The sequence below is a fragment of the Micromonospora sp. NPDC052213 genome, assembly GCF_040679695.1.
In the GTDB taxonomy this organism is placed as follows: domain Bacteria; phylum Actinomycetota; class Actinomycetes; order Mycobacteriales; family Micromonosporaceae; genus Micromonospora.
Genome location: NZ_JBFAVI010000042.1, coordinates 1 through 45586, shown reverse-complemented (window position 1 = coordinate 45586; position 45586 = coordinate 1). Strand labels below are relative to the sequence as shown.

Below are 45586 nucleotides of genomic sequence, written 5' to 3'. Positions count from 1 at the left end.
AGCCGCGCAGTACTCCGCCCCGCCCGCCCAGCCCTACGCGGCGGCACCCGGTACGGATCTGGTCCGGCCGGGACCGCACCCGCCGGTGATGGCGCCCGCGGCCGGGCAGCCGGGCCCGCTGCCGGCCGGCTACCCGCCGCCCGCGCAGGGCGCGGTGGCGGTGCAGATCGGCGAGATCATGGTGAGCCCGCCGGTGATCCGTACGCCGGCCGGCGTGCTGCCGCTCGCCGGCGCCTCCTGGCACGTCGTCGACCACTGGCAGCAGGAGCAGAAGACCGCCACCTGGGCGGTGGTGTGCGCCATCGTCGGCTTCTTCTGCCTGACCTTCTTCAGCCTGCTGTTCCTGCTGATCAAGGAGACCCGGCACCACGGCACCGTGCAGGTCACCGTGTCGAACGGCGCCCAGCAGTACGTGGCCCGGATCCCCGTCGCGAACCAGGCCCAGGTGCAGCACATCAACAACCAGGTCAACTACGCCCGGTCGCTGTCGAACATGTGACCCGCCCACGGCTCGCGCCGCCCGGCACACCCCCGCCGGGCGGTCAGCCGCCGGCCCGCCCTGCGTGGATCGCGCGTACGGCGTCGATGGTGTCGGCCTCGGCCGCCGTCTTGTCGTCGCGGTAGCGCACCACCCGGGCGAAGCGCAGCGCCACCCCGCCCGGGTAGCGGGAACTGCTCTGCACCCCGTCGAAGGCGATCTCGACCACCTGCTCGGGGCGGACTCGCACCACCCAGTCGCCGCGCTCGACGGCGAGCGAGAGGAACCGCTCGGTCTGCCAGCGCAACACCTCGTCGGTCAGGCCCTTGAACGTCTTGCCGAGCATCACGAAGTCGCCGGTGCGCGGGTCCCGCGCGCCGAGGTGCAGGTTGGACAGCCAGCCCTGGCGCCGGCCGCTGCCCCACTCCACCGCGAGCACCACCAGGTCGAGGGTGTGCCGGGGCTTCACCTTGACCCAGGCGGCGCCCCGGCGGCCGGCGTCGTAGGGGGCGTCGGGCGCCTTCACCACGACCCCCTCCTGGCCGGCGTCGACCGTGGCGGCGAACGCCTCGCCGGCCCGTTCCGGGCCGTCGACCTCCATCCGACCGACCAGCAGCGGAGGGTCGACGGCGGCGGCGAGCGCGGCCCAGCGCTCCCGGCCGGGCAGGTCGATCAGGTCGTTGCCGTCGAGGTGCAGCAGGTCGAAGAAGTACGGCGTCAGCACCGTCTCGCCGGTGGACTCGGCGGCGGCGAGCACGGCCGGGGCGACCGGGGCCCGGCCGGTGGTGCTCGGCGTGGTGCGCCGCGCCGCGCGGCTCGACGTCTCCTGGAAGGGCAGCGGCCGGCCCGTCGCGTCGAGCCCGATCGCCTCGCCGTCGAGCACCAGCTCGCGGGCGGGCAGCGCCCGCACGGCGGCGACCACCTCGGGCACCCGGGCGGTGATGTCGTCGAGGCTGCGGGTGAAGACGGCGATGTCGTGGCCGGAGCGGTGCACCTGGATCCGGATGCCGTCGAGCTTGACGTCGACCACGGCGGGCGTCCCGGTGGCGGCGAGCGCCTCGTCCACCGAGGGCGCGCTCTGGGCCAGCATCGGCGCGAGCGGGCGGCCGACCTGGAGGCCGAAGGCGGCCAGCGCCGGCGCGCCGCCGTCGAGCGCGGCGACCGCGACCGCCCGCAGGTCGCCGGCGAGCAGCAGAGCCCGGCGTACGGCGGCGACCGGCACGTCGGCCGCCCGGGCCACCGCGTCGGCGAGCAGCCCCGCCTGGGCGCCCTGCCGCAGCTCGCCGCTGAACAGGCCGGTCAGCAGCCGCTGCTCGTCGGCGGTGGCGGCGGCGTAGAGCGCACCGAGCAGCGCCCGGCGGCGGGCCTGCGAACCCGGCCCACGCACCGCCGCGATCTCGTCGACGGCCGCGTCGACGGCGGCCACGGTCAGGGTCGGCTCGGCCGCCGGGGGCGGCAGGTCACGCAGGCTCGCCCAGCCCACCCCGGTCTGCCGCTGGCGCAGCTCGCCGGCCAGCCACCCCGAGCCGGCCGCGACCTCGTCGGGGTCGAGCGACCGCAGCGCCTCGGCGAGCAGCTCCACCTTGGCCCGCCGGGCCCGGGTGGCGCCGACGGCGGCGGAGGTGGCTGCCAGGTCGATGAACCGCACGGGTCCATCCTGCCAGCCACCCCCGACACCACCCGGGCATTGCCGTGCCCGGGTCGTCACGCGGCCGGGCGGTCAGGCCGAGACGGGCTCCTCGATGCGGAGCCCGCGGGCGCGGATCTCGTCGGCGACCCGGGAGAGCACCGTGTCGAGCGCGACCAGGGCGGCGGAGAGCTCACCAAGCTGTTCCTTGAGCGTGTCCTCGGGCCACGCGGAGACATCGACGTCCCCCAGAGCGCTGACGGCGGCTTCGAGCCGGCTCATCACCTCGTTCGTACGCATGTTCGAGAGGCTATAACAAGCCCGCGCCCGACACACCGCAAACTCCCACATCGACCCGGAAGTTACGGTTCCGACACCTAACGCCCGTCGGCGCCCGCCTCGGCGACCTTCTTCAGCAGCAGCGCCTCGGCCAGGCAGACCCGGGCGAACTCGCCGAGGTGCAGGCTCTCGTTCGGGCCGTGCGCCCGGGCGTGCGGGTCCTCGACGCCGGTCACCAGGATCGCCGCCCCCGGGAACATCTCCTGGAAGGTGGCGATGAACGGGATCGAGCCGCCGACGCCGATGTCCACCGGGTCGGTGCCGTCCCAGGCGGTCCGGAACGCCGAACGGGCGGCGTCGAACATCGGGCCGGAGGCGTCGATGACACACGGGTCACCGTCGTGCTCGAAGGTGACGGTCACCCGCGCACCCCACGGCGCGTACTTCTCCAGGTGGGCGCGCAGGGCCGCGTACGCCCGCTTGGGGTCGTCGCCCGGCGCGAGCCGCACGCTCAGCTTCGCCTTCGCGGTCGGAACCAGGGCGTTCGGCGCCTCGCCGGTGGCCGGGGCGTCGATGCCGAGCACCGCGAGGGCCGGCTTGGTCCAGAGCCGGTCGGTGATCCGCCCGGTGCCGATGAAGTCGACGCCCTCGCTCAGCCCGGCCTCGGCGCGGATCCGCTCCTCCGGGTAGTCGACGACCGCACCCTCCCGGCCCACCAGGCCGTCGACGGCGACGTCGCCGGCGTCGGTGTGCAGGGTGGCCAGCAGCCGGACCAGCGCGGTCAGCGCGTCCGGCACGGCGCCGCCGAACATGCCGCTGTGCACGGCGTGGTCGAGGGTGCGCACCTCGACGAAGCAGTTGACGATGCCACGCAGCGAGGTGGTCAGCGCCGGCACGCCGATGTCCCAGTTGCCGGAGTCGGCGATGACGATGACGTCCGACGCGATCTCGTCGCGGTGCTCGGCGAGCAGCCGCTCCAGCGAGTCGGAGCCGTACTCCTCCTCGCCCTCGATGAACAGGACCACGCCCACCGGCAGCGCGTCCCCGAACGCGCGCAGCGCCGCGACGTGCGCCATGATGCCGGCCTTGTCGTCGGCGGCACCCCGGCCGTAGAGCCGGCCGTCCCGCTCCACGGGCTCGAACGGGTCCGACTCCCACAGGGACAGGTCGCCCACCGGCTGCACGTCGTGGTGGGCGTAGAGCAGCACCGTCGGCGCACCGGGCGGGGCGGGCTTCTTCCCGATGACCGCCGGCTGGCCGCCGGAGCGCACGATCTTGACGTCGAGGCCGCAGCCGCGCAGCAGCTCGGCCACCGCCTCGGCGGAGCGCTCCACGTGCGAGTGGTCGAAGCCCTCGAACGCGATGCCGGGGATGCGGACGAGGCGTTCCAGGTCGGCACGGACGCCGGGCAGCTCCCGCTCGACGGCGGCCCGGACCTCGGACTCGGACATGATCGGTGTGGTCATGACCGGCATCGTATGCCGGCCTTACCCGTCGCCTCGCCCGAGGCCATGGCCACGCTGGCTGGTCAGGGCCGCCGCACGTAGTAGCGGGCGGCGTCGTGCGGCAGGGTCGGCGCGCCGTCGACCACCAGGTCGGCCCGGGCCTCGGTGCGGTCCGCGGCGAAGTGCGCCCGCTCCCCGAGGTGCCAGCGGCGCAGCTCCGGCAGGATCCCGGAACCGTCCCGCCGCACGGCCCGGGTGAGCCGCAGCGGCGCCGGGGCGGTGACGAAGACGGCGAGGGTGCGGTCGGCCGCGGTTGCGACCCGCGCCGCGCTGACCCCCTCGACCACCAGCACCGGCGCGACCGGCACCGGCACCGGGCGGGGCAGGAAGGCCCGGCGGACCCAGCTGTACCGGCGGTACGCCCCCGGCCGACCGGCGCGCAGCGGCGCCAGCACGCACTCTTCGAGCCGGGGCCAGAAGGTGAGCTGGTCGTCCCACCCGTCGAGCAGGTCGTCGGTGTGCACCACGGGCGGCCGCCCGGCGCCGGGCAGGTCGGCGAGGGCGTCCGCGAGCCGCGCCGCGAACACGCTCTTGCCCGCGCCGCTCGGCCCGTCCACCACCACGAGCCGGGTCCGCCCCAACCGCGCCGGCCCGGCGAGCACCCGCCGGGCCAACCGGTCGTACGCCTCGACCACCGCCACCGCCACCTGGCCGACGGTAGTGGGAGGCGCGGAGCGGACCGACGACGGGCGAGCCGCGCGGAGCGGACCGACGAGGGCGAGCCGCGCCGGACGGCGCGTGGGCCGGCCTCGGCGGGGCGTCGGGGGGCGACCGCCGTGCGGGCCCACCGATCGGGGGTCGCCCGAACGAGCGGTCGTCGGGCTGGCCGGGGCGTTCGGTCGGCGGGGCCCCGGACCGGGCGGGATGATCGGCTGGTGTCCCACAGCGTGATGAGTCCGGGCGTCGACGCCCTGCTGGAACAGGCCCGCGCAGGGGTGCGCCGGCTGACCCCGCACCAGACCGTCGAGGCGGTCCGCACCGGGGCGTTGCTGGTCGACACCCGCACCGACGTGCAGCGCCGGGAACAGGGCGACCTCCCGGGTGCCATCGTGATCGACCGGACGGTGCTGGAATGGCGGCTGGACCCGGCCAGCGCCTGGCGGATCCCCGAGGCCACGGGTTACGACCGGCGCATCGTCGTGGTGTGCCGGCAGGGCTACGCCTCCAGCCTCGCGGTGGCGAGCCTGCGGGCGCTCGGGCTGCACCGCGCCACCGACATGATCGGCGGCGTGCAGGCGTGGCGCGACGCGGGTTTGCCCATGTCCGACCGCCCGGCCGACATCCGCTACTGACTCCGCACCGACGGTCCGATCCGGCGGGTCCGATCCGGCGGGTCCGGATCCGCCTCCCACCGTCCGGCCACTGTCGAGCTGCCCCGTCCATGGAACCACCATCGGTGGCGCGAAGGTGCGCGGCACGGGGCACACCGCAAGCACACGCCGCACGGCGTAGGCGCACGCCGCAAGCGCCGGCACACACCGCAAGCGCAGGGCTACACCGCACGGCAAGGCCGGCACGGACGTGCGCGGGGCGGGGGCGCCGTCAGGGGGCCGGTGGGGCGCCGGGTGGAATGAAGGGGAGGCCGGCCGGCGGGCCGGTCTCGACGAGGCGCCAGAGGGCATCGGTGTCCAGGTACTCCTCGACCAGGTCGCCGAGCAGGTCGAGGGAGCGCTCGCGGGCGGCGGCGAACGACGTGTCCGGCGCGACCCGGAAGCCGGACCGGCCGGCCAGCCGGGCCACCTCGGTCAGGAAACGGCGGCGGAATTCGTCGGACTCGAAGGCTCCGTGCCAGTGGGTGCCGTGCACGGTGCCCGCCACCGCGCCCTCGCCGCTGCCGTCAGCGCAGGTCAGCAGCGGGGTCAGCGTGGGATCGGCGTGCGAGACGTAGCCGTGGTGGATCTCGTAGCCACGGACCGGGACGTCGCCGCCGGCGGTCCCGACCGACTGCCGGACGGTCTTGCGTGGGTCGAAGGTGACCTCGATCGGCAGCAGGCCCAGCCCCGGCACGCTCCCCTGCCGGCTCTCCACCGGGTCGTGGATGGCCCGGGCCAGCATCTGGAAGCCGCCGCAGATGCCGAGCAGCGGCCTGCCCGCCGCCGCGTGCGCCAGCACCGCGTCGGCGAGCCCGGTCTCCCGCAGCCAGGCCAGGTCCGCCACCGTCGACTTCGAGCCGGGCAGGACGACCAGGTCGGCGGCGGCCAGCTCGGCCGGCTCGACGGTCAGCCGCACCCGTACGCCGGGCTCGGTGGCGAGCGCCTCGACGTCGGTGGCGTTGCTGATCCGGGGCAGCCGGACCACGGCGACGTCCAGCCAGTCGGTGCCGCGCGGGGCGGCCGGCCGGCCGAGCACCCGCCCGTACGCGAGCGAGTCCTCGGCGTCGAGCCAGAGGTCGAGCGCCCAGGGCAGCACCCCGTACGTCGGCCGACCGGTGACCCGGTGCAGCATGTCCAGCCCGGGCCGGAGGAGCCCGAGGTCGCCCCGGAACTTGTTGATCACGAACCCGGCGATCAACGCCTGGTCGGCCGGGTCCAGCAGTGCGACGGTGCCGAACATCGAGGCGAACACCCCGCCCCGGTCGATGTCGCCGACCACGATCGTGGGCAGGTTGGCGTGCCGGGCCAGGCCCATGTTGACGTAGTCGCCGGCCCGCAGGTTGATCTCCGCTGGGCTGCCCGCCCCCTCGCAGATCACCACGTCGTACGCCTCCCGCAGCTCGGCGAGCGCCGCGTACGCCGTCTCGGCGAGGCGGGGCCGCAGCTGGCGGAAGTTGCCGGCGGTGACCGTGTCGACGGCCTCGCCGAGCAGCACCACCTGGCTGGCCAGGTCGCTGCCCGGCTTGAGCAGGACGGGGTTGAACCGCAGGTCGGGGGCGAGCCCGCAGGCCGCCGCCTGCATCGCCTGGGCCCGGCCGATCTCGCCGCCCCGGCCGTCCGCGCCGACGACCACGGCCGAGTTGTTGGACATGTTCTGGGCCTTGAACGGCGCCACCTTCACGCCCCGGCGGTGCAACCACCGGCAGATGCCGGCGGTGAGCACGCTCTTGCCGGCGTCGGAGGTCGTGCCGGCGACCAGCAGCCCGCCGCTCACCGGCCGCTCCCCCGCCCCGCCGTCACCGCGACGCGGCGACCGGTCGCGCCCACCAGCGGACCGGCGGCGCCCACCAACGGACCGGCGGCGCCCGCCAGCCGACCGGCGGCGCCCACCAGCGGGCCGGTGGTGCTTCGATTCCCGTCGCGCTGCCCGAGGATGCCCTGCCCGGTGTCGGGCCGCCGCAGCACGCGCCGCACCACTGCACCCCGGCCGAGGGCGCGGCGGCCGACGGCGGTCACCAGGCGACCGACGGTCAGCGGGTAGGCGGCCGCCAGGCCGAGCGCGGCCAGCCCGACCGCGCCCGAGATCCGGGCGGCCCGCTTCAGGTGCCGCGCCTCGGGCCGGGGGCCGTCGCCGAGGAACGGCCGCACCTCCGAGCGGCCGAAGTAGACGTTGCGCCCGCCGAGCCGTACGCCGAGGGCGCCGGCCATCGCGGCCTCGCACTGCCCGGCGTTCGGGCTGGGGTGGTCGTCGCGGTCCCGGCGCCACACCCGCCAGGCGCGTTCCCGGTCGCCGTCGGCGGTCGGCGCGACGGCGATGGTGAGCAGCCCGGTCAGCCGCGCGGGCACCAGGTTGAGCAGGTCGTCGAGGCGGGCGGCCGGGGTGCCGAACCGGGCGTAGCGGGGCGAGCGGTGCCCCACCATCGCGTCGAGGGTGTTCGCCGCCCGGTAGCCGAGCAGGCCGGGCAGGCCCGCGACCGCGCCCCAGAGCAGCGGGGCGACGACGGCGTCCGACGTGTTCTCGGCGACCGACTCCACGGTCGCACGGGCCAGCTCGGGCTCGTCGAGCGTCGACGGGTCCCGGCCGCAGAGATGACCGAGCCGCTGCCGCGCCGCCGGCAGGTCGCCGTCGCGCAGGGCCCGCCCCATCACGGTGGCCTCGTGCCGCAGGGTACGCCCGCCCAGCACCGTCCAGGTCCCGGCAGCGACCAGCGCGGCCCGGGCCACCGGGCGGTTTCGGGTGGCAACCGTCGCGGCCACGCCGAGCAGCACCGGCGCCCCGACCGCCAGCGCGGCGAACGCCGTGCCGGCGCCCCTGTCCGGGCGGTAGATCCGCCGCTCCAGGGCTCCGGCGGCGCGGCCGAAACCGGCCACGGGGTGGTAGCGGCGGGGGTCGCCGAGGAGCGCGTCGAGTGCGTACCCCGCGACCAGTCCCGCCGCGGTCGCCACCGGCGTCGCCTGTCGCACCCGCCATCACCTCCGGCCGGCCAGCCTAGCCGAGCGCCTTCCCGCCATCGGGCGGGAGCGACCGGAACTCGCGGGCCAGCGACCGGGCGGCCCGCCGACAGGGGCTGTGCCACGCCGACAAGCCCCACCGACAGGGGGTGCCCGCCGACAAGGACCCCGGCAGGGGCCGTGCCACGCCGACGAGGGCCGTGCTCGCCGACAGAGTCCTCCGACCGCAGTCCCCCGACCGCCACGGGACGCGCCCGCCCGCTGCCGGGGGACGCGCCCGCCGGCACCAGCCGGGTCGCCGGACCGGATCGCCGGACTTGGGGCGCGGGAGACACGCGGGGTGACGACGGCGTGGCCGACGTCACCCCGCCCCCGTCGTGTCGCCCGGGCCCGCCCGGTCACGCCGGCTGCGGCACCCGCCCCCGACCCCGTCGGCCGCGCCCGTTCGCGGTGAGGCCCGCGCCGGTCTCCTCGGGGCGCGTGCCCGCTGCCGCGTCGGACTCCTCGGGCGCCGACGTCGGGCCGCCGGCCTCCGGCGCGGGGCCGTCGGGTTCCTCGTCGCGGCTGCCGTCCGCCGGGTCGTCGAAGGGGTCGAGCGAGCCGTCGAAGCCGGCGTCGGCCGGCAGGCCGGGGCCGGCCCCGGACGGGCCGAAGTCGGGCAGCTCGAACTCGACGTCGAGCAGCCGGCCGTCGGGCAGGGCGGGGGCGTCCTCGTCCGGCACCGGCTCGGTCGCCTCGCCGTGCACCCGGTGCTCGGCCTCCGCGTCCTCGACGGTGCTGGTGGTCATGCTCGGCCGGTTGCGCATGAACCGGCCCCGGCCCCGGGACAGGTCGTGACCGACGGCGACCGCCTCCAGCTCGTAGAGGGTGCGGTGGTTGCCGGCGTCGTCGGTCCAGTCGCGGGTGTAGAGCCGCCCGCAGACCACCACCGGGTCGCCGACCATCACCGAGGCGGCCACGCCCTCGGCGAGCTTGCGCCAGCAGTTGACGCGGACGCGCAGGCTGTTGCCGTCGACCCAGCGACCGCTGTCGCGGTCGAGCCGGCGCGCGGTGGAGGCGACCTTGAAGTTGGCCACCAGGGTGTTGCTCTGGGTGGTGCGGCGCCACTCCGGGGCCGTCAACACGTTGCCCACGACCGTGACGTAGGTGTCGAACATCGTCCCTCCAGGGGGAGATCGGGCTTGCCATCGCGAGTCGACTCGGTGTCGAGCCTGGGCCGTCGGGCACGACCGGCGCCACCGTCGCCCGCCGGCCTGTGGACAGCCGGACCGCCTGTGGACAAAGACCTGATCAAGGTCCCGGTGTGCTAGGGCCGAGCGGCCCTGGGGGCGCCCACGGCGTCCGGCAGATGATCGGGACACCGGAGAGGTCACGTTCCGGACGGAAGGCGGCGGGGTATGGATTCGATCAACCGCACCGCCGACAGCACGACGAACGAGAGGTCAGCGATCATGATGATGACCAGCACCGCAACCACCTTCGTCTCCGGCCAGGTGCGGCGATGAGCGCCGTCGCCAACCCGGCCACCGTCGCCGAGTGCCTGCGGGTCGGCGCCGGGTTCTCCCAGGGCGACCGGAACTGGATCGCGGAGCAGTTCGCCACGCTGGACGCCCGGCTGGCCGGGTTCCACGCCGACGCCACCGAGCTGGAACTGTCGGTGAAGGACCGGGAGGCCAAGGGACAGAAGGTCACCCTGGAGTGTTGGATCGCCGGCCGGCAGAAGATCGTCACCACGTCCGCCGAGGAGGACCTGCACGCCGCGCTCAACGACGTCCGGGACGACCTGCGGCGGCGGCTCAACGACGCGAAGACCAAGCAGGAGCCGCGGCACAACAAGCACCTGCGGGACGTCGGCCAGCCGGCCGTCGAGACCGGAACCGGGAGCGACCCGGACACCGACCCGGCCCGCGCCGAGGTGGAGACGGTCTGAGGCGTACGCCCGAGGCCCCGTCCGTGGTGCGGGCGGACGGGGCCGGGGCACGGCGGGGCTACCGCCCGGTAGCTCGCCGGCGTACCGTCGCGTTCGTGGAACCGGACGTGCTGGGCCCGCCGTACGAGCGGCAGACGATCGACCTGGGCACCGACGACGAGGGGCCGGTGGTGGCCACCCTGGTCCGTCGCCGCGCCGACCGCCCGACCAGGCGGGCCGTGCTCTACACGCACGGCTTCACCGACTACTTCTTCCAGGCCCACCTCGGCCACTTCTTCGCCGAGCGGGGGTGGGACTTCTACGCCGTCGACCTGCGCAAGCACGGCCGCAGCCTGCTGCCCCACCAGACCCCGAACTTCTGCCGCGACGTCAGCGACTACTTCCCGGAGCTGGACGCCGCCGCGACGATCATCCGCGAGGACGACGGGCACGACACCCTGCTCGCGATGGGCCACTCCACCGGCGGCCTGATCATGCCGCTCTGGGCGCACGCCCGCCGCGACGCCGGGATCATCGACGGGCTCTTCCTGAACAGCCCCTTCTTCGACATCAACGCCCCCTGGGCGGTACGCCGGCCGCTCGCCGCCGCCGTCGCCCCGCTGGGCCGCCGCGCGCCGCGCCGCGTCCTGCCGTTCGGGCTGGGCACCGTCTACAGCCAGACCATCCACGCCGACCACCACGGCGAGTGGAACTACAACCTGGCGTGGAAGCCGCTCGCCGGGTTCCCCGTCCGGGCCGGTTGGCTGAACGCCATCCGTACCGCCCAGCGGCAGCTCCGCGCCGGGCTGGACATCCGGGTGCCGGTGCTGCTCGCCTGCTCGACGCGCTCGTTCAAGGGCACGAAGTGGCACGAGTCGGCCGCGCTCGCCGACGCCGTCCTCGACGTCGAGCACATGGTCCGCTGGGCGCCCCGCCTCGGCCGGCACGTCACCGTGGCACGCTTCGACGGCGGCATGCACGACCTCACGCTCTCCGGCCCCGCCGTACGCGAGAAGGTCTTCGCGGAGGTCGGGCGCTGGGCCGACGCGTTCTTCGACGCCGGGCCGACGGTCCGTGACGGAGAGCGGCCACCGGCGAGCCGGCGGCCCGCAGACGGGGCCGACCAGGCGGGTGTGCCCGCGCAGGGCGGCTGAGCCGGCGGCCGACGCACCCTCACACGGCGGCGACGGCCTCGCGGATGCGGTCGAAGGTGGCCAGCGGGTGACCGCCGTCGCGGGCCGGCAGGACGAGCCCGAGGCACCGCAGGCCCACCTCACCGTCGCCGGCCTGGACCCCGAACACCGGCGCGCCGACGTAGCCGAGCGGCAGTTCCGCGGTGATCCGGACGGCGTCGCCCACGCGCGTCACCCGCTCGATCGCCACCTCCAGCGGCCGGGCGCCGTCCGCGCCGGCCCCGTGGGCGAGCACGATGGCCGAGCCCGGCTCCGCGCCGATCCGGGCGATCGCGTCCCGGTCGGCCGCGATCCCGTCCGGCACCTGCTGGGTACGCCACCGCCAGCCCTCGCCGTCGGCGTGCTCGTGCAGGCCGCCGGTGGGCATGACGGCCACGCCGAGGTCCCCGCGATGGTGCCACCGGGCGGCGTAGTCCGGCAGGGCCACGGCGTCCGCCGACACCCCGGCCGGCTCGGTCACGCTCGCCCGCAGCCCGATCTCCCCGGCCGGGGCGTGGGTGAGGGCGTCGGCGGTCAGCAGGTACTCCCGCCCCTGCCCGGTGAAGAAGAACGCCGTGCCCTCGTCCCGTCCGCCGTCCGCCGGCCCGGCGTCGGTCCGGCGGATGGGCAGGATCGCGCGGCCGAGGAGCTGGCACAGCTCGTAGGCGACGTCGTTCTCGGTGTCCGGGTCAAGCAGCACCAGCCGAGGGTACGACCCGTCGACCGCCGGGCCGCGCCGACGGCGGAACCCGGGTGACCTCCGCCGGGGGTGCGTGCGACCCTGATCGACGACATGGGACGCGACCACCCGTTCCACCGGCCACCCCGTGGTCGGCGGTACCCTTCACGCGCGACACGTACGCCGCGCGCCCGTAGCTCAGCGGATAGAGCAGGGGACTTCTAATCCCAAGGCCGCAGGTTCGAATCCTGCCGGGCGCACTCACGTCAACCCACGTCCTCGGAGCCCCGAGCGGGTGGAAAGCGGTGGCCACGGCGACGCGGGCGAGGTGCCCGGCCACCGCGTCGGGCTCGGCGGCGGTCTGGTTCCAGGCGGCCGGCGGAAGCGGGGCGGGGCACTCGGGCAGTTCGCGGAAGGCGGCCCGGGAGGCTCGACGTGGGGCACGCGCGGAGGACAGGCGACGGCTACGACACGTGGCCGCAGCGTCGTGGCGGTCACCTGAGCCGGACGTCGAGGGTGGGGAAGTCGTACCAGCTCAGCTCGAAGGACGACGCGGCCTCCGGGACCACCGGGTAGACGGCCCAGCTGTTGATCTGCTCGCCCGGCCCGATGTTGAAGGACTGACCGGCCCGTGTCGTGGCGCACCACGTCCTCTCGGGACGCACGGTCCGCCCGTCCGACAGGGTGAGGTGTGAGGAAACCAGGTCGACGTCGACGGCCGGGCAGCTCACCGGCCACGCGAGCCGCGAGTCGTTGCGGTAACTGATGTTCAGCCGCAGCTTTCCGCCGCTGGTCTCGGCGCTGACCAGCGTGACGCTCAGCGACGCCTGTTCGTAGATCGGCCGGTCGAGCCGGTACGTCCGGGGCGCGGGCTGCGCCTGGCTGGGCGACGCGGACGGGCCCGGCGACACCGACCGGCCCGGCGACGCCGAGTGGCCGGGGTCGGCGTTCCCGGATCCGGTCGACGGGCGGCCGGTGCTGCCGGTGACCGCGGCGGTGGGATCCTGCTGCCGGGTCGCGGTGCGGTCGGCCAGGTATGCGCCGGCGAGGGTGCCGACGACGGCTAGGCCCGCCGTCGCCACGATGACGCCGAACAGGCTCACGTACCTCTTCACGGTCGGCTCCTGGCTGGTGAGGCGGCGATGGCGTGAACGTAGCACCGGCATCGAAATGGCACGGTGCGACGACTGCGCCCGCCGGCCGGCCTGTGCCGTACGCGAACCGGGCGCTGGCGGCGCTCGTGCTGCACGTCAACCGGGAGGTCGTCCCCACCCCGCCCAGGTCGCGCTGCTGCGCGACCTGGGCCTGCGACTGGGCTCAATCCGGCGGCACGCGCTCCCGCCGGCCGGTGCCATATGCTGCGCCGGTTGTCACGGGGCACGGGGAGGGCGACATGCGACGCTGGCTGGGCGTCACGTTTTCGGCCGCGCTGGTCGCGGGGGTGCTGAGCGGGTGCGGCACCCCGCCGGGCACCGACGGCGACCTGACCGACGACTGGCGGCCGGTCGCCGAGGCCCGCCAGTTCGTACCGCAGGCAGGTGAGTGCCACGCGGTCGCCGACCCGACCGCGTACCTCACGAGCCACCAGCCGGTCGACTGCGCGAAGTCGCACCTGGTCGAGACGTTCCACATCGGCACGTTCACGGGTGAGCTCGCCGCGCGCCCGATCCCGCCCCGCGTCGAGTCGATGGCGATGCGCACCGCGTTCGCCGAGTGCGACGCCGAGGCGAAGGTGTTCGTCGGTGGCGAGTGGCGCGGCGCGCGGTTGTCGGTGCAGGTGGCGCCCACCTCGCCGCCCGGCTGGGCTGGTGGCAGCCGGTGGTACCGCTGCGACCTGCTCGAGCTCGCCGCGGGCGGCACCGGCGGCGGCGTGGTCGACCCGGTCGTGCCCCGCACCGGCACCCTGCGGGACGTCCTCAAGGCTCCCTCCTCGCTGACGTTCACCTGCGCCGAGGAGAACCGCTGGGGCAACCTGGAGCCGGTGGCCTGCGGCGAGCCGCACCGGTTCGAGTACGCGGGCATCTGGACCGCCCCGGACGGCCGGTACGACGACGCGACGAAGGACGAGGACGCGATCCACGCGAAGTGCCGGACGGTCATCGCCCGCTACGCGAAGGTGCCGGTCGACGGCATGCTCCGCTACCGCACCGGCACCACCTACCGGTTCCCGTCAGAGGAGGCGTGGGCACGCGGTGACCGGGGGGTGCGCTGCTGGTTCTGGTCGGGTGGACGGAAGCTGACCCGGTCGATCGCCGGCGGCGGCCCCAGGGCCCTGCCGGTCAACTGAGCGCCCGGCCGACAAATTGACGTGACAGCACTGCCGGCTCGTGGCCAGCATCGACGGATGGCGGGGTCCCGACCGGCGGAGCCGGACATCGTGCGCTACTACACCGACGTCTTCGTGGAGGCGGACCGGCTGGAGCAGACCCCGCTGGGGCGGCTGGAGGGGCTGCGCACCCGCCAGGTCCTGACCCGGCTGCTGCCGCCGGCACCGGCGACGGTGCTGGACGTCGGCGGCGGCCCCGGCGCGTACGCGGGGTGGCTGGCGGCCGCCGGCCATCGGGTGCACCTGGTCGACCTGGTCCCCGCGCACGCGGCGGCGGCCCGGCGCGCGCATCCGGGGGTGAGCGCCACGATCGGCGACGCACGGCGTCTGCCGCTCGCCGACGGCTGCGCCGACGTGACCCTGCTGCTCGGGCCGCTCTACCATCTGACCGGTCGCGCGGACCGGGTCGCCGCACTGCGCGAGGCGGCCCGCCTGACCCGGCCCGGCGGCCTGGTGGTCACGGCGACGATCAGCCGGCAGGCGCCGCTGATGGATCTCACTCGGCAGGGGCGGGTGGACGACCACACCCGTCCCGCCCTGCTGCGCACCTACGCGACCGGCGTCAACGACGCGGGCAGCGGCTTCACCACCGCCTACTTCCACCGGCCGGACGAGGTGGTCGACGAGTTCGGGACGGCCGGGCTTCCCCGGCCAGACCTGTACGGCGTCGAGGGTCCGCTGTGGCCGCTGTTGGCCGTGGCGGGCGGGCCGGAGGCCGACGGGCCGTTGTTCGCGGAGGTGTTGCGCTGCGCGACGCTCTTCGAGCGCGATCCGGAGGTGATCGGCGCCAGCGGGCACCTGCTGGCGGCGGCGCGGCCCGGAGCCGACCGAGCCGGCGGCTGAGGGCAGCGGCGGACACGGCCCGGAGCCGACCGAGCCGGCGGCTGAGGGGCGGCGGCGAGCACGGCCCGGAGCCGACCGGCCCGGCGGTGACGCAGGTGGCGGCCGACCGGCGGATCGCGTACGTCGGGGACGGGCCGCGGCTCGGCCTGGCCGACGGGGCGCGCGACGGCGCCCGGCACCGCCGGGTCGTCCGGCTGCCGGGTCTGGTCAGGGGCCAGATCCGCTGGCAGTGGCCGTCCCGGCTGGAGCTGCTGCCGCCCGGGCCGGACGAGCAGGCCCGGCTGCTGGTGGTCTGCGACGCGCTGCGCACCATCCAGCAGCCCGCCCTCGGCCTCGCCGGCCCCGCCGAGGAGGTCGCCGAGCTGGCCCGCCGGGCGCGCCGGGCGGTGGCCGCGTTCCGGCTGGCCCACCCCGAGCTGGTGGATCTCTCGCCGCCGGAGCGGGACGTGCTGGCGGTGCGGGCCGGGGCGGGGTTGTCCGCCGGCGTCGCCCGGATCACCCTGCCGGGGTCGCTGCCGGTGGAGTTCCGTTCCCGGGACGACTACTACCAGCGGGGACGCTTCGACCGTGGGTGGCACGGGCCCGCAGCCGGCGCAGCATCCGGGCATCGGTGAACCCGACCGTGCGGGCAGCCGCCTCCACGGTGGCGCCGTGCCCGATGAGGTGCTCAGCGCGCTCCACCCGCAGGGTCTGCTGGTAGCCGAGCGGGGTCAGTCCGGTGGCCTGCCGGAAGAGCCGGGTCAGCGTCCGCTCGGCCACCCCGCCCGCGGCGGCCAGGTCGGCCAGCGGCAGTGGCTCGGCGAAGTGGTGGTCGATCAGGTCCTGCACCCGGTGCACCGCGTCGGACAGGTGCGACCGGTGCCGCATCGTGGCGCTGGCCTGCTGCTCGTGGCCGTTGCGCCGGGAGTGGACGACGAGCGTGCGGGCGATCCGGGCCGCCGCCGCCGGGCCGTGCCGGGTGGCCACCAGGTGCAGCGCCACGTCGATGCCGCTGGCGATGCCGGCCGAGGTGACCACGCGGTCGTCGACCACGTAGAGCACGTCGCGCACCACCCGCGCCGCCGGGAACCGCCGGGCCAGCTCGTCCTGCACCTCGTGGTGGGTGGTGCAGCGGCGGCCGTCGAGCAGGCCGGCCCGGCCGAGAGCGTACGCCCCGGCGCAGACGCTGGCGACGGTGCCGCCCGCGGCGTGGTGGTCGGCCAGCCGCCGCAGGTCGTCCGGCCCGACCGGCCCCTGCGGCCCGTGCGCGCGGGGCCGCCACCCGGGCACGAGCACCAGGTCGTCACGGGTCAGCTCGGGCCATTCCAGCCCGGCCACCAGCGGTACGCCCTGCACGGTCGGCACGACCTCCCGGTCGGCGACGTAGTGCAGGCGGTAGTCGTGCCCGAGGTCGGCGGCGGTGGAGAAGACCTGGGCCGGCCCGGCGAGGTCCAGCAGGTGCACCTGCGGGACGAGCAGGAAGACGACCCGGGCCATCGGCTCAGCCCCGTACGCCGGCCGGGACCACGCCGGTCACCTCGGCGACGGTGCGGACGGTGGCGAAGCGGCCCGCGAGGGCGTACTCGGTGCGGGCGATCATGTCCTCGTTCGACAGGGTGCGCGGGTCGGCGAGGACCTCCTCCAGCGTGGCGGTGGCCGGCAGGTCCCGGTGCGGGGTCGGGAAGGTGACCGTCGCGTCCGTCACGAAGGTCACCTCGTAGCCGAGGTCGCAGCCGACCCGGGCGGTGGTCTCGACGCACTGCTCCGTGCGGATCCCGCAGACGGTGATCTCGCGGACGCCCGCCATCGTCAGGGTCTGCTGGAGGTTGGTGGTGGTGAACGCGTTGTGCGACGTCTTCACCAGCCTCGGCTCCCCCGGGGCCGCCGACAGGCCCTCGATCAGCCGCACGTGCCCGCCGGCCGGGTCGAAGACGCCGCCGCTGCCCGGCTCGGCGTGCAGGACCCAGACGACCAGGTCACCGCGCTCGCGGGCCGCGTCGACCAGCCGGCCGACCTGGGCGACGATGTCGGGGTTCGAGGCGTACGCCCAGATCGGGCGCTGCCGGAAGGACTCCTGGACGTCGATGACGACGAGTGCTGCTCTGCTCATACGGTGAATCCTGACCGGGCGGACGCCGGCGCGGCAGACACCATCCCGCCCCGGACCGGACCGATCCGGCCACCCGCCCGGCCTTCGCGGTGGGTCAGGGGGTGGCGGGGCGGCGGGCGGGGGCTTCCAGGGCGGCGGCCTCCTCCGGGGTCGGGGCGGTGCCGCCGAGGTGCGCCGGGAGCCACCAGGTGTCGTCGGGGCCGGCGGGCTGGTCCGGGTACTCCCGCTGGGCCCGGTCGACCAGCGCGCTCAGCCGCGTCTTCAGGTCGACGGTCATCGCGTTGGCGTCCGGGTAGGCGGCCGGGTCCATCGGCTCGCCCACCAGGATGGTGATCGGGGTGTGGCGGCGGGTCAGGGTGCGCGGCCGGCCCTTGGTCCAGAGCCGCTGGGTGCCCCAGAGCGCCACCGGCAGCACCGGCACGCCGGCCTCGGCCGCCATCCGGGTGGTCCCGCTCTTGAGTGCCTTGACCGTGAACGAGCGGCTGATCGTCGCCTCGGGGAAGACGCCGACCACCTCGCCGCGCCTGAGCGCGCTGACCGCCGTCGCGTACGAGCCGGCGCCCGCCCGCCGGTCCACGGGGATGTGCCGCATGCCGCGCATCAGCGGGCCGGACACCTTGTGCGTGAACACCGACTTCTTGGCCATGAACCGCACCAGCCGCCTCGACGGGTGCGCGCCCAGCCCGCAGAAGATGAAGTCCAGGTAGCTGACGTGGTTGCTGGCCATGACCGCCCCGCCGGTACGCGGGACGTGGTGGTCGCCCTCGATAGTGATCTTCAGGTCCAGGACCCGGAACATCGTCTTGGCGGCGGCGATCACGGGCGGGTACACGAGTTCCGGCATGGCGCGAACTTACCCTGCCGACCTGAGCCGCACGCCAGCCCGCCGACGGTGGCGCGTGGCCCATCGAGCCGCGTCGCCGGCCGGCCGCGGTGCGGTCGGCCGGCGGGCTTGGTGGGACGGGCCGGGTCGCCCGTCCGGCCGGGACCGGTCGTCACTCGGTGAGCCGGTGCATGTCGAGGCGGCCCCGGGCGAACGCGTCCACCCGGCCCCACCGGCCCGGGATGTCCAGCACCTCGATGCGGCCCATCCCGATCGGCAGCCGGGGGTCCACCGCGAGGTGCCCCTCGTGCGGCTCCAGGCCGAGCATCGTCCGCAGCAGCAGCAGCGGCGTGCCGGTCGACCAGGCCTGCGGGCTGCACGCCGTCGGATACTCGACCGGGAACTTGGTCAGCTCCCGGGGATAGCCGCCGAACGCCTCCGGCAACCGGCCCTGGAAGTAGGTACTCGCGTCGAGGATGCCGCTGGCGATGACCGCCGCCTCCTCGGCGAAGCCGTACCGGCGCAGGCCCCAGGCGATGAACGAGTTGTCGAACGGCCAGATCGTGCCGTTGTGGTAGCCGACCGGGTTGTAGCGGACCTCCCCCTCGGCCAGCGTCCGCACCCCCCAGCCGGTGAAGAGCCGGGGCCCGACCAGATGGTGGGCGATCTTCTCGGCCCGCTCGTGGTCGACGATCCCGCTCCACAGCAGGTGGCCGATGTTGGAACTCAGCACGTCGCACTGGCGGCCGTCCGGGTCGAGCGCCAGCGCGTAGTACTCGCCGTCCTCCACCCACCAGTCCCGGTTGAACCGTTCCTTCAGCGCCGCCGCCTCCCGCTCCAGCCGGTCGGCGAACTCCGGGTCGTCCCAGAACTCCCGGGCCAGCCGGGCGGCCCGCAGCTTCCCGTCGTACGCGTACCCCTGCACCTCGCAGGTGGCCCGGGGGAACGGCGGCAGCGTGCCGTCCCGGTAGGAGATGGAGTCCCAGGAGTCCTTCCAGCACTGGTTCTCCAGGCCGGTGTCGGTGTTGCGCCGTTCGTACCAGATGTAGCCGGTGCCGACCAGGTCGGCGTAGTCGTCGATCCACTTCAGCGCGGCGCGGCACTCCCGCTCCAACTCCCTGACCAGCTCGACGTCGCCGGTCCACTTCTCGTACTCGTCGAGCAGCACCAGGAACAGCGGGGTGGCGTCCACCGACCCGTAGTACGGCGAGTGCGGCTGTTCCTCGAAGGCGGCGGTCTCGCCGTACCGCATCTCGTGCAGGATCCGACCCGGGTCCTCGTCCCGGAAGTCGTCGAACCGGGTGCCCTGGAGGGAGGCCAGGATCCGCAGCGTGGTCTTCGACAGGTCCGGCGTGAACGGCAGCGTCTGCAGGCAGGTCAGGATGCTGTCCCGGCCGAACATGGTCATGAACCAGGGCAGGCCGGCGGCCGGCAGTGACGCCCCGCCGAGCGACAGCGGCGAGAAGCGCAGCGCGGCCAGGTCGATCAGGCTGCGCCGGTAGGTCGAGGCGACCCGCTCGTGCTGGCTGTTCACCTTGGGCGCCTTGGCGATCCACTCCTCCAGGTCGTGCTGGAGGGCGAGCCGCTCGTCGCCGTGCGCCCCCAGCCCCATCCGCAGGTCCCGGCCACCCTGAGCGCCGGCGAAGGTGCCGACCTCGATCTGGGCTTCCCAACTCTGGTTGGGTTCGAGGTGGATCGTGTAGGCGAAGCCGTTGCGGTCGTACCGGGCCGGCGGGGACGCGGAGATGGTCGTCTCCCGCCTGAAGTTGCCCCGCCGGTAGCCCAGGCGCAGCCGGTCGGTCTCGACCTCCGTGAATATCTCGCCCTTCTTGTTCAGGATCTCGTCCTTGACCTGGAACAGGTCGGCGAAGTCGGACGCCGCGTCCATCCTGATCTCCAGGTCGACCGGCTTCTCGTCGTGGTTGAGGATGGTGAGCTGCTCCTGGAAGCTGCCCCCCACCGTCCGCTCCCGGATGATCGACAGCTTGGCGTCGATGTAGTGCGTCGCCATCCCCGGCACCAGGAAGAACCGCGCCTCGTAGTACTGGAGGTCGTCGTACGACAGCGGCGTGAGCCGCTCCCCGTTCACCGTCAGCACCCACCTGGACAGGAACCGGGTGTCCAGGGAGAAGAATCCGGTCGGCTCGCTCGGCGTGGCCTCGATGTCCCCGGTGTCCTCCGACACGACGAAGGTGCTGCCGTCCAGGATCCGGATCGTGTTGTTCTGCGCCATCACCGCACCTCCCGCTGGCCCTGGAAACGCCGGCGGGGGCCGCGGGCGTCCGGGTGGCCGGGGAAGAGCCGCTCCAACTGCACCAGCAGCCGGAGTTGCCCCGACACCGTCAGGTCCCCCCGCAGCAGCGCCGCGATCCCGTCCTCCCGCCCGGTGGCGAGGTCCTCGAAGAGCGCCGGGGTGGTGCCCACCACCGTGTCGGCGTCCTGGTCCTCCTGGCTCACCCGGACCCGGCCCCGGTCTATCCGCACCAGCCAGTGCGTCGTCTGCGCCCCCTCGTGCAGGTCCAGGCGCAGGGTCCCGGAGGACTTGTCCAGCAGGGGCTCGTACTCCCGCCGGTCGAGGTCCTCGAAGAACCTCGTCGTCGCGTCCACCATCGGGTCCTCTCCTCCCCGTCGGTCATGTCCCGAACGGGGTCCCCGTCCCGTGCCGGGTCAACCTCGCCCGGATCGGGTGAGGCGGGCCGGCGACGGCCGCGGCGAGGTCGTCCCCCGCGCAGCAGCGTGCGGGCCGGGCGGGTCGGAAGCGGAGGTCGGCACGGGCGGGCCCACCGGCGGACGGCGCGCGGTGCGGGTGCGCCCACCCCCGCGCACACCGCGACGCCGGCCCCCGGGACGGGAGCCGGCGCGCCGCGGCGGACAGTCAGTTGTTCGGTTCGTCGGCGCTGATGTCGGCGAGCACCGACTGCGGTTCCCGCTCCACGGCGAGGTCACCCATCGAGACCAGGCCGACGAGCCGCCCGTTGTCGATGACCGGCAACCGGCGCACGGCGTAGGTCCGCATCAGGTCGGCGGCGGCCACCGCGTCGTCGTACTGGCTCACCGTGATCACGTCCTTGGAGGTGATCCGGTTGAGCGGGGTGGTGTTCGGGTCCATGTTCTCCGCCACGCCCCGGACCGTGATGTCCCGGTCCGTCACGATGCCGATGACATCGTCGCCGTCGGTCACCACCACGTCGCCGATGGCGCTGTCGCGCATCTCCTGCGCCGCGGCGGTCAGCGTGTCGTTGCCGTCCATCGTCACCAACCGGGTCGTCATGAACTCTCCGACCGTTGTCATGGTGCTCCCCTCTCGGTGTCGGCACAGGCCGTCTACCCGCCGGCCGAGCCGGGTAACGCGGACACGATCCGAGGAGGCACGCGGTGGCCCGGCCCGGCCGCCGCCGCCGGACGACCGACGACGAACGGGAGGTCCGCGACGTCGTCCCGGGCGGGCTCAGCCGTGCGGCGGGGCGCCGTAGAGGCGTTCGACGTGCAGCCGGAGCACGAGACGGCGCTCGGCGACCATCGCCCGCCGGTAGTCGGCCCAGTCCGGGTGCTCGCCCTGCACCGTCCGGTAGAGGTCGACCAGCTCCGCCACGGTCGCGTCGTCCGGGTCGGCGGCCACCGGCGTCAGCTCGGCGCGCGCCTCCGCCACCGCGTACGCCCAGCCGTCGTCGCTACTGACGTGGAAGCTGGCCCGGGAATCCCGGCGCAGGTTGGCCGTCTTCGCCCGGCCGTCGGTCACCGAGACCCGGATGACCGCGGACGCGGGGTCGAAGGCGTAGATGACCGTGGACAGTTGCGGCCGGCCGTCCCGCTTGAGAGTGGCCAGCACCCCGAGCCGGTGACCGGCGATCAGGTCCGTCAACGCCCGCCGGGTCTCGTCGTCCGCCACGGCATCCTCCCACTCGGCCGGTCCCGATGCCCCCATCGAACCACGGCGTACGCCCCAGCGGGCGCCCACCCGACGGGGCCCGCCGAGGTCGGCGGGCCCGTCGCACGCGCGTCGGTCAGCGGCGCTCGGCGGCGACCAGCTCGGCGATCTGCACCGCGTTGAGCGCGGCACCCTTGCGCAGGTTGTCGTTGGAACAGAACAGGGCGAGCCCGTGCTCGACGGTCTCGTCGGCGCGGATCCGGCCGACGTAGGTCGGGTCCTGACCGGCGGCCTGCAGCGGCGTCGGCACGTCGCTCAGCACCACGCCGGGCGCGCCGTCGAGCAGCTCGCGGGCCCGCTGCGGGGTGACCGGGCGGGCGAACCGGGCGTTGATCTGGAGCGAGTGGCCGGTGAAGACGGGCACCCGGACGCAGGTGCCGGAGACCTTCAGCCCGGGGATCTCCAGGATCTTGCGGCTCTCGTTGCGCAGCTTCTGCTCCTCGTCGGTCTCGAAGGAGCCGTCGTCGACGATCGAGCCGGCGAGCGGGAGCACGTTGAACGCGATCGGCCGCGCGAACGAGCGGGGGGCGGGGAACTCCACCGCCGCGCCGTCGAAGGCGAGCCCGGTGGCGTGCTCGGCGACCTTGCGGACCTGCTCGTCCAGCTCGGCCACCCCGGCCAGGCCGGCGCCGGAGACCGCCTGGTAGGTCGAGACGACCAGGCCGACCAGCTCCGCCTCGGCGTGCAGCGGGCGCAACACCGGCATCGCCGCCATCGTGGTGCAGTTGGGGTTGGCGATGATCCCCTTGGGGCGTACGGCGGCGGCGTGCGGGTTGACCTCGGCGACGACCAGCGGCACCTCCGGGTCCGTCCGGAACGCCGAGGAGTTGTCGATGACGACGGCACCGGCCGCGGCGACCCGGGGCGCCAACTCCTTGGCGGTGCCCTTGCCGGCCGAGAAGAGCACGATGTCGAGCCCGGAGTAGTCGGCGGTGGCCGCGTCCTCCACCGTCACCTCGCCGCCCCGGAAGGGCAGGGTGCGCCCGGCCGACCGCGCCGAGGCGAACAACCGCACCTGCTCCGCCGGGAACTCCCGCTCCGCCAGCACCTGCCGCATCACGCCACCGACCTGGCCGGTGGCCCCCACAATGCCGATCCTCATGCCCGCGAGGCTACCCAGCCCGGGCCCGCGGCCGGGAACGCTTTCCCACCGCGCGGACGGACGTCACGCCCGGTCGGGCGGCAGCCGAGGCGGGCCCGGGGCGGCCACCCGCCCGGAAGGTCACCGCCCGATCGCACCCGCGGCGAGAAGATCCGGGGCTTCCGACCGCGCCCCGCCGGAGCATTGCCACCGGCCGGCCGGCCCGCGCCGGGGCACCCGCCCCGCCCGACCGCGACCGACATCACATCGCGGGCCGCCCCCGGGCCCGGGGGCAGCGGTCAGGGGGCGGCGTCGACGACCTCGCCCAGGCCGGTGGCGACCAGCTCGTCGCGGATCACCGCGGCGTCGCCCTCCACCACCAGGGTGAGCGCCTCCGGGCGCAGGTGGGTGGCGGCCGCCGCGGAGACCTGCGTCACGTCGGCGGCGAGCAGCGACTCCCGCAGCCGGGCGTGGTAGTCGTCCGGCAGGTCGTGCACGACCAGGGTGGTCAGCGCGGAGGCGATCGCCCGGGGGCTCTGCAGCTCGACCGAGAGCTGCCCGGCCCGCCAGAAGCGCGCCACCGCCAGCTCCTCCTCGGTCACCCCGGTCTCCTGCGTACGGGTGATCTCGCCGACCGCCGCGACCAGCGCCGGCGCGGTGACGGCCGTCTGCACGCCCGAGCTGACCGCGAACCGGCCGAACCGCCGGGACGAGGCGAAGTCGCCCCGGATGCCGTACGTGTAGCCGTGCACCTCGCGGATCAGGTGGTTGAGCCGGGAGGTGAACGCTCCGCCGAGCACCGTGCCGGCAAGGGCCATCGGCACGTGGTCGGGGTGGGCGCGGTGCGGCGACGGGTGGCCCAGCCGCAGCGTGGACTGCACCGAACCGGGGCGGTCCACCAGGATGATCCGCCGGCCGGGGCGGGTCGGCACCTCGATCGGGCCGCCCCGGTCGACCGGACCGCCGCCGGTGCCGGCGAACGCCGCCGCGCCCAGCGCGTCCAGGTCGAGCCGGTCCAGGTCACCGGCGACGACCAGGGTGCCGGGGCGGATGAACCACTCGGAGTGGAAGACGGTGACGTCCTCGACGTCCAGCCCGGCGACCGAGTCCGGGTCGCCGTACATGGGGCGGCCCCAGCGGTTCTGGGCGCCGAACAGGTCCGCGCGCAGCGCCGCGTCGGCGCGGGGGCCGGGGTTGGCCCAGTCCATCCGCAGCGCGGTCGCCTCGTCGTCGCGGACGCGCCGGACGTCCTCCGGATCCAGCTTCGGGGTGCGGACCGCCTCGGCGAGCAGCTCCACGGCGGCGCTCAGCCGCTCCACCGGCACCTGCACGCTGACCTGGAAGGAGTCCCAGTCCAGCCCGGTCACCAGCTCGGTGCCGAGCGCCTCGATCGCCAGGGCGTACGCGGTCGCGTCGCGCTGCGCGGTCCCCTCCTCCAGGGCCTTGGCGAGCACCCCGCCGAGCCCTTCCCTGCCGGTCGGCTCGCGCCCGGCGCCCGCGTCGAGCAGCAGCAGCGCCACGGCCAGGTTCTGCCCGGGCAGGTGCGCGGCGACGACCTGGCCGCCGGCCACCGTGCGGCGGACCACCTGCGGGAACCGGTAGGGGCGGGCGACGCCCGGCCCGGGTCGGTCGGTGATCAGCGTCATCAGGGCTTCTCCTCGGGCAGGTAGGTCAGGGTCACCCGGTCGTCGGCGGCGAGCACCTCGGCCGCGGCCTCGGCGATCTGCTCGGCGGTCACCGCGAGCCAGGCCGGCAGCCGCTCCGCGGCCTTCGCCGGGTCGCCGAACTGGGTGGTGTAGCGCCCGAGCGTGTCCGCCCGGCCCTCCACCGTGGACATCTGCCGCCACCACATGGTGCTGAGCAGGGACTTGGCCCGGTCCAGCTCGGCGGCGGTGACGGGCACGGTGGCCAACTCGTCGACCACCTCGGCCAGCCCGGCGGCCAGCCGCTCGCCGCTCACCCCGGGGCGGGCCGTGGCGGTGGCGATCATCGGCGCGGGGGCGTGCGCCAGGTCCACCCCGTACGCCCCGACGAGGTCCGGCTGGGCGATCCGTTCCCCGTCGGCGAGGCGCTGGTAGAGCCGGCTGCCGCGACCGCTGCCCAGCACCGTGGCGAGCACGGTCACCACGTCGTAGCCGGGGCTGCCGAAGGGGTGGGTGCGGTGCGCGACGTAGACGCGGGGCGCCGGGACGTCGCCGGTGACCGTCTCCACGGCGGGCCGCCCGGTGGCCGGGACCGTCCGGCCGTCGGGCGCGGACGGGATGTCCTCGCGGGGCGGGATCGCGCCGAAGTACTTGTCCGCCAGCGCGAAGACCTCGGTGGCCGGGGCGTCGCCCGCCACGGTCAGCACGGCGTTGTTGGGCGCGTAGTACGTCCGGTGGAACGCCTGGAAGGTGGCCAGGTCGGCGGCGTTCAGGTCGGCCATCGACCCGATCGTGGCGTGGTGGTACGGGTGCCCGGGCGGGTAGAGCAGCGGCAGCAGCCGCAGCCAGGCGTCGCCGTACGGGACGTTCTCGTAGCGCTGGCGCCGCTCGTTCTTCACCACGTCGCGCTGGTTGTCCAGCGTCTCCTGGGTCAGCGCCGGGACCAGGCCGCCCATCCGGTCCGCCTCCAGCCAGAGCGCCAGTTCGAGGTGCTCGGCCGGGACGGTCTCGAAGTAGTTGGTGCGGTCCGGGTTGGTGGTGGCGTTGAGGGAGCCGCCCGAGCCCTGCACCAGCTTCATGTGCTCGGTCTTCGCCACGTTGACCGAGCCCTCGAACATCAGGTGCTCGAAGAGGTGGGCGAAGCCCGTCTGCCCCGTGGGCTCGTGGCGGGAGCCGACGTCGTACCAGAGGTTCACGGCGACCGCGGGGGCGGTGCGGTCCTCGCTCACCACCACGCGCAGGCCGTTGTCCAGTCGGGTCGTCTCGATGGGCCAGGGGTAACCGCTGTCGGGCATGGCACGACGCTATCCGATCGGGCGGGACGGAAGGGGACGCGCCGCTCGGGACGAGGCATCGACCGTCGGCGGCCGGGTACCGGGGGAGGATGCCGCCTGCCGCCACCGTGACCGACCGCGCCGCCGTCGCGGTCGACCGCGCGACCGCCGCCCTGGCCCGGCTCCGCCGGGGCCGCCTGCTGCACCCGGCGGGCCGTTCCTTCGCCGGCGAGGTGACCGTCTGGGGTACGCCGGGGCCGCCGACCGGGGTGCCGCTGCTGGACGCCCCGGGGCGCTTCCGGGCGACCGTCCGCCTCTCCAAGGGGGTGCCCACGCCGGGCAGCTGGCCGGACGTGCTGGGGCTGGCCGTGCGGCTGCACCGGGACGCCGGGCGGCCGTTCGACCTGCTGGTCAGCTCCAGCGGGGTCGCGCCGCTGCTGCGGCACCTGCCGCTGCCGCGGCGGCGCTTCGCCGGGACGTACAGCACGATCATGTCGTTCCGGGCGGGCCGACGCCGGCTCCTCCTGGCCGCGCTGGCCGACCCGGAGTCGCCCGACCTGGGCCGCAGCCTGGCCGAGGTGGCCGCCGCGGCCCGGACGGACGCGCCGCGCCTGGTGCTGGCGGTCGCGTCCGCGGTCGGGCCGTGGCGGCCGTTCGGGCAGGTCACCCTCGGCGGGCAGCTCGGCGCCGGGGAGGACGCCGCGCTGGCCTTCGACCCGGTCGGCAACCTGCCGCCGGGGCTGCGGGCGGCAGGCCCCGTCGCCTGGCTGCGGGAGCACACCTACCCGGCCTCGCAGCGGGCGCGCGGCGCCGTGCCTCAGTCGGGGGGCTCGACGGGGGTCACCGTCTGATCGGAGGTACGCCGCTCCAGCACGGTGTCCGGCGCGGCGTTGCGGTCCTCCTCCCGGATGTCCGACTCCTCGAGGATGACCTCGGCCTGTGCCTGCGGGTCCTCGCTGCCGACGGCCGCCTCCTCGGGCAGCAGGTGCGCGCGGGACTCGACCCGTTCCTGGTCGCTCTGCTCGTCACTCATGCCCGCCCACATACCCGGCCGGGCGGACGGGCACGCCCACATGATCGCGCCCGACCGGCGGTGACCTCCCCCCGTCGCGGGGTCAACGCCGGCCGGGCGCGACCGTGGCGCGGCGGGGGGGCGGGCCGCACTCGAAGGCGGAACGGGCCGCACTCAGGAACGGAACGTGGGGCGAGTGTTTCCCGACGACCGGGTGGACCTTCCCGGGCCGTCGGGTACGCTGGGCGGCGTGACGCGTTCGTATCGATGGTTTAGGCAGCCGGCTCGCACGCCGGTGACTTCACCATGATCTGACGTCACCGCCATCGAGCCGGCCGGGCAGGAGCTTTCGTTCCTGCCCTTTTGCGTACGAGCAGCCGGCTCGTACCCGGGCACCGGCCCCGGGGCACGGTCGGCGGAAGGATGCCCACCGTGACGACCCCGGAGACCGATCGGGTCAGCGATCAGCGGATCGACCGTGTCGTGCCGCTGACCACCCCGGCCCTGCTGCACCACGAGCTGCCCCTGGACGACACGCTCGCCTCGGCCGTGCTGGCCGGTCGGCGCGCCGTCGGCCGGGTGCTGGACCGCGCCGACGACCGCCTGCTGGTGGTGGTCGGCCCGTGCTCGGTGCACGACCCGGCCGCCGCGCTCGACTACGCCCGCCGGCTGCGCGTCGCCGCCGACCGGGTCTCCGACGACCTGCTGGTGGTGATGCGGGTCTACTTCGAGAAGCCGCGCTCGACGGTCGGCTGGAAGGGCCTGATCAACGACCCGGGGCTGGACGGCTCCGGTGACGTCAACACCGGCCTGCGTACGGCGCGGGCGCTCCTGCTCGACGTGCTGCGCCTCGGCCTGCCGGTGGGCTGCGAGTTCCTCGACCCGATCACCCCGCAGTACATCGCGGACACGGTGGCGTGGGGCGCGATCGGCGCGCGGACGGTGGAGAGCCAGGTGCACCGGCAGCTCGCCTCCGGCCTGTCGATGCCGATCGGCATGAAGAACCGCCCCGACGGCAGCATCGGCACGGCCGTGGACGCGATCCGCGCCGCCGGCGTGCCGCACGTCTTCCCCGGCATCGACGTCTCCGGCACCCCGGCGATCCTGCACACCCGGGGCAACGCCGACGGACACCTCGTGCTGCGCGGCGGGGGCGGCCGGCCCAACTACGACGCCGAGTCGGTCGCCGGCGCGCTGGAGCTGCTGCGGGCGGCCGGGCTGCCCGAGCGCCTGGTCGTCGACGCGAGCCACGCCAACAGCGGCAAGGACCACCGCAACCAGCCCAGGGTGGCGGCCGACGTGGCCGCCCAGCTCGCCGCCGGGCAGCGCGGCATCGTCGGGATCATGCTGGAGAGCTTCCTGCTCCCCGGCCGCCAGGACCTCGACCCGACCCGCGAGCTGACCTACGGCCAGTCGGTCACCGACGCGTGCATCGGCTGGGAGACCACGGAGGAGGTCCTGACCCACCTGGCCGCCGCCGTCCGCACCCGCCGCCGCACCCCCGCCCCCACTCCCGCCTGACCCACCCACCCGACGTTGATCATGGGGTCGGCGGCGGTCGGGGAGATCCACCTCGCCGCCGGTCCCGTGGTCGACGCCGGGGGACGGAAAGACAGCGCCGCCCCCGGGCCTTGTGGGCCCGGGAGCGGCGCTGGCGTCGGTGTGCAGGTCGCCTCTCGGCGAGTGGCGCGACGCGGCTCCAGCCGGACGGAATTCCGCGAGGGCAATATGGGTGAGGCCCGGGGACACTGGACACACCGACACCTCACTCAACCGGCCCCCCGCCTCCGGTGTTCCGGCCCCGACCATGACCGCCGTCACACCTCCGCGTCCGGCACCGGGGACTCGTCGGGGGCCGAGGCGGCCACTGGTTGCCCCGACGGGCCGTCTGCTCGGCAGGCCCGCCCACGCGGGGCCGGCCCGCGCGGTGACGTTTGACCGATTCGGTCGCGGGTAGCTGAGCCGACGTGACCGACGACGCACCCGTAACCGAAGCGCCCGTGGCGGAGGAGCCGGACGTCCGGCGCCTCGACGACCTGCTCGAGGACCTCTACCGCGGCCAGGAACGGATCAGCCAGGCGGACATCTACCGCCGCGCCGTCTCCGCGGAGCTTCCCGCGCAGCTCCTCACCCGGATCGCCGCGCTGCCCGAGGGCGAGTACGCGGTCGACGAGGCGGCCGACCTGCTCGGCGGATCGGTCACCTGACGACCCCCGGCAGCCCGTACGGCCGGCTCGTGGCGTCACCGGCGGGCCGGCAGCCTCCCGGCACGGGCGGCCGACGAGGAGTGAGGAGAGCGAGATGTCCCACCACGAGGAGCAGCACGAGAAGCTGCCGGCGCTCGGTCAGCCCCCCGAGGGCACGGACACCCTGCCGGAACCCGACTTCGCCAGCGAGCACGACAGGACCGCCGTGGACCGGGAGGTCATCACCGGCGCGGACGAGGACGAGCGGGAGCCGGAGGCGTCCCGGGGCTGGGCCGGCGAGGACCACGGCACGACCCCGACGTGACCGGGGCACCGGCAGACCCGACCGCTGGGGCGGGACGTCGCGAAGGGGGCCGGCACACCGCCGGCCCCCTTCGGGCGTCTCCGCCTCCTCGCGTGCTCAGTCGTCGTCGTGCCCGGGGCCCTCGGCGGCCCGCTGCGCCATCGCGTACGCCATCTGGAGGAAGTCCGAGGCGGCCACGGCGGTCAGCGCGGTCGCGACCAGCCGGGTCAGCCGGGGCGAGAGCACGAGCCCGCCGGTGAGCCCGGTGGCGACCCAGACGGCGAGACAGAACGGGCAGCTCAGCAGCTCCCCGATCGCGTGACGGGTGCCGCTGCCCTGGTCCCGGACCTGCTCCATCACCTCGCCGCTGCCGATCGGCCGGTCGTAGCGGGTGAACGGCGCCCGCAGGGGGCTGGTGACCGCGTCCTTGGCCAGCAGCCGGCTGAGCTTGTGCGTCGCGATGCCGAGCAGCACCACGTCGGCCGTGGCGGGACGGTCGGGCACGTGCTGGCCGGTCGCCTTGACCAGCCCCGCGAGCGCCCCGGTCACCGCGGCGTAGGCACCCATCGACACCAGATAGCCGCCGAGCGGCCGGTGCTCGTGCGGCGCGTACGCCCGGCGTAACCGCGCCACCTTCTCCTTCACGTCGGTCACCCCGGTCTCCCTCTGTTCCTTGGGTCGGCCGGACCGGCTCAGCCGGCCTGCAGGTTGTCGGCCACCTCGCGGGCGAGGCTGTCCAGCGCCTCCTCGGCCATCCGGTCGGCGTCCGGCCCGCCGGTCAGGTCGAGCCGCGTCCGGGCGCCGCCCGCCTGGGCCGGGTCCACCCGGATCTCGGCGCGCCAGTCCCCGGCGGCGCTCCACCGGGCCCGCAGCTCCTCCACGCTGATCTCCTCCGCCGGGCTGCCGTCGCCGCGCAGCGCGTCGGGCAGCCAGGCCGACGCCCGGTCGGGGTCGGTAGCGGTGTTGAAGACCACCTCCGGGGGCGCGGACATCCCGCGCTCGGCGTGCGCCATCACGCGTCCCGCAGGCGGCTGGGGTCGACCTCCCGCCCGGGGTGCCGGGCGAGGTACTCGGTCTCCAGTTCGGCCGTGCGCCGCAGGTGGTTGGCGAGCGCGGAGTCGGCCGCGTGCCGCAAGGTGTCCAGCCGGGTGCGGTGCAGGCTGTGCATCTCGCGGATCAGGTCCTCGTCTCCCAGCTCGGCCGGGTCGACGCCGAGCAGCTCGCCGTCGACGTCCGCCTCGCCGGAGGCCGTGTCGTGGACGTGGTCGCCGTCCCACGCGGGCATCCGCTGCTCCGGGCTCCCGAACTCGTCCTGCCGTATCGATCCGGTCATCATCGCCCCCCTGGTCGTTTTGGGCTGGCGTCTAAACGGATGCCCACACCGGGTGGCACCAAACCATTCCCGGCACTACGACACCGCGTCGGAGACCGCGGGCCGCCCCGGTACTCTCGATGCCATGAAGCGGCTCTGGACCCCGGCGTGGATCGCACGCCACGTGGCCATGGTCGTGCTGGTCGTCGGGTTCCTGGGGCTGGGCTGGTGGCAGGTCAGCCGGGCCGCCGCCGGCAACGCGATCAGCTGGGGCTACGCGATCGAGTGGCCGGTCTTCGCCGGCTTCGTGGTGTTCCTGTGGTGGCGTGAGGTCCGGCACACGCTGCGCGGCCCGCGGGTCCCGGCCGCCGAGCCGTCGGCCGCCGCCGGGTCGCGGCCGGCCGACGCTCCGGCGCGTCCGGTCGTACGCCGCCCCGTGCGGGTCGCCCGCGTGCCCGCGGCGGCCGTCGACGGCGAGGACACGGACCTCACCGCCTACAACCAGTACCTGAAATGGTTGACCGACAACCCGGGCGCCAAGCCCGGTGACTACCCCGGCTGAGGCCGGGCGCGGAAGGACGGACGAAGGTGGGCGCAGCCCTGACCCGGTACCGCGTGATCGCCTGGATCGTCGGCGTGGCGCTGATCCTGCTGGTCGTCATCGGCATGCCGATGAAGTACGGCTTCGACAACCCGATCCTGGTGGAGACCGTGGGCCAGGCGCACGGCTTCCTCTACATGCTCTACCTGGTGGCCGCCTTCGACCTGTCCCGCCGGGCGGGCTGGCCGCTGAAGCGGATGGTCCAGGTCATGCTGGCCGGCACGGTGCCGTTCGTGTCGTTCTACGCCGAGCGCCGGGTCAGCAACTGGGTGACCGCCGACCGGGCCGAGCGCACCCCGGAGCCGGTGGCCGGCTGAGCCGAGCTACCGGGCGGGCCGCCACGGGTCCACGGAGGCGATCGGGTCCTCCCAGCCGCCGTACTGGTTCATCTCCCGGGCCCGGCGCAGGGCCCGGGTGACCTGGCCGAACTGCCGCTCGTTGTCGCTGCTGAACAGCAGCACCTGCTCGCCGCGCCGCCGGCCCCACAGCTCGTACGCCGGCGGTCGCCACCGGTCCCCCACCACGGCGACCAGCACCGGCAGCAGGAAGACGGCACCCAGGATGAGGTACGCCCCGGCGGTGAGCCGTTGCAGCCCGCCGGTGAAGCCGAGCAGGAGCCCGACGCCGCCGAGCATCGCGCCCGTGACCACCACGGCGCGGACGGCGACACGGTCGTGCGGCCCGCGGCTGGTCTCCAGGTGGGTCAGTTCCGTCACCCGCCAGCTGTTGCGTCCGACGGTGAACCGGTCGACCGTCACGATGATCCCGGGTCGGGCGTAGAGCAGAGTGTTCCGGCCGCCGGTCGGCCCCGGTGACCGCGTCTGTCGTGTCGTGGCGCCTTGAGGATTCACTGCGCTACCTCCCACGGCTGTGTGCCGGGGTCGGCTCCCGCCAACGGATCGCATCAATGCCGGTCGACGGGATTCCCGGCTCCGCGGTTCATTGTGTGGCGCACGTGCCAGCCGATACGGCGCTTTCGCCCCACGGCGACGGTCGGCCGGCGGCGAGGCCGTCGGGTAGCGGCCGCCATGTCCGTCTTGTCGGTCATAGCACCCCAGGCTCCGCCGGCATACGCCCAGAACGACGAAAGCCGCGTACCACTCGATCGACAACAATCAGCGCCATCGTCCGGCGACAGCGCACGATCGCCGGCACGTACGCCCACCGGCACGACCGACACACCCCGCCACTTTGCCAACATTCGCCACGGCTTCAACTGCGGGCGACTCCTGCCCCGGGTTACGTTGTCCGGGCCGGCCGGTCGACCGCCGTCCACCAGGACTGCACCGGCCCGGTGTCGCCGGGGGCCTCAGCAGCCCGCGGCGGCGTGCTGGGAGAGGAGCCTTCCGCTCTTGTCGTCCCTCAGGAACACGCTGCGCGCCCTGGTGGTCGCCGCGGTGACGGCCACGCTGGTCGCGCCCGCGGTGCCGGCCCGGGCCGAACCCTCCCCCGCCGAGCTGACCCGGCGGATCGAGAAGTCCTCCACCGAGCTGGAGCACGTCGTCGAGGCGTACAACAAGCTCCGCGAGGAGATGAAGGCGAACCAGGCCGCCGTGACCCGGGTGCAGGGCCGGATCGGGCCGCTGGAGCAGCAGGCCGAGCGGAGCCGGGCGGACGTCGGCGAGCTGGCGGTGACCGCGTACAAGACCGGCAGCCACCTGTCCACCACCGAGGCGCTGCTGCGTCCCGGGGGCTCCGACACCCTGCCGGACCGGCTGCACATGATCGACCGGCTCACCCGGCAGCGGCAGGAGACCATCGCCGCCTTCACCAACGACCAGCGCCGCCTGCTCGCCGAGAAGACCCGGCTGGACGTCACGCTCGGTCGGCAGGCCGTCCAGGCCCGCGAGCTGACCGCCGCGAAGAAACGGATCGAGCGCGACCTGGCCGAGCTCTACGAGCTGCGCCGCCAGGCGTACGGCCGGGCCACCGAGAAGCCGGCCGCCCGGCCGGACAGCGCGGACGACGCTCCCGCGGTCTCCGGCCGGGCCGGCGTCGCCGTCCGGTACGCCTACGGCGCGCTCGGCAAGCCGTACGTCTGGGGCGCCGACGGACCGAACGGCTACGACTGCTCGGGCCTGACCTCGGCGGCCTGGCGGGCGGCCGGCAAGTCGCTGCCGCACAACGCCCGCATGCAGTGGGGCGCGGTAGCCCACATCGGCAAGGGCGAGCTGCGCCCCGGTGACCTGGTCTTCTACCGAGGGCTCGGGCACGTCGCGCTCTACGTGGGCGGCGGCCAGGTGATCGACGCGCCGAGCGCCGGGCGCAACGTGCTCAAGCGGGGCATGAACCTGATGCCCATCCAGGGCTACGGCCGGGTGCGCTGACCGCACCAGCACCCGCAGACGGCGAACGGCCGGCGTCCCCCTATCGGACGCCGGCCGTTCGCCGTCATTCCTACCAGCTCAGGCTGCCTGCAGCCCCTCCGCGCGGGCCAGCTCGCGGAGCCGGCCGAGCGCCTGGATCTCCAGCTGCCGGATCCGCTCCCGGGAGAGCGAGAACCGCGAGGCCACCTCGGTGAGGGAGTGCTCACGGCCGTCCTCCAGCCCGTAGCGGGCCCGCATGATGCCGGCCGACCGGTCGTCGAGGTGGTTGAGCAGGCCCTCGATCCGCTGCCGCTCCAGGCCGGTGAGGACGATCTCCTCCGGCGACGGGGCGTCGCTGTCGGCCACCAGGTCGCCGAGGTTGGTGTCGCCGTCGTCGCCGACCGGGGTGTCCAGCGACACCGTGTCCTGCGACCAGCGGACCAGCTCGTTGACCCGCTCGACGGTGACCCCGAGGGCCGCCGCGATCTGCTCCGGCTCCGGGTCGCTGCCCAGCTCGCGGGTGAGCTGCCGGGCCACGTTGCGCATCCGGTTGACGTCCTCGACCAGGTGCACCGGCAGGCGCACCGTGCGCTCCTGCTGGGCGATCGCCCGGCTGATGGCCTGGCGGATCCACCAGGTCGCGTAGGTGGAGAACTTGTAGCCGCGCTCGTAGTCGAACTTCTCGACCGCCCGCACCAGGCCGGTGTTGCCCTCCTGGATCAGGTCCAGCATGGGCATGCCCGAGCGGACGTAGCGGCGGGCGATCGACACGACCAGCCGCAGGTTGGCCCGGATGAACAGGTCCTTGGCCCGCTCACCCTCGGCGACCAGCCGCTCCAGGTCTTCCCGGTCGACACCGGCGGGGACGCGGTCCTCGCCGAGCAGGTGCTCGGCGTAGAGGCCGGCCTCGATGGCCTTGGAGAGGTCGACCTCCTTGGCGGCGTCCAGCAGTGGCGTCCGGGAGATCTCGTGAAGGTAGACGCCGACCAGGTCGCGCTCCTCGGCAACCTCGTCGGTTCGCATGCCGATGTTCTTGTCCACGTTGCCCACGGTCCCCTCGCTCGCGCCGGTTGCCCGGTTCCTTGCCATCCCCACGTCCATCAGCCCTCCCCCGTAACTTCCGCTGTGCCCACCGGTGCTGACGCCTACACAACAGATGAGACGCGTCGGGGATTCCATGTCGTGAGTCGAAAGTGTCACGAATGCCTGATAATCCGCTGAGAGCACGATCCACGTTTGCTGTCAGCACCCCGTGTGGCGGCGCTCCGATGGGCACCACGCAGGGTCGGCGGGTCGACGCGTCGCCGTTTCCCCGGTACATGGCAACATCGCCCACCCCGGTGGCACAGCGACCCGGCTCACCGCGGCGCTGCGATCCTGGTCACTGCCAGATACGCGCCCGTGGACCGGTCGGTTCATCCACGCCCGTGGTAATACCCCACCCCCCGATGAACAATCCGCGCCCCGGATCTATGCCCGGCACGTGACGCAGCTCGCAGGGAGGGGCGAACGGGAGGCGGTGCGGCGCTGCCGCGGGGTGGCCCGGCGACGCGAAGGCGCGGTGACGTGGCGGCGGGCGAGGTGCGGGGTGACTCGGGCAACGGGCTTGATACGGGCGGCCGGGTGAGGTCAGGGTGACGCGGGGGCGCGGTCAGGGGTGACGCGGGGACGGGATGGAGGCGTGGGTGGGCCGGGGGTGACGGCGGGCGCCCCGGTCAGGAGGCCAGCAGGGCCAGGGCGCCGCGGACCTGGTCGGCGGAGCGGGCGAGGGCGGCCCGCGCGGCCGACACCTCGACCCCGGAGACGAGCGAGACCAGCGCGGTCTTCATGTCGCCGTCGGCCTCGCCGAGGGCCCGCCGGCAGATCTCCTCGGAGCAGCCGGTGGCCTCCATCAGGATCGAGATCATCCGGCCGCGGAGCTTGGCGTTGGTGGCCACCATGTCGATCATCAGGTTCGAGTAGACCCGGCCGAGCCGCACCATGACCGCCGTGGAGAAGGTGTTGAGCACCAGCTTCTGCGCGGTGCCCGCCTTCATCCGGGTCGACCCGGTGACGACCTCGGGTCCGGTGTCCACGCCGATGAAGACGTCCACCGACCGGGCGGCCTCCGCCTCCGGGTTGGCACAGAGCAGCACGGTCGAGGCGCCCTTGGCCCGGGACGCGGCGAGCGCCCCCAGGACGTACGGCGTGCGCCCGCTCGCGGCGAGTCCGACCACGAGGTCGCCGGCGCGTACGCAGTCGGCGGCCTCGGCCGCCCCGCCCCGGTCGTCGTCCTCGGCGTCCTCGACCGCCCGCCACATGGCCTCCGGCCCGCCCGCGATGTGCGCGCAGAACCAGTGCCGGGGCGAGTTGAAGGTGGGGGCGAGTTCGGCGGCGTCGATCACGCCGAGCCGGCCGGAGGTGCCGGCGCCGAAGTAGTGCACCCGGTGCCCGCCGCGCAGCGCGGCCACCGCCAGGTCCACCGTCGCCGCGATCTCGTCCAGGACGTCCGCGACCGCGCCGGGCACCCGCCGGTCCGCCTCGTTGATCACCGAGAGCACGTCCCGCGTCGACATCAGGTCGAGGTCGGCGCTGTGCGGATTGCGCCGCTCCGTCGGCGCGCCGACCCGGATCACCGGCCGGGCCGCCATCGGGGTGGTCACGTCCTGCGGTTCCACCGCGCCGGCCGTCATGCCCGCCTCCGTCCCGAGCCGACCCGGTGCGACTGGACCGCCTCGGCGGTCGCCTCGAGGGCCTTGCGGGCCCGCGACCGGTTGCGCGCCGCCACCCCGACGAAGAGACAGTCGACGACGGTGAGCTGGGCGAGCCGGCTCGCCATCGCGCCGGAGCGGTAGGTGGTCTCGCGGGCCGCCGTGGTGAGCACGAAGTCGGCGACCTCGGTGATCGGCGAGCGGGGGAAGTTGGTCAGCGCCACCGTGGCGGCGCCCCGGGCCCGGGCCTGCTCCAGCACCTCGACCACGTCGGAGGTGGTGCCGGTGTGCGAGATGCCGACCGCGACGTCGCCCCGGCCGAGCAGCGCGGCCGACGTCAGCGCGGTGTGCACGTCCGGGAAGTAGAAGGCGGTGCGGCCGATCCGGTGCAGCTTCTGCTGGAAGTCGGAGGCGACGAAGCCGCTGGCGCCGGCGCCGTAGACGTCGATCCGGCCCGCGCCCGCGATGGCCTCGACGACCTGCTCGCAGATCGCCGGGTCGAGCTGCTCGGCCGTCTCCTCGACGGCGCGCGCGTCGTTGAACGCGATGGTGGCGATGATCTGGGCGAGGTCGGCGCCGGGCGGGATGTCACCGCCGACGACCCTGGCGTCCGGCGGCTCGACCCGGCGGGCGGCCTCGGCGGCGAGCCGGATCCGCAGCTGTGGGTAGCCGTCCATGCCGACCGACCGGCAGAACCGGATGACGGTCGCCTCGGATGTCTCGGCGGCGGTGGCGAGGTCGGTGATGGTCCGACGCGCGGCGTCGGCCGGGTCGGCGACGACCAGCCGGGCGACCCGCTGCTCGGCCGGCGACAACGACGGGAGCAGGCCGCTGATGTGGACGATCAGTCCACCCGGCTCGTGACTCGCAGAAATCTTCGGACTCTTCGCCACGGATGAAACTTACTTTCATGAGGCGTGAGCGTCAACCATGACTGCACGTGTTGGGGGAAACACCGCCCGCCGGGACCGCCGGATCTGCTCAGGGTGCCACTCCCCCGACGCCGTCACCTCCCCCGGGAGGGCGTTCCGGCCCCTGCCGGTCGGCCGCCGTCGGCCACCGTCTCCGGAAAGACCATGCCACCTTTCCGCCTTCCGCGACGTCCCGTCACCCCGGCGACGCCCCGGGCCCGGCCCGCCCCACGCCTCCTCCCGGACGACGCCCCGGCGGGCGACGCCGGGGCCGGGCCGGCACTAGCGTGTGGCGCATGGCGGATCGCAGTGTGCTGGTCACCGGGGGAACGGGCGGACTGGGCGGGGCGGTCACGGCCGCCTTCCTCGACGCGGGGTGGCGGGTGGTCGTACCCGGGCGGGAGCGGCCGCCGGCGACGGAGCCGGCGGCGGGCGGACCGGTCCGACTGGTCGCGGACCTCACCGACCCGGCCGGCGCGGAGCGGGCGGTCGCGGCGGCCGCCGACGATCCCGCGGCGCCGCTGCGGGCGGTGGTCAACCTCGTCGGCGGGTACGCCGGCGGCGGGCTGGTGCACGAGACCCCGGTCGAGGAGTTCGACCGGATGCTGACGGTGAACCTGCGACCGACCTGGCTGGTGACCCGGGCGGCGCTGCCGCGCCTGGTCGCGGCCGGCGGTGGCGCGGTGGTCTGCGTCTCCTCCCGTGCGGCCGTCGCCCCCTTCCCCGGCGCCGCCGGCTACGTGACCGCCAAGGCGGCCGTGCTCGCCTTCGCGAACGCGGTGGCCGTGGAGTACCGGCCGGCCGGGGTGCGCTGCAACACGGTGCTGCCGAGCGTCATCGACACCCCGGCGAACCGCGCGGCCCAGCCCACCGCCGACCACTCGCGCTGGGTCACGCCGGCCGAGATCGCGCCGGTGGTCCGCTTCCTCGCCTCCGACGAGTCGGCGCCGATCAGCGGCGCGAGCATCCCGGTCCACGGCCGCGCCTGACCGGGCCGGTCACCCACGGCCAGGCGGCCGCGCCCGGCGGGTCAGACGGTCAGGCGGCCCGCCGCGACCGGCTCGACGGCCGGCGCGGCCACGACGGCGGGGGCGGCCACCGCGCGGGGCGGGCCGTCCCCGTGGGCGGCGTCGAGCCAGCCGGCGAGGTGGCTCCTGATCTGCCGGGACACCTCCTCCGGCGGCCGGCCGGCGTCGACCACCACGAAGGTCGGGTGCTCCGGCAGCGCCCGGTACGCGGCGTCCGCGGCGGTCAGGTACCGCATGCTCTCGTGGTCGGTGCCGCGCTGCTCGATCCGCCGGTACGCCTCGGCCGGGTCGACGGTCAGCAGGAAGGTCACCTGCGGCCGTGGGAAGATCCGGTAGCCCACCCGGGCGAGCCGCTCCCAGCGCTGGCCCCCGTGGGCGCGGATGCTCGCGTACTGGCAGGCGGAGTAGCGGTCCATGACCGCGATCCGGCCCGTGGCCAGGCAGCCGAGCAGGGCGGCGGCGATGGCGAGCCAGCGCAGCACGGACTCCACGGCGAGCAGGCCGCCGCGCCCGACGAGACGCTGGGCGTCCGGCCGGCCGAGGCGGTGCGCGACGCGGCCGAGCCAGCGGCGCCCGCCCGCGTTGCGGTGGTAGGTGGCGGGGTGCCCCGCCGCGGTGAGCGCGTCGGCGAGCCGGTGCGCCTGGGTGGTCTTGCCCGAGCCGTCGATGCCGATCAGGGCGACGGCGCGCAATCGGGCCCTGCCGCGCCGTGCCTCCGATGATCTGGACACCCTGCACAGGTTATCCGACCCGCGCTCGCGTTGCCGGAGATTTGTACCGTCTGCTCCCGGTTGACCCCACCCGCGCCTCCTGCCAGGTGTGGTCCCCCGGGATGCCGGGTACCGGAGTTGGATCAGCCGCCTACCACCATCGACGGGAGACGCCAATGGCCGAGCGCGGGGACGAGAGCCTGGTGCACACGCTGAAGAAGGTCGCCGCCGTGCTCAAGCAGGAAGAGATTCCCTTCGCGCTCGGCGGCAGCTTCGCCGTGTACGCCCACGGCGGCCACTCCAGCGAGCACGACGTCGACTTCCTCATCCGGGAGGTCGACGTGGAACGCGCCCTGGAGGCCCTGGTCGCGGCGGGTTTCACGGCCGAGCGCCCGCCCGAGGACTGGCTGGTCAAGGTCTTCGACGACGGGCGGATGGTCGACCTCATCCACCGGCCCATCGAGACACCGGTGACCGAGGAGACGTTCGCCGACACGATGGTCCGGCCGGTCGACGCGATCCACATGCCGGTGCTCTCGGCCACCCAGTTGATGGTGCACAAGCTGCTCAGCTTCTCGCAGCACTACTGCGACTTCGCCCGGGGTCTGCCACTCGCCCGTTCGTTGCGGGAGCAGATCGACTGGGAACGGGTACGGAAGGAGACGCAGCACTCGCCGTACGCGGAGGCGTTCCTGGTGCTGCTGGACCGGCTGGACGTGGTGCCGTACTCCGGCACCCCGCAGCGAGAGGGGACACCGTGACCGAGCACCGCGACGTCGCCACCGGGCCGCCCGACGAGTACGTCGAGGCGGAGGTACACCGGCTGCTCACCGAGGACCCGGACGTGGCCGAGCAGGGGATCACCGTGGTCCGCCGGGAACGCGGCCTCGTGCTGTACGGCGAGGTGGAGAGCCCGCACCGGCGGGAGGAGATCCTGCGCCGGGTGGCCGAGCGCTTTCCGGACGTGCCGATCACCAGCGACATCGGGGTGATCCGCGCGCAGGCGCCCACGGAGATCGAGCAACTGCCCTGAGGAGGTGCCATGGTGATCCGGATCGCCGCCGTGGGCGACGTGCATCTGGACGAGGACGTGGTCGGCCGGTTCCGGCCGGCGCTGGAGGAGCTGCCCGAGCACGCCGACGTGCTGCTGCTCGCCGGTGACCTGACCCGGCACGGGACGGAGTCGGAGGCCCGGTGCGTGGCCACCGAGTTCGGCGGGCTGGGCGTGCCGGTGGTGACCGTGCTCGGCAACCACGACCACCAGTGCGACCAGGTGCCGCAGGTGGTCAAGGTGCTGGAGAGCGCCGGGATCAGGGTCCTGGAGGGCGACGGCGTCGTACTGGAGTGCGCCGGCGGCCGGCTGGGCGTCGCCGGGGTGAAGGGGTTCGGCGGCGGGTTCGCCGGGCGCTGCGCCAGCGACTTCGGCGAGCCGGAGATGAAGGCGTTCGTCCGGACCACCACGGACAGCGCGGACGCGCTGGCCGCGGCGCTGCGGGGGCTGGACTGCGACGTGCTGGTGGCGCTCACCCACTACTCGCCGGTGCCGGACACGCTCGCCGGCGAGCCGCTGGAGATCTACCCGTTCCTGGGGTCGTACCAGCTCGGTCAGGCGATCGACTCGGCGCCGACCGCGCTGGCGTTGCACGGGCACGCGCACGCCGGGACCGAGCGGGGCACCACGCCCGGCGGGGTACGCGTCCGCAACGTCGCCCACCCCGTCATCAAGCAGGCCTACAGCGTCTTCCACCTGGGCGACCACCTCGATCAACCGCAGGTTTCCCGCGTCGGCGGCTCGGGTATCCAGCAACCATGGAGCTGATTCTCTGGATTCTCGCAGTCGTACTCGTGGTCGCCGGCATCCTCGCGCTGTTCCGCCGGCAGATCCTGTGGGGCATCGTCCTCATCGTGGTGGGCCTGCTGGTCGGGCCGGGTGGTGTGAGCATCTTCAGTTGACGTGGCGGCCGTCCGCCGCCGACCGGGACCCGCCGGGGTCGTCGCGACCGGAACTCCGTCCTCCCGACGGGAGCATCCGGCCCCGACGACCCCGGCGCCGTGTTGTCCGCGGGTGGCCGCTCCCGGCGGGTGCCGGATGACGGGGCCCCGGGCGGCCCCGGGGCCCCGTCCCGCGCTCAGCAACGCGGCACGTTGGGGATGTAGCCGTCGTGGCCGGTGTAGACGTACGCGTCGGCGATGTAGCGTCCGCTGCCGATCCGGTCCCAGATCGAACTGGTGCCGTAGGTGCCGGTGACGGTGGTGCCGCTGGTCTGGCAGTAGATGGTCACCCGGGTGCCGTCGGCGACGGTGCCCACCGCCTCGTAGCCGGTGCCGGGGCCGGAGCGGACGGTCAGCGGGGTCCCGCTGGTGTTGACCGTGCCGGAGCCGGTGGTGCTGCCGCAGCCGTTGTCGCTGGTGTAGGTCTTCGTCCCCCAGTAGAGGGCGAGCGTGCCGTTGAAGCGGACCTGGATGTCGTTGCCGTCGAGCCGCTGCTCGTAGTGCAGGTGCGGGCCGGTGGAGCCGCCGGTGCTGCCGACCCAACCGATCACCTTGCCGTAGCCGACGGTCTGTCCGACGGAGACGTTGAAGCCGTTGAGGTGGGCGTAGTAGGTGGTGTAGCCGCCACCGTGGTTGATCCGGACGTACTTGCCGTAGCTGGTCCCGCCGAGGTCCGTGACCCGGTCGACGGTGCCCGGCGCGCTGGCCACCACCGGGTCGCCGAGGTCGTCGGTGCGGTTGAAGTCGATCGCGTACGCCGGGCTGTGGCCGGTCCGCGTCTGGCCGGACCAGGACTGCCCGCAGGGGAACGGCACCTTGAACGTCGGCGCGGCCATCGCCGGGGCCGCCGGGAGCAGCGCGCCCACGGCCAGCAGACCGGTCGCGAGCAGGCTGAGCCATCGCTTACGCATCCAGAACCTCCAATGTTGAAATTCTTCTATACCTACCTCCAGCGTGACAGAAATCGCCACTCCTGAAAAGATGCCGACGCGTGTCGTGGGAGCGCGCCCACACGGCAACGACCGGGTTTCCGGATTGTTACTCGCTCGTGTCCGGTCTGGGGTGGACCGGGTCGGATGCAAGCGCTTACATGTGTTGATGCCCAATCGGACCGGCGCGCGTTCGATCCCCCACGCGCCGGCAAGGAAGGAGAACGGCATGGCGTTTGCCAGATCACGCCCGGCTCTCGCGATCGCCGGCGTACTGGGGCTGGCGCTGAGCGTCACCGCCTGCGGCACCGGCAGCGACAAGAAGAGTGACACCGCGGGTTCCGCGGAGTGCGCCGCATACGAGAAGTACGGCGACAACAAGGGCAAGAAGGTCACGATCTACTCGTCGATCCGGGACATCGAGGCCGACCGCCTGGCGGAGTCCTGGAAGCAGTTCGAGGACTGCACCGGCATCGAGATCGACCACGAGGGCAGCGCCGAGTTCGAGGCGCAGCTCGGCGTCCGGGTCGACGGCGGCAACGCGCCCGACCTCGCGTTCATCCCGCAGCCGGGTCTGCTCAAGCGCTTCGTCGACTCCGGCAAGCTCAAGCCGGTCGGCGCCGACACCAAGAAGATGGCGGAGGAGAACTACCCGGCCGACTGGCTGAAGTACAGCACCGTCAACGGCCAGTTCTACGGCGCCCCGCTCGGCTCGAACGTGAAGTCGTTCGTGTGGTACTCGCCGAAGACCTTCAAGGAGAAGGGCTGGACCGTCCCGAGCACCTGGGACGAGCTGATCGCCCTGAGCGACAAGATCGCGGCGACCGGCACCAAGCCGTGGTGCGCCGGCATCGAGTCCGGTGACGCCACCGGCTGGCCGGCCACGGACTGGATCGAAGACGTGATGCTGCGGACGCAGACCCCCGAGGTCTACGACCAGTGGACCACCCACGGCATCCCGTTCAACGACCCGAAGGTCGCCGAGGCCGTCGACAAGGCCGGCACCATCCTCAAGAACGAGAAGTACATGAACGGCGGGTACGGCGGCGTGAAGAGCATCGCCACCACCGCCTTCGGCGAGGCCGGCCTCCCGATCACCACCGGCAAGTGCGCGCTGCACCGGCAGGCGTCCTTCTACGCGAACCAGTGGCCGAAGGGCACCAAGGTGGCCGAGGACGGCGACGTCTTCGCCTTCTACTTCCCGGCGATCGACCCCGCCAAGGGCAAGCCGGTGCTGGGCGGCGGCGAGTTCGTCTCGGCCTTCACCGACCGCCCCGAGGTCCAGGCGGTGCAGACCTACCTCGCCTCCGGCGAGTACGCCAACAGCCGCGCCAAGATCGGCGACTGGGTGTCGGCGAACAACAAGCTCGACCTGGCCAACGTCGCGAACCCGATCGACAAGCTCTCCGTCCAGATCCTCCAGGACAAGAGCTCGGTCTTCCGCTTCGACGGCTCCGACCTGATGCCGGCCACCGTCGGCGCGGGGACGTTCTGGAAGGGCATGGTCGACTGGATCAACGGCAAGGACACCGCGACGGTGCTGAACGGCATCGAGAGCAGCTGGAAGTGATCTGAGCCGGTGGCCCGACCCCTGCGGAGGTCGGGCCACCGGTCCACGACCGAACCCTTGAAGGAGGGTCGATGGAGTTCGACTTCATCGAGGAGAAGGACAAATTCCTCATGCTGGGGTACGGGCTGCTCGCCTTCGTCGCGGTGGTGGGCGGTCTGCTCCTGCTCCTCGACGTGGTGCCGGCCTGGTTCGCCCGCCGCCGGGAGGCGCAGCTCGTCGCCGTCTCCGCGAGCGGCGCCCCGCTCCCCCGCCGCCGCAAGCCGCGGGAGGGCGTGTTCGCGCTCTTCTTCCTGCTGCCGACGCTGCTGCTGCTGACCGTCGGGCTGGTGGTCCCGGCCATCCGCACCACGATGCTCTCCTTCATGGACGCGGGCAGCAACGACTGGGTGGGGCTGCGCAACTACGGCTGGATGTTCTCGGAGGACTCGATCGTCCGGGTGCTGCTGAACACCCTGATCTGGGTGCTCCTGGTCCCGCTGGTGGCCACCGCGTTCGGCCTGATCTACGCGGTCATGGTGGACAAGGCCCGGTTCGAGGCGGTCGCCAAGTCACTGATCTTCCTGCCGATGGCGATCTCCTTCGTCGGCGCCAGCATCATCTGGAAGTTCGTGTACGCCTACCGCGGCGACGGGCAGGAGCAGATCGGTCTGCTCAACCAGATCGTGGTGAGCCTCGGCGGCGAACCGAAGCAGTGGCTGCTGGAGTCACCGCTGAACACGCTGCTGTTGATCGTGATCATGGTGTGGATCCAGGCCGGGTTCGCCATGGTGGTGCTCTCCGCCGCCATCAAGGCCATCCCCGCCGACATCGTGGAGGCGGCCCGCCTCGACGGGGTCACCCCGTGGCAGATGTTCTGGCAGATCACCATGCCGAGCATCCGGCCGGCGCTGATCGTGGTCGTGGTGACGCTGTCGATCGCCACCCTCAAGGTCTTCGACATCGTCCGGACGGCCACCAACGGCAACTACGACACCAGCGTCATCGCCAACGAGATGTACAACCAGGCGTTCCGGTACGGCCAGAACGGGCAGGGCTCGGCGCTGGCGGTCTTCCTGTTCATCCTGGTGGTGCCGATCGTGATCTACCAGATCCGCAACCTCCGACAGCAGCGGAAGGGCTGAGATGACCACCGCAACGCCCACCGTCGCCGCCGGCACCCAGAAGACCGACGGCCGCACGTCCACCGCCGCCGCGCGGGTGCGCAAGCGGCTGAACAGCCGCACCGCCACCCTCGTGTCGATCGTCATCGCGGTGCTCTGGACCATCCCGACCTTCGGCCTGTTCATCTCGTCGTTCCGGCCGGAGGACCAGATCAAGAGCAGCGGGTGGTGGACCTTCTTCACCGACCCGCAGTTCACCTTCGAGAACTACCAGGAGGTGCTGTTCGGGCGCTCCTCGTCGTCCGGGCAGCTCGCCAGCTACTTCATCAACTCGCTGGCGATCACCGTCCCGTCGGTGCTCTTCCCGCTCGCCTTCGCGGCCCTGGCCGCGTACGCGCTGGCCTGGATCAACTTCCGGGGGCGGGACTGGGTGTACATCGCGATCTTCGCGCTGCAGATCGTGCCGCTGCAGATGGCGCTGGTGCCGCTGCTGAAGTTCTTCTCCACCGGGGTCACCGTCGCCGGGGTCACCGTGCTGCCCGCCTGGGACCTGGTCGACGAACAGAAGTTCGCCCAGGTGTGGTTCGCGCACACCTGCTTCGCGCTGCCGTTCGCGGTCTTCCTGCTGCACAACTTCATCTCGCAGCTCCCGGGAGACCTGATGGAGGCCGCCCGGGTCGACGGGGCCACCCACCCGAAGATCTTCCGCACCATCGTCCTGCCGCTGATCACCCCGGCGCTGGCCGCGTTCGGCATCTTCCAGTTCCTCTGGGTCTGGAACGACCTGCTGGTGGCGCTGATCTTCGCCGGTGGCGGCGACGAGACCGCTCCGCTCACCGTCCGGCTGGCCGAGATGGCCGGCACCCGGGGCAACGAGTGGCAGCGGCTCACCGCCGGCGCGTTCGTCTCGATCGTCGTACCGCTGATCGTCTTCCTGTCCCTTCAGCGCTACTTCGTGCGGGGGTTGCTCGCCGGCAGCGTCAAGGGCTGACGCCTCTCCGCCGCCGGGACACC

At 73.9% G+C, this 45586-nt stretch carries 48 protein-coding genes, 1 tRNA gene and 3 pseudogenes; 23 read left to right on the top strand and 29 right to left on the bottom strand.

Features of this window, described 5'->3' with window-relative positions; all coding sequences use genetic code 11:
• Window positions 1-499: pseudogene (locus AB0L34_RS13660) on the top strand (hypothetical protein); the annotation flags it as partial.
• A gap of 43 nt (window positions 500-542) precedes the next feature.
• On the opposite strand, the gene AB0L34_RS13655 reads toward AB0L34_RS13660, so the two are convergent.
• From AB0L34_RS13655 to AB0L34_RS13640, 4 genes and pseudogenes are all read right to left on the bottom strand, one after another.
• Window positions 543-2126, bottom strand: a complete 1584-nt coding sequence (locus AB0L34_RS13655; protein ID WP_363704703.1) for an ATP-dependent DNA ligase — start codon at window positions 2124-2126, stop codon at window positions 543-545.
• 72 nt (window positions 2127-2198) lie between these two features.
• On the bottom strand, window positions 2199-2405 hold the full coding sequence (locus tag AB0L34_RS13650; protein WP_350686124.1) for a hypothetical protein: 207 nt from the start codon (window positions 2403-2405) through the stop codon (window positions 2199-2201).
• 77 nt (window positions 2406-2482) lie between these two features.
• Complete coding sequence (locus tag AB0L34_RS13645) at window positions 2483-3835, bottom strand: dipeptidase (protein ID WP_363704709.1); 1353 nt, start codon at window positions 3833-3835, stop codon at window positions 2483-2485.
• Window positions 3828-4845, bottom strand: a pseudogene (locus AB0L34_RS13640) (hypothetical protein); the annotation flags it as partial. The gene AB0L34_RS13645 and the pseudogene AB0L34_RS13640, both read right to left, overlap by 8 nt.
• On the opposite strand from AB0L34_RS13640, the gene AB0L34_RS13635 reads away from it, so the two are divergent.
• The gene (locus AB0L34_RS13635) at window positions 4780-5181 is read left to right on the top strand and encodes a rhodanese-like domain-containing protein (protein ID WP_363704707.1); all 402 of its coding nucleotides are present in this window, start codon (window positions 4780-4782) and stop codon (window positions 5179-5181) included. The pseudogene AB0L34_RS13640 and the gene AB0L34_RS13635 overlap by 66 nt on opposite strands.
• A gap of 250 nt (window positions 5182-5431) precedes the next feature.
• Here AB0L34_RS13635 and AB0L34_RS13630 read toward each other — a convergent pair whose 3' ends face one another.
• From AB0L34_RS13630 to AB0L34_RS13620, 3 genes are all read right to left on the bottom strand, one after another.
• Complete coding sequence (locus tag AB0L34_RS13630) at window positions 5432-6976, bottom strand: cobyric acid synthase (protein WP_363704701.1); 1545 nt, start codon at window positions 6974-6976, stop codon at window positions 5432-5434.
• Window positions 6973-8148 carry a cobalamin biosynthesis protein gene (locus AB0L34_RS13625; RefSeq protein ID WP_363704705.1) on the bottom strand — a complete coding sequence of 392 codons (1176 nt, stop codon included), beginning with the start codon at window positions 8146-8148 and terminating at the stop codon, window positions 6973-6975. The genes AB0L34_RS13630 and AB0L34_RS13625 overlap by 4 nt, the downstream gene beginning before the upstream one ends.
• Before the next feature lie 404 nt (window positions 8149-8552).
• Window positions 8553-9311 carry a single-stranded DNA-binding protein gene (locus AB0L34_RS13620; protein WP_363704699.1) on the bottom strand — a complete coding sequence of 253 codons (759 nt, stop codon included), beginning with the start codon at window positions 9309-9311 and terminating at the stop codon, window positions 8553-8555.
• 344 nt (window positions 9312-9655) lie between these two features.
• On the opposite strand from AB0L34_RS13620, the gene AB0L34_RS13615 reads away from it, so the two are divergent.
• Both AB0L34_RS13615 and AB0L34_RS13610 read left to right on the top strand, forming a co-directional pair.
• A complete protein-coding gene (locus AB0L34_RS13615) occupies window positions 9656-10084 on the top strand; it encodes an HPF/RaiA family ribosome-associated protein (protein WP_363704697.1) in 429 nt (142 codons plus the stop codon).
• A 95-nt stretch (window positions 10085-10179) separates the two neighbouring features.
• Window positions 10180-11217 carry an alpha/beta hydrolase gene (locus tag AB0L34_RS13610; protein ID WP_363704695.1) on the top strand — a complete coding sequence of 346 codons (1038 nt, stop codon included), beginning with the start codon at window positions 10180-10182 and terminating at the stop codon, window positions 11215-11217.
• 19 nt (window positions 11218-11236) lie between these two features.
• On the opposite strand, the gene AB0L34_RS13605 is transcribed toward AB0L34_RS13610, so the two are convergent.
• Entirely contained in the window at window positions 11237-11935 is a 699-nt protein-coding gene (locus tag AB0L34_RS13605; RefSeq protein WP_357695587.1) for a hypothetical protein, read from the bottom strand.
• A 166-nt stretch (window positions 11936-12101) separates the two neighbouring features.
• On the opposite strand from AB0L34_RS13605, the gene AB0L34_RS13600 reads away from it, so the two are divergent.
• Window positions 12102-12174, top strand: a tRNA-Arg gene (locus AB0L34_RS13600).
• Between the two features lie 234 nt (window positions 12175-12408).
• Here the strand turns inward: AB0L34_RS13600 and AB0L34_RS13595 are convergent.
• Entirely contained in the window at window positions 12409-13029 is a 621-nt protein-coding gene (locus AB0L34_RS13595) for a hypothetical protein (RefSeq protein ID WP_363704693.1), read from the bottom strand.
• Between the two features lie 278 nt (window positions 13030-13307).
• Between AB0L34_RS13595 and AB0L34_RS13590 the strand changes: the two genes are divergently transcribed.
• The 3 genes and pseudogenes from AB0L34_RS13590 to AB0L34_RS13580 all read left to right on the top strand — a co-directional run.
• A complete protein-coding gene (locus tag AB0L34_RS13590) occupies window positions 13308-14201 on the top strand; it encodes a septum formation family protein (protein ID WP_363704691.1) in 894 nt (297 codons plus the stop codon).
• Between the two features lie 57 nt (window positions 14202-14258).
• Entirely contained in the window at window positions 14259-15083 is an 825-nt protein-coding gene (locus AB0L34_RS13585; RefSeq protein ID WP_363704689.1) for a class I SAM-dependent methyltransferase, read from the top strand.
• Between the two features lie 104 nt (window positions 15084-15187).
• Window positions 15188-15697: pseudogene (locus tag AB0L34_RS13580) on the top strand (hypothetical protein); the annotation flags it as partial.
• Here the strand turns inward: AB0L34_RS13580 and AB0L34_RS13575 are convergent.
• The 10 genes from AB0L34_RS13575 to AB0L34_RS13530 form a co-directional block, all read right to left on the bottom strand.
• Window positions 15579-16559: a DJ-1/PfpI family protein gene (locus tag AB0L34_RS13575; protein WP_363704687.1), complete on the bottom strand. Its 981-nt coding sequence runs from the start codon at window positions 16557-16559 to the stop codon at window positions 15579-15581. The pseudogene AB0L34_RS13580 and the gene AB0L34_RS13575 overlap by 119 nt on opposite strands.
• A gap of 4 nt (window positions 16560-16563) precedes the next feature.
• Window positions 16564-17172: an isochorismatase family protein gene (locus AB0L34_RS13570; protein WP_363704685.1), complete on the bottom strand. Its 609-nt coding sequence runs from the start codon at window positions 17170-17172 to the stop codon at window positions 16564-16566.
• Window positions 17173-17266: 94 nt separating this feature from the next.
• Window positions 17267-18016, bottom strand: a complete 750-nt coding sequence (locus AB0L34_RS13565) for a lysophospholipid acyltransferase family protein (RefSeq protein ID WP_363704683.1) — start codon at window positions 18014-18016, stop codon at window positions 17267-17269.
• Window positions 18017-18167: 151 nt separating this feature from the next.
• The gene (locus tag AB0L34_RS13560) at window positions 18168-20228 is read right to left on the bottom strand and encodes a glycogen debranching N-terminal domain-containing protein (protein WP_363704681.1); all 2061 of its coding nucleotides are present in this window, start codon (window positions 20226-20228) and stop codon (window positions 18168-18170) included.
• A complete protein-coding gene (locus AB0L34_RS13555) occupies window positions 20228-20605 on the bottom strand; it encodes an SCP2 sterol-binding domain-containing protein (protein WP_350708581.1) in 378 nt (125 codons plus the stop codon). The genes AB0L34_RS13560 and AB0L34_RS13555 overlap by 1 nt, the downstream gene beginning before the upstream one ends.
• A 265-nt stretch (window positions 20606-20870) precedes the next feature.
• Window positions 20871-21287, bottom strand: a complete 417-nt coding sequence (locus AB0L34_RS13550; protein ID WP_363704678.1) for a CBS domain-containing protein — start codon at window positions 21285-21287, stop codon at window positions 20871-20873.
• Window positions 21288-21443: 156 nt separating this feature from the next.
• Window positions 21444-21920 carry a PPOX class F420-dependent oxidoreductase gene (locus AB0L34_RS13545; RefSeq protein ID WP_363704676.1) on the bottom strand — a complete coding sequence of 159 codons (477 nt, stop codon included), beginning with the start codon at window positions 21918-21920 and terminating at the stop codon, window positions 21444-21446.
• 79 nt (window positions 21921-21999) lie between these two features.
• Entirely contained in the window at window positions 22000-23025 is a 1026-nt protein-coding gene (locus AB0L34_RS13540; RefSeq protein WP_357456021.1) for an aspartate-semialdehyde dehydrogenase, read from the bottom strand.
• A 278-nt stretch (window positions 23026-23303) separates the two neighbouring features.
• Complete coding sequence (locus tag AB0L34_RS13535; protein ID WP_363704674.1) at window positions 23304-24650, bottom strand: pitrilysin family protein; 1347 nt, start codon at window positions 24648-24650, stop codon at window positions 23304-23306.
• On the bottom strand, window positions 24650-25942 hold the full coding sequence (locus tag AB0L34_RS13530; RefSeq protein ID WP_363704672.1) for a pitrilysin family protein: 1293 nt from the start codon (window positions 25940-25942) through the stop codon (window positions 24650-24652). Before AB0L34_RS13530 ends, AB0L34_RS13535 begins: the two co-directional genes overlap by 1 nt.
• An 89-nt stretch (window positions 25943-26031) precedes the next feature.
• Between AB0L34_RS13530 and AB0L34_RS13525 the strand changes: the two genes are divergently transcribed.
• Window positions 26032-26772, top strand: a complete 741-nt coding sequence (locus tag AB0L34_RS13525) for a phosphodiesterase (protein ID WP_363704670.1) — start codon at window positions 26032-26034, stop codon at window positions 26770-26772.
• Here the strand turns inward: AB0L34_RS13525 and AB0L34_RS13520 are convergent.
• Window positions 26739-26954, bottom strand: a complete 216-nt coding sequence (locus tag AB0L34_RS13520; RefSeq protein ID WP_357456034.1) for a hypothetical protein — start codon at window positions 26952-26954, stop codon at window positions 26739-26741. The genes AB0L34_RS13525 and AB0L34_RS13520 overlap by 34 nt on opposite strands.
• Before the next feature lie 402 nt (window positions 26955-27356).
• Between AB0L34_RS13520 and AB0L34_RS13515 the strand changes: the two genes are divergently transcribed.
• From AB0L34_RS13515 to AB0L34_RS13505, 3 genes are all read left to right on the top strand, one after another.
• Window positions 27357-28454 carry a 3-deoxy-7-phosphoheptulonate synthase gene (locus AB0L34_RS13515; protein ID WP_357456037.1) on the top strand — a complete coding sequence of 366 codons (1098 nt, stop codon included), beginning with the start codon at window positions 27357-27359 and terminating at the stop codon, window positions 28452-28454.
• A gap of 446 nt (window positions 28455-28900) precedes the next feature.
• The gene (locus AB0L34_RS13510) at window positions 28901-29140 is read left to right on the top strand and encodes a hypothetical protein (RefSeq protein WP_363704667.1); all 240 of its coding nucleotides are present in this window, start codon (window positions 28901-28903) and stop codon (window positions 29138-29140) included.
• A 94-nt stretch (window positions 29141-29234) separates the two neighbouring features.
• Window positions 29235-29444 (top strand): hypothetical protein, encoded by a 210-nt coding sequence (locus tag AB0L34_RS13505; protein ID WP_357456043.1) that lies wholly within the window; start codon window positions 29235-29237, stop codon window positions 29442-29444.
• A gap of 96 nt (window positions 29445-29540) precedes the next feature.
• Here the strand turns inward: AB0L34_RS13505 and AB0L34_RS13500 are convergent, their stop codons facing one another.
• The 3 genes from AB0L34_RS13500 to AB0L34_RS13490 are packed head-to-tail and all read right to left on the bottom strand — an operon-like array spanning window position 29541 to window position 30759.
• Window positions 29541-30077: a DUF1360 domain-containing protein gene (locus AB0L34_RS13500; RefSeq protein WP_363704665.1), complete on the bottom strand. Its 537-nt coding sequence runs from the start codon at window positions 30075-30077 to the stop codon at window positions 29541-29543.
• Between the two features lie 38 nt (window positions 30078-30115).
• On the bottom strand, window positions 30116-30436 hold the full coding sequence (locus tag AB0L34_RS13495) for a hypothetical protein (RefSeq protein WP_357456049.1): 321 nt from the start codon (window positions 30434-30436) through the stop codon (window positions 30116-30118).
• Window positions 30436-30759 carry a DUF6158 family protein gene (locus AB0L34_RS13490; protein ID WP_363704663.1) on the bottom strand — a complete coding sequence of 108 codons (324 nt, stop codon included), beginning with the start codon at window positions 30757-30759 and terminating at the stop codon, window positions 30436-30438. The genes AB0L34_RS13495 and AB0L34_RS13490 overlap by 1 nt, the downstream gene beginning before the upstream one ends.
• A gap of 121 nt (window positions 30760-30880) precedes the next feature.
• Here AB0L34_RS13490 and AB0L34_RS13485 point away from each other — a divergent pair, with 121 nt between their 5' ends.
• Window positions 30881-31297: a hypothetical protein gene (locus AB0L34_RS13485; RefSeq protein ID WP_363704661.1), complete on the top strand. Its 417-nt coding sequence runs from the start codon at window positions 30881-30883 to the stop codon at window positions 31295-31297.
• A 26-nt stretch (window positions 31298-31323) separates the two neighbouring features.
• A complete protein-coding gene (locus AB0L34_RS13480; protein ID WP_363704660.1) occupies window positions 31324-31653 on the top strand; it encodes a DUF3817 domain-containing protein in 330 nt (109 codons plus the stop codon).
• Window positions 31654-31659: 6 nt separating this feature from the next.
• Here the strand turns inward: AB0L34_RS13480 and AB0L34_RS13475 are convergent, their stop codons facing one another.
• On the bottom strand, window positions 31660-32094 hold the full coding sequence (locus AB0L34_RS13475) for a DUF6232 family protein (protein ID WP_363704659.1): 435 nt from the start codon (window positions 32092-32094) through the stop codon (window positions 31660-31662).
• Window positions 32095-32688: 594 nt separating this feature from the next.
• On the opposite strand from AB0L34_RS13475, the gene AB0L34_RS13470 reads away from it, so the two are divergent.
• Window positions 32689-33663 (top strand): NlpC/P60 family protein, encoded by a 975-nt coding sequence (locus AB0L34_RS13470; RefSeq protein ID WP_363704657.1) that lies wholly within the window; start codon window positions 32689-32691, stop codon window positions 33661-33663.
• Between the two features lie 78 nt (window positions 33664-33741).
• Here AB0L34_RS13470 and AB0L34_RS13465 read toward each other — a convergent pair whose 3' ends face one another.
• The 3 genes from AB0L34_RS13465 to AB0L34_RS13455 form a co-directional block, all read right to left on the bottom strand.
• Window positions 33742-34731: a sigma-70 family RNA polymerase sigma factor gene (locus AB0L34_RS13465; protein ID WP_176737563.1), complete on the bottom strand. Its 990-nt coding sequence runs from the start codon at window positions 34729-34731 to the stop codon at window positions 33742-33744.
• A gap of 626 nt (window positions 34732-35357) precedes the next feature.
• Window positions 35358-36314, bottom strand: a complete 957-nt coding sequence (murQ, locus tag AB0L34_RS13460; protein ID WP_357456070.1) for an N-acetylmuramic acid 6-phosphate etherase — start codon at window positions 36312-36314, stop codon at window positions 35358-35360.
• Window positions 36311-37225, bottom strand: coding sequence for a MurR/RpiR family transcriptional regulator (locus tag AB0L34_RS13455; protein ID WP_350708619.1), 915 nt, complete (start codon window positions 37223-37225; stop codon window positions 36311-36313). Before AB0L34_RS13455 ends, murQ begins: the two co-directional genes overlap by 4 nt.
• Window positions 37226-37539: 314 nt before the next feature.
• Between AB0L34_RS13455 and AB0L34_RS13450 the strand changes: the two genes are divergently transcribed.
• Window positions 37540-38232 carry an SDR family oxidoreductase gene (locus AB0L34_RS13450; RefSeq protein ID WP_363704654.1) on the top strand — a complete coding sequence of 231 codons (693 nt, stop codon included), beginning with the start codon at window positions 37540-37542 and terminating at the stop codon, window positions 38230-38232.
• A gap of 41 nt (window positions 38233-38273) precedes the next feature.
• Here AB0L34_RS13450 and AB0L34_RS13445 read toward each other — a convergent pair whose 3' ends face one another.
• A complete protein-coding gene (locus AB0L34_RS13445) occupies window positions 38274-39002 on the bottom strand; it encodes a dTMP kinase (RefSeq protein WP_363704652.1) in 729 nt (242 codons plus the stop codon).
• 101 nt (window positions 39003-39103) lie between these two features.
• On the opposite strand from AB0L34_RS13445, the gene AB0L34_RS13440 reads away from it, so the two are divergent.
• The 4 genes from AB0L34_RS13440 to AB0L34_RS13425 are packed head-to-tail and all read left to right on the top strand — an operon-like array spanning window position 39104 to window position 40934.
• Window positions 39104-39742 (top strand): nucleotidyltransferase, encoded by a 639-nt coding sequence (locus AB0L34_RS13440; protein WP_357699900.1) that lies wholly within the window; start codon window positions 39104-39106, stop codon window positions 39740-39742.
• A complete protein-coding gene (locus AB0L34_RS13435; protein WP_350678265.1) occupies window positions 39739-40014 on the top strand; it encodes a hypothetical protein in 276 nt (91 codons plus the stop codon). Before AB0L34_RS13440 ends, AB0L34_RS13435 begins: the two co-directional genes overlap by 4 nt.
• A 9-nt stretch (window positions 40015-40023) precedes the next feature.
• Window positions 40024-40800: a metallophosphoesterase gene (locus AB0L34_RS13430; RefSeq protein ID WP_363704650.1), complete on the top strand. Its 777-nt coding sequence runs from the start codon at window positions 40024-40026 to the stop codon at window positions 40798-40800.
• Complete coding sequence (locus AB0L34_RS13425; protein ID WP_018786997.1) at window positions 40791-40934, top strand: GPGG-motif small membrane protein; 144 nt, start codon at window positions 40791-40793, stop codon at window positions 40932-40934. The genes AB0L34_RS13430 and AB0L34_RS13425 overlap by 10 nt, the downstream gene beginning before the upstream one ends.
• 176 nt (window positions 40935-41110) lie before the next feature.
• Here AB0L34_RS13425 and AB0L34_RS13420 read toward each other — a convergent pair whose 3' ends face one another.
• Window positions 41111-41884 (bottom strand): peptidoglycan DD-metalloendopeptidase family protein, encoded by a 774-nt coding sequence (locus tag AB0L34_RS13420; RefSeq protein ID WP_357456088.1) that lies wholly within the window; start codon window positions 41882-41884, stop codon window positions 41111-41113.
• Between the two features lie 247 nt (window positions 41885-42131).
• Between AB0L34_RS13420 and AB0L34_RS13415 the strand changes: the two genes are divergently transcribed.
• From AB0L34_RS13415 to AB0L34_RS13405, 3 genes are all read left to right on the top strand, one after another.
• Complete coding sequence (locus tag AB0L34_RS13415; RefSeq protein WP_357456091.1) at window positions 42132-43472, top strand: ABC transporter substrate-binding protein; 1341 nt, start codon at window positions 42132-42134, stop codon at window positions 43470-43472.
• Between the two features lie 71 nt (window positions 43473-43543).
• On the top strand, window positions 43544-44593 hold the full coding sequence (locus tag AB0L34_RS13410) for a sugar ABC transporter permease (RefSeq protein ID WP_363704647.1): 1050 nt from the start codon (window positions 43544-43546) through the stop codon (window positions 44591-44593).
• A gap of 1 nt (window position 44594) precedes the next feature.
• Window positions 44595-45563, top strand: a complete 969-nt coding sequence (locus AB0L34_RS13405) for a carbohydrate ABC transporter permease (RefSeq protein ID WP_363704645.1) — start codon at window positions 44595-44597, stop codon at window positions 45561-45563.
• The last annotated feature ends 23 nt before the right edge of the window (window positions 45564-45586 follow it).

Bases quoted from the DNA above. Each gene is read 5' to 3' on its own strand.
- AB0L34_RS13650 (WP_350686124.1), bottom strand. From the start codon at position 2,405: ATGCGTACGAACGAGGTGATGAGCCGGCTCGAAGCCGCCGTCAGCGCT.
- AB0L34_RS13645 (WP_363704709.1), bottom strand. From the start codon at position 3,835: ATGTCCGAGTCCGAGGTCCGGGCCGCCGTCGAGCGGGAGCTGCCCGGC.
- AB0L34_RS13635 (WP_363704707.1), top strand. From the start codon at position 4,780: ATGAGTCCGGGCGTCGACGCCCTGCTGGAACAGGCCCGCGCAGGGGTG.
- AB0L34_RS13620 (WP_363704699.1), bottom strand. From the start codon at position 9,311: ATGTTCGACACCTACGTCACGGTCGTGGGCAACGTGTTGACGGCCCCG.
- AB0L34_RS13615 (WP_363704697.1), top strand. From the start codon at position 9,656: ATGAGCGCCGTCGCCAACCCGGCCACCGTCGCCGAGTGCCTGCGGGTC.
- AB0L34_RS13590 (WP_363704691.1), top strand. From the start codon at position 13,308: ATGCGACGCTGGCTGGGCGTCACGTTTTCGGCCGCGCTGGTCGCGGGG.
- AB0L34_RS13585 (WP_363704689.1), top strand. From the start codon at position 14,259: ATGGCGGGGTCCCGACCGGCGGAGCCGGACATCGTGCGCTACTACACC.
- AB0L34_RS13575 (WP_363704687.1), bottom strand. From the start codon at position 16,559: ATGGCCCGGGTCGTCTTCCTGCTCGTCCCGCAGGTGCACCTGCTGGAC.
- AB0L34_RS13570 (WP_363704685.1), bottom strand. From the start codon at position 17,172: ATGAGCAGAGCAGCACTCGTCGTCATCGACGTCCAGGAGTCCTTCCGG.
- AB0L34_RS13565 (WP_363704683.1), bottom strand. From the start codon at position 18,016: ATGCCGGAACTCGTGTACCCGCCCGTGATCGCCGCCGCCAAGACGATG.
- AB0L34_RS13560 (WP_363704681.1), bottom strand. From the start codon at position 20,228: ATGGCGCAGAACAACACGATCCGGATCCTGGACGGCAGCACCTTCGTC.
- AB0L34_RS13555 (WP_350708581.1), bottom strand. From the start codon at position 20,605: ATGGTGGACGCGACGACGAGGTTCTTCGAGGACCTCGACCGGCGGGAG.
- AB0L34_RS13550 (WP_363704678.1), bottom strand. From the start codon at position 21,287: ATGACAACGGTCGGAGAGTTCATGACGACCCGGTTGGTGACGATGGAC.
- AB0L34_RS13545 (WP_363704676.1), bottom strand. From the start codon at position 21,920: ATGGGGGCATCGGGACCGGCCGAGTGGGAGGATGCCGTGGCGGACGAC.
- AB0L34_RS13540 (WP_357456021.1), bottom strand. From the start codon at position 23,025: ATGAGGATCGGCATTGTGGGGGCCACCGGCCAGGTCGGTGGCGTGATG.
- AB0L34_RS13535 (WP_363704674.1), bottom strand. From the start codon at position 24,650: ATGACGCTGATCACCGACCGACCCGGGCCGGGCGTCGCCCGCCCCTAC.
- AB0L34_RS13530 (WP_363704672.1), bottom strand. From the start codon at position 25,942: ATGCCCGACAGCGGTTACCCCTGGCCCATCGAGACGACCCGACTGGAC.
- AB0L34_RS13525 (WP_363704670.1), top strand. From the start codon at position 26,032: ATGCCGCCTGCCGCCACCGTGACCGACCGCGCCGCCGTCGCGGTCGAC.
- AB0L34_RS13520 (WP_357456034.1), bottom strand. From the start codon at position 26,954: ATGAGTGACGAGCAGAGCGACCAGGAACGGGTCGAGTCCCGCGCGCAC.
- AB0L34_RS13515 (WP_357456037.1), top strand. From the start codon at position 27,357: ATGCCCACCGTGACGACCCCGGAGACCGATCGGGTCAGCGATCAGCGG.
- AB0L34_RS13505 (WP_357456043.1), top strand. From the start codon at position 29,235: ATGTCCCACCACGAGGAGCAGCACGAGAAGCTGCCGGCGCTCGGTCAG.
- AB0L34_RS13495 (WP_357456049.1), bottom strand. From the start codon at position 30,436: ATGGCGCACGCCGAGCGCGGGATGTCCGCGCCCCCGGAGGTGGTCTTC.
- AB0L34_RS13490 (WP_363704663.1), bottom strand. From the start codon at position 30,759: ATGATGACCGGATCGATACGGCAGGACGAGTTCGGGAGCCCGGAGCAG.
- AB0L34_RS13485 (WP_363704661.1), top strand. From the start codon at position 30,881: ATGAAGCGGCTCTGGACCCCGGCGTGGATCGCACGCCACGTGGCCATG.
- AB0L34_RS13465 (WP_176737563.1), bottom strand. From the start codon at position 34,731: ATGGCAAGGAACCGGGCAACCGGCGCGAGCGAGGGGACCGTGGGCAAC.
- murQ (WP_357456070.1), bottom strand. From the start codon at position 36,314: ATGACGGCCGGCGCGGTGGAACCGCAGGACGTGACCACCCCGATGGCG.
- AB0L34_RS13450 (WP_363704654.1), top strand. From the start codon at position 37,540: ATGGCGGATCGCAGTGTGCTGGTCACCGGGGGAACGGGCGGACTGGGC.
- AB0L34_RS13440 (WP_357699900.1), top strand. From the start codon at position 39,104: ATGCCGGGTACCGGAGTTGGATCAGCCGCCTACCACCATCGACGGGAG.
- AB0L34_RS13430 (WP_363704650.1), top strand. From the start codon at position 40,024: ATGGTGATCCGGATCGCCGCCGTGGGCGACGTGCATCTGGACGAGGAC.
- AB0L34_RS13425 (WP_018786997.1), top strand. From the start codon at position 40,791: ATGGAGCTGATTCTCTGGATTCTCGCAGTCGTACTCGTGGTCGCCGGC.
- AB0L34_RS13420 (WP_357456088.1), bottom strand. From the start codon at position 41,884: ATGCGTAAGCGATGGCTCAGCCTGCTCGCGACCGGTCTGCTGGCCGTG.
- AB0L34_RS13415 (WP_357456091.1), top strand. From the start codon at position 42,132: ATGGCGTTTGCCAGATCACGCCCGGCTCTCGCGATCGCCGGCGTACTG.
- AB0L34_RS13410 (WP_363704647.1), top strand. From the start codon at position 43,544: ATGGAGTTCGACTTCATCGAGGAGAAGGACAAATTCCTCATGCTGGGG.
- AB0L34_RS13405 (WP_363704645.1), top strand. From the start codon at position 44,595: ATGACCACCGCAACGCCCACCGTCGCCGCCGGCACCCAGAAGACCGAC.